The sequence below is a fragment of the Frankia sp. CcI49 genome (genome assembly GCF_001983215.1).
Taxonomy (GTDB): Bacteria; Actinomycetota; Actinomycetes; order Frankiales; family Frankiaceae; genus Parafrankia; species Parafrankia irregularis.
The window spans coordinates 403115-460640 of record NZ_MOWP01000006.1 but is presented as its reverse complement, the minus strand read 5'-3'; the positions used below and the strand labels follow the sequence as shown (position 1 = coordinate 460640).

The window sequence follows — 57526 nt, the reverse complement described above, 5'->3', positions numbered from 1 at the left end:
GGAAAAGCGCGGTCAGCGGGAAGACGAACCGGCGGAACCGGCGCCGAAGGTCGGCGAACTCGGCGCTGCGCTGGATCTCCGCGTAGGTGGGTGCGGAAGCCGGCCCGGTCCCAGCTCCTAACGCCCCACTGGTCGTCGCGCCGTCATCGCCCGGCGCGAGCTGCGTCGTACTCACGGTCTCCCCTCTCGGTGCGGTCCGTCCCCCGGTTGACGACGGGTGATCTCCCTGTCGCCTCCGGACGACTGTCACGGCCGCGCACCTGCCCGTGAAGGCACCACGCCGGGCGCTGCGACCGGCGGCACCCGTGCGGCGTTCGACGGTCCGCAGACCGTCGACGAACGGTCGGTTTCCCACGACGAACGGCGTAGCCGTGTTCTGGTCGATCACCCGGCGGGCGGCTGATCGTTTAGGATGCGACGCGTGTCGGCTATGTCGCGACTGGCCTGCTGTCCCTCACCACGCGGAGCCTGCCGGGTGAACGGTGCCCGTGGCCGGAGGTCTGGATCGTGATCGACGTGGTGGTCAGCGCGGTTCTCGGCGCTGTGGTCGGGTCGGGCCTCACCATCTTCGGCTCGTACGTGCAGCTACGGATGAATCGCGCCGAAGAGCGGCACAGCGTGGCCCGAGAGGTCGTCAAGGGCCTGTGGCTGGAACTCCACGAGCGTCAGCAGAGCATCCACGGGCGGCAGCTCGGCAGCCCCGGGTGGCGACGGGCCTTCGACGCCGACATCACGGAGCTCGCGGCCCGCATCGCGCAGCTCGCGATGATCACCCGGCCGCAGGACCAGTACGGCCCGCGGCTCCTGATGCTGTCCGACATCCTGCACGGCGTCGCAGGGAGTCAGGGCAACGAGGAACGCGACCTCTGCCATGCCGCGATCGACGTCATCGTCTACGCGCAGTGGATCTGCGCCGCCACACTGACGGGAGATCCGCAGCCCGCGGAACCCGCACGTATGCCCGAATACCGCGAGCAGTTCGTCAGAGGCTAGTGGCCGTCCGCCTGTTCATCGGTTGGGCGGCGAGTGCCAGCCGCTCGGGAGCGTGCAGGCGCACCAGTACCCGCGCCGCGTCGGCCGGGGCCGATCCCGGGGTGAGCAGCGAGACGGCGATCGTGACCACGAAGGCCAGCGGTACCGTCCACGCCGCCGGCTGGGCCAACAGCACGCCCGCGACCCCGGGGACGTCCATGCCCGTCATCGTCACGATCACCGCCGTGCCGGCCAGCAGGCCGCCGGTGGCCAGGCCCGCCAGCGCACCCGCCGCGGTCAGCCGCCGCCACCAGATGCCGAGGACCAGCAGCGGGCAGAACGTCGACGCCGCCATCGCGAACGCGAGGCCGACCGTGTCGGCGAGGCCCACCCGCACCGTCAGCAGGGACAGCGCGGCCGGCACCACGACAGCGATCAGCGAGCCGGCCCGGAAGCCGGCGACGCTCGCGCGAGCCCGCCCGCGCAGCAGGTCCTGGCTGAGGACACCGGCGACGGAGACCGTCAGCCCGCTCGCCGTCGACAGGAAGGCGGCGAACGCGCCGGCCGTCACCAGCGCCGACATCGCCTCGCCCCACGGGGCCGGCAGCACCCGCTCCGGCAGCAGCAGGACGACCGCGTCGGTGCGCCCGGTGAGCAGCAGGTCGGGGGCGTAGATCCGGCCGAGGGCGGCGTAGACCGGTGGGAACAGGTAGAACACCCCGAGCAGCCCGACGACGACCGCGGCGGTCCGCCGGGCCGCCCGGCCGTCGGGGTTGGTGTAGAAGCGCACGATCACGTGGGGGAGCCCCATCGTCCCCAGCAGCAGAGCGAGCAGCAGCGAGTACGTCCGGTACACCGGGTGGTCGTCGGCGCCGTCGGCCGCGACGGGTGCCACCCAGCTCGCGCCGTCGCCGGCCGGGACGTCCTCGGCACGCGGCACCACGGCACCGGCCGGGATGACGATGGTCGTCCCGGCGCCGAACGTCAGCTGGCCCGGCGCCGGCAACGGCAGCGCGCCCCGGGCCGGCGCCCCGTCGACCGTGCCTTCGACGGTGAGGGTGACCGGGACGTCCACCTGCACCCGGACCGGGTCGGCCAGCGTGACCGTGATCGTCTCGGCGGCGACCGGCGGCCGGTCGGCCACCGGGTCGGGTGCGCCGTCGGCGCCCCACGCGACGATCAGGAGCAGCGCGGGGAAGGCGATCGCGGTCAGCTTCAGCCAGTACTGGAACGCCTGCACCAGGGTGACGGAGCGCATCCCGCCAGCGGCCACACTCGCCACCACGACGACGGCCACGACCGTGGAGCCCACCCAGCTCGGGGCGCCGGAGACGGTGCGCAGCGTCAGCCCCGCGCCGCGGAACTGGGGCAGCAGGTACAGCCAGCCGATACCGACCACCAGCAGTGACGCGGCCCGGCGCACGGCCGGCGACGACGTCCGGATCTCGGCGAAGTCGGGCAGCGTGTAGGCGCCGGAGCGGCGCAGCGGAGCCGCCACGAGCACCAGCAGCACCAGGTACCCGGCGGTGTAGCCGACGGGGTACCAGAGCATGTCGGTGCCAGCGGCGAGCACCAGGCCGGCGACCCCGAGAAAGCTGGCCGCGGACAGGTACTCGCCGCCGATCGCCGAGGCGTTCCAGCGCGGGCTGACCATGCGGCTGGCGACATAGAAGTCGCTGGTGGTGCGGGACAGCCGCAGCCCCAGCGCACCGACGGCGACGGTCGCCGCGCAGACGAGGACGACCGCGAGCGCCTGGGTCACCGGCGCCGTCCGGATGTGGCCGGCATCAACGGCCGCTGTCGCGGTCGCTGCTGCCGGGGTCGCCGTCGCCGGACAGCAGGTCCGTGAAGTCCGCCTCCGTCCGCTCCACCCGCCGGACGTACCAGGCGGCCGCCGCCAGCAGCAGCGGATGCACCGCCACACCGAGCAGCAGCCAGGGCAGCGGCAGACCGGCGACCCGGTACGTCGACATCGCCGGCACCAGCGCGAAGACCACCGGGACCGCAGCCAGCGGCACGGCCACCGCGCCGAGCACACCGAGCGCGAGCCGGCGCTGCACCCGCAGCAACGAACGCAGGTAGACCTCACGCACCCCGGACGAATCGTCGACGTCCCGGGTGGCGTGCGGCCGCGGGGCCGGCCTGGCGACGGCCGCCGACATCCGCGGTGAGGTGACCCGCACCCGCGATGGCTGCCCGCCCCGGCCCGGCGGCCCGGACAGCCCCGGCACTCCCGGCTGCCCGGGGGCCCCGGAGGCCTGGGCAGGCCGCCCGTCCCGGGCTCCACCAGGGCGGACGGGCCGAGTGGGTCTGGTGACCCGGCCGCGGTCAGGTGGCACGCTCCCGGCCTCGACTCTGCTCCCGGCCAGGGTCTCGGCCGGGGCTCGCGGCCCGGACCAGCCGGTCCCGCAGCTCCCGGGTGTGGCGGCGGCTGACCGCGAGCACCCGCTCACCGATCCGCACCGAGCAGCGGCCCTCGTCGCTGCGCAGCTCGTCGACCGCCCCGAGGGCGACCAGCGCACTGCGGTGGATCCGGACGAAGCCCGCCGCCGCCCATCGCTGTTCCAGCGTGGTCAGCGGAACCCGCAGGAGGTGGGATTCGGTGGCGGTGTACAGCCGGACGTAGTCACCATGGGCGATCACATAGGTGACCTCGGAGCGGTGGACGAACCTGGTCACCCCGCCGAGCTCGACGGCGATCGTCTCGTCGTCGTCGGCCGGGGTGGCGTCGCGGCTGCCGGCGGCGTCCAGCACCCGGCGGACGGCCTCGCCCAGCCGTTCCGGCCGCACCGGCTTGAGCAGGTAGTCGGTGGCCCGCACCTCGAAGGCGTCGATGGCGTGCCGGTCGTAGGCGGTGACGAACACGACCTGCGGGCGCTCGGAGAACCGGGCCAGCACCCGGGCGAGGCCGAGCCCGTCCAGGCCCGGCATCCGGATGTCGCAGAAGACCACGTCGAAGGGCACGGTGTCGAGCAGGCGCAGGGCCTGCTCCGAGCTGCCCGCCGCGCAGACCTGGCCGACCCTGGCGTCCTGTTCGAGCAGCCAGCGCAGTTCCGCGAGCGCGGGCGCCTCGTCGTCGACCACCAGGGCACGTAACCGTGCGCCCTCGTCCCGGGCCCGCTGCCGCGCCACGACCATGATCCGTACCTTACGACGAGGTGCGCGTCACACGCGAGGGCCGCGGGTCACGCCCTGTCGCAGGTCAGCCGGCCGGTCGACTGGTCGAGCGGTCAGCCGGACGACGCCGGGTGGGTCCTTAGTGGTCGGGGGTTCCCGCCGCTCGGAGTAAGGAGCCTCTCAGAGGCGCCGCCACGATCGGCTATCTACGATAAGTCGATCGAGAATATGATTTTACTGTTTCCGGTTTCCTGTTCGACACCTGCCGACGACTCCTGTGAGGTCCGCTCCTGATGCCTGCCGCCGCCCGCTACGGCGATCCCGCCGCCAAGCTCGACGCGATCAACGATGTGCTCAGGCTGCAGCTCGCGCATCGCTCGGTCCGCAGGTTCGGGCCACGCGACGTCAGCGACGATGAGCTGGCCGCCATCATCGCTGCGGCACAGTCCGCGTCGACGTCGTCCAACCTGCAGGTGTGGAGCGTCGTCGCGGTGCGCGACCCGCAGCGCCGGGCCCGGCTGGCCGTGCTCGCCGGGAACCAGGCGTTCATCGCGCAGGCCCCGCTGTTCCTGGTCTGGATCGCCGACCTCAGCCGGGTGCACCGGCTGGCCGAGCGGGCCGGGACGCAGGTAGGCGCCGTGGACTACCTGGAGACCACGATCGTCGGCTTCGTCGACACCGCGCTGGCCGCCCAGAACGCCGCGGTCGCCGCCGAGTCGCTGGGCCTGGGCACCGTGTTCGTCGGCGCCGTGCGCAACCGACCCGAGGAGATCGCCGCCGAGCTGGGTCTGCCGCCGCACGCGGTGGCCGCCTTCGGGCTGGCCGTCGGCACACCCGACCCCACCGAGGCGGCGGACGTCAAGCCGCGGCTGCCGCGGGAGGCGGTCCTGCACCGGGAGCGCTACGACGTCGCCGCGGACGCGCACATCCCGGCCTACGACGTGCGGCTGTCCGCCTACAACGCCCGGTTCGGCCTCGACGGCAACTGGAGCGACCGAGCACTGTCCCGTCTCGCCGGCCCGGACTCGATGGCGGGCCGGCACCGGCTGCGCGAGATCCTCGAACGCCTCGGCCTGCCGTCGCGCTGACGAACCGAACCGTCTAGCGAGCCCCGGCCGGGGGGGGCGTCGGCGCCGGACACGTGCCGGGGTCGAAGCGCCCGTCCGTTGCGGAACCAAACGAGTTTGACAGGGTAGGGGTATGGATCTCCGAGTGTTCATCGAGCCTCAGCAGGGCGCCTCCTACGCGCAGCAGCTCGCCGTGGCCCGGGCGGCGGAGGAGGGAGGGTTCGACGCCTTCTTCCGCTCCGACCACTATCTGCGGATGGGGCCGGGCAGCCCGCTGCCGGGGCCGACCGACTCCTGGATCACCCTGGCCGGCATCGCCCGGGAGACCAGCCGCATCCGGCTGGGCACCCTGGTGACGTCCGCGACCTTCCGGCTGCCGGGTGTGCTGGCCATCTCGGTCGCCCAGGTCGACGAGATGAGCGGTGGACGAGTCGAGCTGGGCCTGGGCGCCGGGTGGTTCACCGAGGAGCACGCGGGCTACGGCATCCCGTTCCCCGCCACGAGCGAGCGGTTCGACCGGCTGACCGAGCAGCTCGCGATCATCACCGGGCTGTGGACGACACCCACCGGTGAGACCTTCTCCCACCAGGGCGAGCACTACACGCTGACCGACAGCCCAGCGCTGCCCAAGCCCGTCCAGCGGCCCCACCCGCCGATCATCATCGGCGGCCACGGCGCGACCCGGACACCGGCGCTCGCGGCCCGGTACGCCTCCGAGTTCAACGTCCCGTTCGCCTCGGCGGACCGGACCTCCGCTCAGTTCACCCGGGTCCGCCAGGCCACCGAGGCCGCCGGCCGGAACCCGGACGAGCTGGTCTACTCCGCGGCCCTGGTGCTGTGCTGCGGCCGGGACGAGGCGGAGCTGAAGCTCCGTGCCGAGCGGATCGGCCGCGACCTGGGCGAGCTGCGGGAGAACGGCCTGGCCGGCACCCCGGCCGAAGTCGTCGAGAAGCTCACCGCCTACGGCCCGAGCGGCGCCGGCGCCAGCCGGATCTACCTGCAGCTGCTCGACCTGACCGACCTCGACCACCTGGCGCTGGTCGCCGCCGAGGTCGCGCCGCACCTCTGACATCGGACGTCTGACAGCCGACGTCTGACGGCGGACGTCGGACGTCAGCGCGGGCTGGCGCCGGGGCGGACACCGGGGGCGAACTTGGGGACGCGGAAGCTCACCTTCGTTCCGGCGCCGGGGGCCGTCTCGACGACCAGCCCGCAGTCGTCGCCGAAAACCTGGCGCAGCCGGGCGTCCACGTTGCCGAGGCCGATCGAGTCGCCGGCCGGGTCGCCGGCCAGGGCGCGGCGGATCACCTCGGGATCACAGCCGGCGCCGTCGTCCTCAACCCAGATGTGGGCCTGGGCGCCGTCGTCCGTCGCACCGAGGGAGACCTTCCCGACGCCGGACCGGCCCTCCAGCCCGTGCCGGACGGCGTTCTCCACCAGCGGCTGCACGCACAGGAACGGGACCACCACCGGCAGCACCTCCGGCGCGACGAGCACCTGCACCCGCAGCCGGGAGCCGAAGCGGGCCTTCTCCAGCTCCAGGTAGCGCTCGATGTTGCGCATCTCGTCGGCGAGCGTGGTGAACTCACCGCCGCGCCGGAAGGCSTRCCGGGTGAAGTCGGCGAACTCCAGCAGCAGCTCCCGGGCCCGTTCCGGGTCGGTGCGGACGAAAGACGCGATCGCGGCCAGCGAGTTGTAGACGAAGTGCGGGCTGATCTGCGCCCGCAGCGCACGCAGCTCCGCCTCGACGGCCCGCGTCCGGGACGCCTCCAGCTCCGCCAGCTCGATCTGCGCGGACACCCAGCGGGCCACCTCCACCGCCGCGCGCACCAGGCTGGCACCGATGTCCGGCGCGTAGGCGGCGAGGGCGCCGACGACCTGGCCCTCGCTGGTCACCGGCACGATCACCGCGGCGCGCAGCGGGCAGGCCGCGTCGTCGCAGGCGATCTCCGCCGGCCCGAGTACCAGCGTGCGACCATCGCGTAGCACCGGCTGGGCGTGCCCGCTGGCCGCCGGTGCGTGGTGACCGCCGGAACCGTCCCACGCCAGCGTCGTGGCGGTGTCGACGAGGGCCACCGCGTCGGTGCCGAGCAGCGTGCGCAGATGCCGGACGGAGCGGACCGCCCCGTCCCGGGTCAGCCCGGCACGCAGGTGCGGCGCGGCCAGCGAGGCGGTGTGCAACGTCGCGAAGGTGGCCCGGTCAGCCGGCGTCCCGAGATCCCGGCGGTGCCGACCGGCCCAGGACGGACGCCGCACCACCACCACATTCACCGCCCGTTGACAGGCACGCACCGGAACTGACGAGTATCCATCCCGGAGCGGCGCGGGTCATCGGGAGGCCGCGGGCACCGGTCCATGGCTGTTGACCACGCTGACGGTGCCCCCCGCGAGCTGGTAGGACAGGCCGACCACCGCACAACGTCGCGCGGCGACCTCGGTCGCGAGCAGGACTGACCGGCCGACCAGGCTGTCCACCGTCCGCCGGATGTGCGTGTGCACGAACGCGTCGATGTCGGTGTGCCCGGCTGCCCTCGCGGACAGCACGCTTGGCATGACCCGCTCGACGAGGTCCCCGATATAGCCCGCCGGCGCGCTCCCGTCACGATCCGCCTCGGACGCTGCGGTGACGGCGCCACACGCGTCGTGTCCGAGAACGACGACGAGGGGCGCGCCGAGCACGCCCACGCCGTACTCGATGCTGCCGAGCACCTCGGGACCCGCGACATGCCCGGCGGTCCGGACCACGAAGAGGTCTCCCAGCCCTCGATCGAAGATGATCTCGGCTGCCAGTCGGGAATCGGAACATCCGAACAGCACGGCGAACGGCTGCTGCCTGGGCGCCACCGCCGATCGCCGGTCGGCGTCCTGGTTCGGGTGCAGCCGTTCGCCCCGCACAAAACGCGCGTTGCCTTCCTGCAGGACCGCGAGTGCCTCGGCAGGTGTGGAAACAGTGGGATCGAGTTCGGACACGAACAGCAACCTACCGCTGGTCCGGAGCGTGACGAGCCTGAACGCGGCAACGGACGAGCATCCACTCGAACGCGACCGGGCCCCACCACCTCGTGCCGGATGAGTGGCACCACCATCACCAGTAGGGTCCGTCCTGGTGATGGACGGTTCGAGGGGGCGTGCCGTGGACGTACCAGATATGGATCCGCTGGACGACGACGACCCGCGAACCGTCGGACCGTACACGGTGCTGGGCCGTCTCGGTGGTGGCGGGATGGGCACGGTGTACCTGGCGCGCCGTGACGGGCAGAGCCCGCCCGTCGCGCTGAAGGTGATCCGCGGTGACCTCGCGCGGGTGCCCGAGTTCCGCGAGCGGTTCCTGCGTGAGGCGCACGCCGCGCAGCGGGTCGCGAGGTTCTGCACCGCGGAGGTGCTCGACGTCAGCGTGGACGGCCGGCGTCCCTACCTGGTCACCGAGTTCATCGACGGCCCCGACCTGTCGACCGCGGTGCGGAAGCGGGGCCCGCTGCCGATCACGGAGCTGGAACGGCTCGCGGTGGCCGTCGCCTCGGCGCTGACCGCGATCCACGCCGCCGGCGTGGTCCACCGTGACCTCAAACCGGGCAACATCATGCTGTCGTCGTCCGGGGCGCGCGTCATCGACTTCGGCATCGCCCGCGCCCTCGACGTGACGACGATGATGACCCAGGGCGGCATCGGCACACCGGCCTTCATGGCCCCCGAGCAGGCTCTCGGCCAGCCCGTGACGGCCGCGGCGGACGTCTACGCCTGGGGCGGCGTGCTCCTGTTCGCCGGTACGGGGCGGCTGCCCTACGGTGAGGGGCCCACCCCGGTGATCCTCTTCCGGGCCGTCAACGAGGAACCGGACCTCACGGGCCTGGACGCGGGCCTGCGGCCGCTCGTCGAACGCGCGATGCGCAAGGACCCGGCCGAGCGCCCGACCGCACACGACCTCTTCCTCGAACTGGTCGGCGGCCGCCCCACCCCCACCCCCACCGCCACCCCCGCACCTGCTCCCGGGCCGACGGCTCCCGGGCCGTCCGTCGCCGGGCCGCCGGTTCCGGAGGCGGCGGTTTCCGCGGCGTCCGACGAGACGCTGCCGGTCTCGGCGCTGCCGTCGTTACCAGGACCGCCGCCTCGTCCGCTCCATCAGGGCGATCCGCCGTTCCGCGACGGTCCGCTCCATCAGGAATCGGATGACGGCCCAGTCCCAGTCCCAGTCCGGAGCCGTCGGTCCCGTGGTCGGCTGCTCGGGGCATTGGCCTCGGCCGCTCTCGTCCTCACGCTCGTGGTCGTGCTCGCAGTCGTCCGCACGGGCGATGACGACAAGGGGGGTGCGCGGGCCGAGACCCCGGGTGGAGTAACGGCGACCTCAGCGGCGTCCTCCTCGTCCACGCCCGGAGGCTCCTCCCTGTCTGATGTCTCCTGTGCCACCGGAGCGATCGTCGCGCAGGGATCCACCGCCCAGAAGAACGCGATGGATCAGTGGATCGCGAACTACCAGAACCACTGCTCGGGCGCGACGATCACCTATCAGCCCACCGGCTCGGGCTCGGGACGTGCGCAGTTCGCCGCCGCGCAGGTCGACTTCGCGGGCTCGGACTCGATGCTCGAGGGTGACCAGAAGCGCGGGGCCGACGCACGTTGCACGGGTGGCGTCGCCGCGGAGCTTCCGATGGCCGTCACGCCGATCGCGATCGTCTACAACCTGCCCGGTGTGGACGGGCTGCGCCTGTCTCCCGCCACGCTCGCCGGGATCTTCTCCGGCCAGATCCTCGTCTGGAACTCATCGGAGGTCTCCGCCGACAACCCAGGTGTGAAACTGCCCAACACGGCCATACAAGGTGTTCACCGCTCGGACAGCGGCAGCGTCACCGACACCCTGACAACGTTCCTGGACGCCGCCGCCGGGGACGCCTGGACGTACGGCTCGGGCGTCGGCTGGGAGGCCCCCGGCGGTGAGGGGGCGAAAGGCAGCGACGGCCTCGCGGTGGCCGTCAGGAACACACCGAACTCCGTCGGCTATCTCGATCTTGCGTCCGCGGAGAACGCCGATCTTCAGACCGCGAGAATCGAGAACGGCGCCGGCGAGTTCACCGACGTCTCCACCGACGGTGTGACGGAGGGCCTCAGCTCGGCGCGGATCACCGGCACCGGTGGTGATCTCAGCTTCGCGAACGACTACTCCGCCATGACGGCGGGCGCCTACCCGGTCTACCTGGTGACCTACGAGATCGTCTGTACCAGGGGCCTGAAGTCCTCCCAGAGCGCGCTGGTCAGGTCCTTCCTGACCTACGTCTCCTCCGCGGCAGGTCAGGAAGCGGCCGCCGCACTCGGCTACGCGCCGCTTCCCGAGGGTCTGCGAAGCAGGGTCCAGGCCGTGATCGACGGGATCGCCTGATCCGGGGCCGGTGTCAGAGCTGGCCGGCCCACAGGTCGGGGCCGAAGACCTCGTACCGGATGTTCTCGGCGGGCACGCCACGGCGGAGCAGGCTGGCCCGGACGTCCCGCATGAACGGCAGCGGCCCGCACAGGTAGGCCCGGACGCCGTCCGGGACCGGAAGCTTGTCGGCGTCGATCAGGCCGGCCTCGACCCCGGGCTCGGGCGCCTCGTCGCACTGCTCGTACCAGGCGAGCTGCTCGAACCCGCGCAGCTGGCGGCCCAGCATCCGCACCTCGTCGCGCACCGGGTGGGACCGCGGGGAATGGTCCGCGTGGGCGACGACGACGCGCCGGTCCGGCCGCGTACGGGTGACGTGGTCGAGCATCGCGACCATCGGAGTGATGCCGATTCCCGCACTGACCAGCAGCAGCGGATCGAAGCTGTCGTCGAGGACGACGTCCCCGAAGGGCTGGCTCACGTCCAGCGTCGTGCCGACGTCGACGCTGTCGTGGAGGAACGAGGAGACCGCCCCGTCCGGGTTTCCGTCCGCCCCACGCACCCGGCGGACGGTCAGGCGCATCCCGGCCCGTCCGGGAGCTGTGGAGATGGTGTACTGCCGGGGCTGGCGTCGTCCGTCCGGAAGGTCGACGGCGACCGACACGTACTGCCCGGCCTGCCAGGGCGGTGCCGGCTGGCCGTCCGCGGGGAGCAGCAGCAGCGAGATGACGTCGGGCGTCTCCTCGGTGCGGCGGATGACCTCCCAGGGGCGCCAGATGTGCCTCGGGTCCACCCCGGCCCGCTGGTAGACACGGGCTTCCTCGGCGATGAGCTGGCAGGCGAACAGCCAGTACACCTCGTCCCACGCGGCGGCGATCTCGGGTGTGACGGCGTCGCCGAGCACGTCGCCCACGGCGGCGAGCAGGTTCCGGCCGACGACGGTGTACTGCTCGGGGAGCACCCCCAGGGAGGCGTGCTTGTGGGCGATCCGCTCGAGCACGGGCTGGAACGACGGGGCCTGCGGGTCGATGAGCTGCGTGGCGTAGGCGACCACCGAGGCCGCCAGCGCCCGCCGCTGGTCGCCGTTGGCCTGGTTGCCCTGGTTGAACAGGCGCAGCAGCTCGGGATGCGCGCTGAACAGCCGCGGGTAGAACGCCGAAGTGATCTCGACGCTGTGGGCGGCGACGACCGGGGCGGTGGCGCGCACGACGGCGGCCGATTCGATGGAGAGCACGAGTCGTCCTCCTGACCCGGTTCCGCCGGCTACGGAACCTGAGGGGGTGGATGGGTCCGGGATGGATGAGGGGAGAAGCCCGGACGGGATGGAGCCGTCAGCAGGGCCGTCGAAGGCCGGCCCTGCTGACGGCGGGGCATCGAGGTGGGCGATGCACAGGTCTGGTTCGACGAACGGCACGACGCGCGGCACCAGCGGGCTGCCCAGTCGTTCGAGCAGGCCGGAGAGCAGGCCCGCGTGCACCGAACAGATGACGTCGGGGTGGGCCGCCGCCACGGCCCGGAACGGGCAGGAGTGCAGCAGCATCCGCCGGCCCACCCCCGGGATGCCCGGGGCACCCGGGGCGTCGGCTGGTTCGACTTCGGGATCGAAGCCGAGTTCGGCGAACACCGCGGCCGCCTGGTCGACAGCGGTCGTCTGGTCGACCGTGCGTGCCTGTTCCGCCGGGCCGGAGCCCGGGCCGGCGTCCGGTCCTACGGCGGGGGCTGACGGGGGATTCTCGACCTGTCGGCTGGCCCAGGCCTGTCCGGCCCGGCGCGCGATCCGGGCACGTTCGGCGGGGGTGTCGGCCAGGTTCTCCGCGAGCACGAACAGCAGCTGTTCGTGTTCGTAGCCGGCTCCGCCGTCGTCGTCGGCCGGGTCGGTGGCCGTCGCACCGGCCGCGACGGGTGAGTAGGTCACCCTCGGTCGGCCGGGGGCGGAACGGGGTTCCGGCCGGGCGCTGACCAGGCCGGCTCCGACCAGGACGTCCAGGTGGAAGCGCACGGTGGAGACGGCGAACCCGGTGGTCTGGGAGAGTTCCCGGGCGTCGAGCGGCCGGCCGGCCGCTCGCAGGGCGGCCAGCAGGCCGAGCCGGCTGTCGGTGGCCAGCGCGCCGTGCCGACGGGCCCGCCCGCCGCCCCCGCCGCCCCCGGTGCCGGGCCCGGCGTCACCTGCCGGGCGGACGTGCCGCGGTTCCGGGTGCATCCGACCTCCCGATCTCGACACCTCGTAGAAGCTCGACGTCGGGAGCATAAGCACGAAGATATTCGTTTTTACTATCGGAGTCGTTTTTATGGCATCCGCCACAACGGCTGGACACAAAGCGCTGGGGACCCTCCCGGCTGGCGCGCGTGAGTGAACGCCGGATTCCCGGCCAACCGGGGAGGGTCAGAACGAGGGCAGCCAGCCGGGTGAGGCCGACGATGGCCGTCCGTATCCCCTAGCTGACCCTGTCCGGCTCGGCGAAGGCCGCGAGGGCGGTGCGGTCCTCCGGAAGGGCGTAGCCGGCGGTGACGGTGCTGTCGACGGCGGCGTCGTAACGCTGCTGGTAGGTCGCCCGGTCCGGGTAGAGCGCGGCGAGCCGGTCGGCGGGCAGCGGCTTCGCCGAGCCGAGCAGCAGGCACAGCACCGACGGGTCCGGGCCCTGCGCGCCGGACAGCGCGGCGACCGGGACGTCGACCGGTGGGGTGCGGATGCCACCGAGCGCGATGCCGTCGGCGTCCCGGCGGATCTGCGGAGTCGCGCCCGGAGTCACCTCGATGAGCGGGGCGGCCTTCGGGGCGTTCCCGGTGGTGATCCACGTCGTGAGCGCCCGCAGGCCGGCCTTGGCGACGACGTGCATCGGCCCGTTGTTGATCGGCACGCCGCAGTTCATCTTGTCCGCGTTCGGGCCGAGCAGGTGCGCGTCGGCGTGCGCGGTGCCGGCGACCTCCCAGAGCCGGAACCGCTCGCTGTCAGGCTGGCGGGCCTTGTACGAGTTGAGCACGCCGAGCAGGTCGGACTCGGTCTGCGCGTTGAGGATCGGGGCGTCCAGGTCGGTGCGCAGGGCCGTCGGCGCGCCCTGCAGGGCACCGGCGAGGTCGGCCGGCTGGTCGGCACCGACCAGCGGCAGCCCGGCGGCGCCGCGGCTGTGCACGAAGAAGCCGTCGAACTCGGCGGTGAGCGGCTGCACGCCGTTGATGTAGGTGACGAGTGCCGCCGCCGACTGCGACTCGCCGGCCGCGACGATGACCGACGGCTTCGCCCCGTCCAGCCCGGCGCCGGTGCCGACCGCGCGGGCGACCTGGGTGTAGATGTCGAACGAGAAACCGTCACCGGGATGGGTGAGCGTCCCGTACCGGGCCGGGTCGATCGCGCGCAGGCCCCGCCCGGCGATGCCTTCGGCGCCGGGCGCGGTCACCAGAACCGGCCCGCCGAGGATGCCGATGCGCTGCGCCGAGACGCCGACCCAGACGTCACCGCGCCGGGTGATCTCCTCCTGCAGGCTGGTCCACTCCGGGTCGGCGTCCACACCGCCGCTGACATTGAGCCATTCGACGACGACGGTTCCGCTGAACCGCTCGGTCTGCGCCGGCCGGCGCACCAGCACCCGGGTGCGGTAGGGCGCGGAGCCGTCCGGGGTGAAGGTCCACCGGCCGTCGGAGCTCAGCTCCCCTTCGGAGCGGTAGGAGGTGGCGGTGCCGGCGGCGACGTACTCGTGCTGCACGTAGCCGGCGGGCTCCAGGTCCGCGGGCGTCGGCGACCCGATGAACACGCCGTTGCCGCCGGTGAGCTCGGTGGCGAGGTCCGCCGCCGGCCCGTCCGCCCGTGGCGTCGTCCGGGTGACCGCGGTCGGTGCCGCCGTCGTCTCGGCGGAGTCGCTCCCGTGCTCGGACGACGTCCGTCCGGCCGAGTCGGGGCGTTCGCCGGTGATCGAGCCGGAGCAGGCCGCGAGCACCGGCAGCAGCAGCGCCGCGACCACCAGCGCACCGACACGCACACCGACTACGGCACGGAACGTGCCGCCGCGGCCCGACCGGTGTAACCGCGGTCCTTCAATCCCCAGGTCTGTCATAGGTACCTCTCTGAAAAGGCTTCGCCGCCAGCCCGGTGTGACGTTTCCGAGAGCCTGCCGCCTGCCCTGGTGAGGATCAACTCGTCGGTGGCGGCCAGGCGCCCCGAAAGTCAGTCAGCCGCCCCGAAAGCGAGGCACGCCCATGGTCGGGCGGGTGGACCGGGCGATCTCCGCGGCGTCCCGGCTCGCCGGACAGTGGCACTACTGGGCCGGTCAGGCCGGTAGTTTGCTCCGAGACGGTCACTTTGTGGGGGGTTGGCCGCGCAACCGCTGACTGGGGTGAGCTTCATGGCCAGACCGACCATCCTGACGGTGGACGACGATCCGGAGGTCTCCGCGGCGATCAGCCGGGACCTCGGCGAGCAGTACGGAGCCGACTACCGGATCGTCGCCGCCACCTCGGGTGAGCAGGCACTCGGCGTCCTCACCCGGCTCGCGCTGCGCGAGCAGCCGGTCGCCCTGATCGTCACCGACCAGCGGATGCCCGAGATGACCGGCATCGCGCTGCTGGAGCAGGCCCGCGTGCACGCGCCCGGCGCGAAGACCCTGCTGCTGACCGCGTACGCCGACACCGACGCCGCGATCAGGGCGATCAACGACATCGGCCTCGACTACTACCTGCTCAAGCCGTGGGACCCGCCCCGGGAGCGACTGTTCCCCGTGCTGGACGACCTGCTCGCCGACTGGCGCCGGGCGCATCCGGACCAGACCGGCCAGGTGCGGGTCGTCGGCCACCGCTGGTCGGCCGGCAGCCATGAGGTGAAGACGTTCCTGGCCCGTAACCATGTGCCCTACCAGTGGTACGACATCGAACGTGACGCCGAGGGGCGGCGGCTCGGGGAGCTGGCCGGCGTCGCACCCGAACACCTGCCGCTCGTCCTCGTCCCGGACGGCGAGCCGCTGCGCGCGCCGTCGGCGCTCGATCTGGCCCGCTCGCTGCGGCTGCGCACGGAGGCCGACCAGCGGCTGTACGACGTGTGCATCATCGGCGGTGGCCCGGCGGGCCTGGCGGCGGCGGTGTACGCCGCGTCCGAGGGGCTGAGCACCGTCGTCATCGAACGGCAGGCCCCCGGCGGGCAGGCCGGGCAAAGCGCGGCCATCGAGAACTACCTGGGGTTCCCGAAGGGCCTGACCGGCGCCGATCTGGCCCATCGGGCCGTCGCCCAGGTCTCCCGGTTCGGCGCCGAGATGGTGCTCGCCCGCGACGTCGTCGGCGTCGAGCCGCGCGGGCCGGTGCACGCCGTGCTGTTCGCCGACGGCGGCGAGATCGAGGCCCACGCCGTGATCGTGGCCACCGGTGTCTCCTACCGGCGGCTCGAGGCACCGGGGCTCGACGGGCTCACCGGCAGCGGGGTGTACTACGGTGCGTCGGCGAGCGACGCCGCCGGGTGCCAGGGGGACGTCGTCGTCATCGTCGGCGCCGCGAACTCCGCCGGCCAGGCGGCCCTGAACTTCGCCCGCCACGCCAGGGAAGTCGTCATCGTGGTGCGCGGCCCGTCGCTGGAGGCCACCATGTCGAGCTATCTGATCGAGCGGATCGAGGCCGCGCCGAACATCGAGGTGCGGGTCCGCAGCGAGGTCGTCGCCGCGCACGGCGACAAGAACCTGGAGTCGCTGACCATCGCCGACCGCGCCGCCGGAACCGAGCAGACACTGGCGTCGAACTGGCTGTACGTGTTCATCGGGGCGTCCCCGCGCACCGACTGGCTCGGCGACGCCGTCGTCCGCGACGGGCAGGGCTTCGTCGTCACCGGCCCGGACCTGGCCGCCCCGGCGTTCGCCGGCCGGTGGCCGCACGCCCGCGAGCCGTTCGCGCTGGAGACGAGCCTGCCCGGGGTCTTCGCCGCCGGCGACGTGCGGCTCGACTCCATGAAGCGGGTCGCCTCCGCCGTCGGGGACGGCGCGATGTCGATCCACCTCGTCCACCGGTACCTGGGGCTGAGCTGATGCCGCCCGGCGACCAGGGCGGCGACCAGCCCGGTGGCCCCGCCGGCGGCCAGGTCGGCGGTCAGGCCAGTGACCCGGCCGGCGGCCTGGTCGATGACCTGCGCGGCCTGCCGATCGTCGCCGGCCTGCACGACGAGCAGCTCAGGCAGCTTGCCGCGGCGGGGGAGGAGGTCCACGTCAGCCCCGGTCAGGAGCTGTTCCGCCACGGCGAGTACGCCGACGCCTGGTGGGTCCTGATCGACGGCACGATCGACCTGGTGCGGCGCACCGACCGCGAGGAGACCGTGGTCGGCAGGATGGACGAGCCCGGCCGGTGGGCCGGTGGCTTCCGCGCGTTCGACCCGCAGGGCGTGTACCTCGCCACCGGCCGCGTCGCCACCGCCGGGCGGGTGCTGCGCGTGCCGGCCGGGCGGCTGCGCAGCCTGTGTGATGCCTGGTTCCCGCTCGGCACCCATCTCATCCAGGGCGTCTTCGGGACGGCCCGCACCATCGAGTCCACCGTCCGCCAGCGGGACGCCCTCGTCACCCTGGGAACACTCGCCGCCGGCCTCGCCCACGAGATCAACAACCCGGCGGCCGCCGCGGTGCGGGCCACCCAGTCCCTGCAGGCGGTGTGCGCCACCCTGCTCTCGGCGCTCAACCGGCTCGCCGGCGCGGAGATCTCCGCCAGCCAGTTCCTCCAGCTCGACGAGCTGCGCCGCGAGGTCGTCCCGCCACCCGGGCCGGTCGACCCGCTCGACCTGTCGGACCGCCAGGAGGACCTGTCCTCGTGGATGGCCGCACGTGGTGTCGACCGCGGCTGGGCCTTCGCCCCGGCGCTGGCCGCCGCCGGCGCCGACACCGCCTGGTGCGACCGCGTCGGCGACGTCCTCGGCGCGGGCGGACTCGGCGACGGCGCCCACGGCGGCGCGGCGCTGGCACCGGCGTTCGAATGGTTCGCGAGCACTTTCGACGCACCCCGCCTGCTGACCGAGATCGGCGAGTCGACCCGGCGCATCTCCGAGCTGGTCTCCGCCGTCCGGACCTACTCTCACCTCGACCAGGCGTCCATGCAGAACGTGGACGTCACCCAGGGCCTGGAGAGCACCCTGGTGATGCTGCGGCACAAAATGCCGGCACGAGTGCGGGTGGAACGGCGGTACGGGGCCGACGTCCCCACCGTCGACGCCCACGCCGGCGAGCTCAACCAGGTGTGGACCAACCTCATCGACAACGCGGTCGACGCGATGAACGGCGCCGGCACGCTGCGCCTGACCACCTCACGCGACAATGACACCAGCGCCGGCGGTGGCGCGGTGATAGTCGAGATCGGCGACGACGGGCCCGGGATGCCGCCGGAGGTCGCCGCCCGTGCCTTCGAGGCCTTCTTCACGACCAAGGACGTCGGCAAGGGCACCGGGCTCGGCCTCGACATCGCGCGGCGTATCGTCGTCGAGCGCCACTGCGGCACGATCACGATCGAGTCGAAGCCCGGCGACACCATGATCAGGGTCCGCCTGCCCCTGCGCCAGCCCTCCGCCAGCTGACGGCGCCCCGCGTGGGTGACGGACCCATCGAAGAAGCCGCCGCCGGGGAGAGGGATTTCGTGACCGGAGTGGAGATCTTCACCGACGGGGCCTGCAGCGGCAACCCCGGTCCGGGCGGCTGGGGTGCCGTGCTGCGCTACGGGGCACACGAGAAGACGCTGTACGGCGGGGAGGCCGCCGAGACCACGAACAACCGGATGGAGCTGCTCGCCGCCATCAGGGCGTTGGAGGCGCTCACCCGCCCCTCCACGGTGCGCCTGCACACCGACAGCCAGTACCTGCGCAACGGCGTCAGCGGATGGCTGCCGCGCTGGAAACGCAACGGGTGGCTGACCGCCGACAAGAAGCCGGTCAAGAACGCCGACCTCTGGCAGCAGCTGGACGTCCTGGCCGGCCGGCACACCATCGAATGGCTCTGGGTGAAAGGGCACGCGGGGCACCCCGACAACGAGCGCGCCGACCGGCTCGCGAACCGTGGGATGAAGGAGGCCCGAACGCCCACGAAGCGTTCCGGTGTTACCTCGGGTTGATCCACTCCGTCCAGATCGTGGCAGCGCGGCGGCAGGGCCGGGGGTGGGCGAAGGGGGCGGTGGGTCGGTGACTGGGCTGGAGCTGTTGGCGGAAAGGTTCGGTGAGCAACGGCCGTACCTGCGGTCGGTCGCGTACCGCCTGCTCGGCTCGTGGGACGACGCGGACGACGCGGTGCAGGAATGCTGGGTCCGGCTGAGCCGATCCGACGTCGGCGAGGTGCTGAACCTGCGGGCCTGGCTCACCACCGTCACCAGCCGGATCTGCCTGGACATGCTGCGGGCCCGGGCAAGCCGGCGGGAGCAGTCCCTCGATGGCGATGTGCCCCTGGACGTACACCTGCCCGATCCGGTCGTCGCCCCGGTCACGGGCGCCGACCCCGAACACGAGGCGCTGCTCGCCGACGCGGTCGGGCTCGCCCTGGACGTCGTCCTCGGGACGCTCAGCCCGCCCGAGCGGATCGTCTACGTCCTGCACGACCTGTTCGCGGTCCCGATGGCCGACATCGCCGTGATCCTCGGCCGGACACCGGCGGCCACGAAACAGCTCGCGAGCCGCGCCCGCCAACGGGTCCAGGGCAACGCCCTCGGTGGCGACCGCGCGCGGCAGCCGGCAACGGCGGCGGACCGGACCGCTGACCACGCGGTGGTCCAGGCGTTCTTCACGGCCGCACGGGCCGGTGACTTCGAGGGCCTGCTCGGCCTGCTGGCCCCGGAGGTCATCATGCGCGCCGACGGCGGCTCGGACCGGCCGTCCGTCACCGCGGTGGTGCGGGGTGCGGCAGCGGTGGCCCGCCGAGCGCTGATGTTCGCCCGGCCGGACGCAGCCGTCCACCCGGTGCTGGTCGACGGCGCAGCGGGCGTGGTCGTGACCGTCGCCGGGACGCCGTTGTCGGTCATGGGCTTCGCGGTACGTGCCGGTGTCATCGTCGCGATCGACGTGCTGGCCGACCCGGCCCGCCTCGAACGGCTGCGCCTACCGGACCTGCCCGTGACATAGGCGTTTCTGTGGGGCGGTGCGGTGCGGGGCGGTTCCGCGGAACCGCCCCGCACCGGCGACGACCACCTGATCTGGTCAGCTCCAGGTCGTGCCCGCGGGCTCCTTGATCGTGGTGTTGATCCGGTTGAAGAAGTTCGTCGTCGCGATCATCAGGATGATGGCGGCGAGCTGCTGCTCGTCGTAGTGCTTCGACACCTCGGCCCAGATCTCGTCGGTGACCTGACCGGGCCGGTCGCTCAGGCGGGTGACCGCCTCGGTGAGCACGAGTGCGGCCCGCTCGGCGTCGTCGAACAGCGGCGAGTCGTACCAGCCGGCCGTCGCGTGCAGCCGATCGTCGCTCTCCCCGGCCTTGCGGGCGTTCGTCACGCCCGCGTGCACGCAGGCCCCACAACCGTTGATCTGGCTCGCCCGCAGATGAACGAGCTCCATCGTCCTCGGGTCGACCCCGCCCGCGGCCATCGCCTTGTACAGGGCCTGTATCGCCTCCATGCCGTGCGGCAGCAGCAGCGCCGGGTTCTTCATCCGTGCCTGCATCGTCATCCTCTTTCACTCCTCGCCGAGATGTTCCTTCTCGCGGCTGACAGGGAGGAGACGGACGGGATCGCACGGAGGTAACACCGCGGCCGCGGGCTGGCCGACCGCGTCGGCTGGGCGGGCGCAGCGGCCCCGGTGGCTGAGCCGAGCCCGGGGCCGCGGCAGTCCGCCTCGCGTCAGGCGGCCTGGGCCTTCGTGCGGTCGCGCTCGAGGTAGAAGTTGGCGGCCTCGCGGATCTCGTCGGCGGTGGGGGAGGGCTCCCAGCCCAGCTCGCGCGTGGCCTTGCTGTGATCCAGCGGAGGCATGAAGTGCATGAGCCGCACGCTCACGCTGTTCATCACGGTGTCGCGCCGCAGCACCTTCTGCCCGAAGTCGCCGAGGCGGCCGATGACCTTCATCACCGGGATCGGGATCCCGATCCGCGGCGGCTTCACCCCGCCCGTCTCGGCGGCGATCGTCACCAGTTCCTTCCAGGTCATGTAGCTCTCGCTGATGATGTACCGTTCGCCGACCCGGCCCTTCTCCGCGGCGAGCAGGAACGCGCGGGCGGCGTCCCGGATGCCGACGACCTCCATCGACGCCTTGCCGAAGTAGATCGGCATCTTGCCGCGGGCGGCGTCGGCGACCAGCTGGCCGTGCGGTGAGGCGTGGTCGGGAGCCCCGTAGGTCGTCGAAACGTTCATCACGACCCCGGGCAGGTCACGCTCGCGGCAGTACTGAAGGACGAGGTCCTCGGCGTCGGCCCGGGCCTGGATGTACGGCCCGCCCAGGTGCTTCCAGGTGTTCGGGTCGTCCTCGTCGGCCGGGCCACCGTCGTCGGAGCGGCCGATCGTGCCGACGGTGCTGCAGAACACGAAGCGTCGCACCTTCGCCTCGACCGCGGCGTCGAGCGCGTGCCGCAGCCCCTCGACGTTCGTCGCGAACAGCGGTGCCGGGTCACGCAGCCAGGCCCGGGCGTCGACGATGCAGTAGTAGACGGTGTCGACCCCGCGCATCGCCTCCACCAACGCGGCGTCGTCGGTCAGCTCGCCGTGGACGCGCTCGACCTGCAGGTCGTCGAAGGCCACCGTCGAGCTGGTCCTGCGGATCCAGACCCGCACGTCGTCGCCGCGCTCCGCCAGCTGCCGCGTCACATGCGAACCGAGGAAACCGCTCGCACCCATCACCAGTTGCGTGTCGGCCACGAACCGACCTCCTTCTCACCCGAGCTGCCGATCTGCCGATGTGGCGGCCTACCGACCTGCGGACACCTGCGGCGGTCTCGTCGACGAGCCCGAGAACGTCGTGTTCAAGCGCGTTCATACACGTTGTCGGGATTGTCGCGCACCTGCTCGGTGCGCTGCCCGGCTGGCGCCCGGATGCGGGCCGCGACATCCGCACCGAGGGCGACGACCCTGGCAGACGCACCGCCGTGTCCGTCGACGGTGTCCGCGTGGCGGGTGCGGACACCGTATGCGGCTCAGTTCATGGTGGAGCCGCCGTTGAGGTTGATCGTCTGGCCGGTCAGCCACGAGGTCTCCTCGGCCGCGAGGAAGACGACGGCGGCACCGACGTCGGTGGGTGTGCCGAGGCGCCCTGTCGGGACCATGCCCGCCAGGGCCCGGGTGACATCGGGGTTCTCGGTCGAGTTGTCCATCATCCCGAGGGCCAGGGTGTTCGCGGTGATCCCCTCCTTCGCGACCTCCTGGGAAAGGTGCCGGACGAAGCCCTCGATGCCGCTCTTCCCCGCGCCGTACAGGGCGACGCCGATCGCCAGGCCCGTGCGCCCGGCTCCGGAGGAGATCTGGATGACGCGGCCCCAGTGTGCGCTGACCATGTCCTCGATCACCGCGTGGATGCAGTTCAGGGATCCGAAGATGTTGATGTCCACCGGGCCGCGCCACAGCGCGGGATCGAGCGCGCGGAACGGCCGGGCGACCATGTCGGAATGGATTCCGGCGTTGTTGACGAGGATGTCGACCGGGTGCCCGAACGCCTCGCCCGCGGCGGCGACGCCTGCTCGCACCGCGTCGGGATCCAGCACGTCGAAGGGGACCGCGACCGCCCTGCCGCCGGCGGCCTCGATCTCGTCTCGGACCGCTTCGGCGCGGTCGGCGACGAGATCGTTCACGGCGACCGCCGCCCCCTGTGCGGCCAGGGCCCGCGCCGCGCCCGCGCCCATGTTCTGGCCGGCTCCGGTCACGAGCGCCACGTGTCCATCGAGTTCGAACATTGCCAACTCCTCGTGTTCGGTGGTTGATGGTGCGTCGTCGGTGGCTGCCGCCCGGTCGGATCGCGGCCAGCCGTCGGCACCGGCTCAGGCCGGCGAGTGACTCAGGCCGGCAGGTGAGCCAGGCAGGTGGGCGGCTCAGGCCGGTGGGTGGCGCAGGCGGGCCCGGTTGATCTGGTGCGGCTGCCAGCCGTCGACCAGGGCGGAGCCGTCGAGGGTGCGGACCGGGCGGGCGAGTTCGACGAGCAGGGAGAGGCTGTAGGCGAGCCGGCCGGTGAGAGCGGGCGGTGGCGGGCAGCTGGCGAGGGCGAGGGCGGCCTCGGCCATGGTCTCGACCGGCTCGGTGACGTCGTCGGGATAGGGCCAGTCGTCGCGGACCTTCACGGCGCCGTCGGGGGAGAGCACGTTGACGGCGATGCCGTCGGCGACGGTTTCGGCGGCCAGTGCGGTGCTGAGCCGGTGCAGGGCGGCCTTGGACGAGCCGTACAGTGATCCGCGCATGTTCGGCGGGGTGTCGCGGTAGGGCGGTCCGACGGGGTGCTCGCCGGCGAACGAGCCGATGTTGATGATCCAGCCGGTGCCGCGGCCGCGCATGCCGGGCAGGGCCTGGCGGCAGAGGTCCCAGGGGGAGCGCAGGTTGACCTCGAGCACGTGGTCGATCGCCTGGTCGGTGACGTCGAGGAAGGGCGCGAAGCCGCCCGCCCCGGCGTTGTTGACCAGGATGTCGATCGGGCCGAGAGCTTCCTCCGCCCGGCGGACCAGGCCGGAGCGTCCGCCGTCCGGGCGGGACAGGTCCGCGGTGAGGGCGACCGCTTTCCCGCCGGCCGCCTCGACGGCGCGCAGAGTGTCGGCCAGCGAGCCGGGCCCGTCGCTGGCCTCCTCCCGGTCGGTGCGTGCGGTGATGGCGACCGCGGCGCCGGCGGCGGCGAACCGGRTGGCGATGGCCGCGCCGATACCCCGGCTGGCTCCGGTGACCAATGCGCGGCGACCAGCGAGATCGTCCATGTTGTGACTCCTTTCGACGGGTTCCGCGTCGCGGGCTCGCGTCAGGCGGCCGCCTGACGCCCACCGCCACGGTCCAGCCGAACCGCTGTGGCCGGTCCGGAGCGAGTGGCCAGCCACAGCGAGTGGCCAGCCACAGCGGCCGTGCGCGGCGGACCTCGGCGATCAGTCGCGGGCGAGGCGACCGGTCGTCCGCCTGAGGACCGCGCCGGACGGCCGAACTGTATGATTCATACCATGTGGAATCTGGATCAGCACCCGGATCTGCGCCGGGTCCGGCCGTCACCCTGGGCGGAGGCAGGCCTGCCGGCGATCCCCGCCCATGCGGCTCCGCGGAAGAACTCCGATGACGGTGCGTGACGGCGCGCTGGTCCTGGTGGACCTGGCCGACGACGGAGTCGCCCGGCTGACGCTGGATGACCCAGGCCGGCGCAACGCCCTCTCCCTCGAGATGAGCACCGCGCTGGCGAGCGCCGTCACGGGGGTGCTGGCAGCGGGCGCGCGGGCGATCGTCCTCACCGCCACGCCGCCGGTGTTCTGCTCCGGCGGCTCGCTGGACGACCTGCTCAAACCCGAGGTTCCGTTGCGCGAGATGTACGAGGGCTTCCTCCGTCTCGCCGCGGCGCCGGTTCCGACGATCGCCGCCGTGTGCGGCCCCGTCGTCGGCGCGGGCCTGAATCTGCCGATGGCCTGCGATGTCGTCCTGTGTTCGCCGTCAGCGGTCTTCGACCCACGCTTTCTTGACGTGGGCATTCATCCGGGTGGAGGTCACCTGTGGCGGCTGTCGAGGCTGGTGGGTGTCCAGGGTGCCGCGGCGCTCGTCCTGCTCGGTGACAGGCTGACCGGGGACGAAGCCGCCGCGCGCGGGCTTGCGTGGCGCTGCGTGCCGGAGGATGACCTGCTCGGCACGGCCCAGGCGCTCGCGCGGCGGGCGGCGGGGCGTGACGCCGAGCTGGTGGTTCGGACCAAGCAGTCACTGCGGGCCAGCGTCGCGTTGAGTGATGCGAAGGCGGCGATGGAGCTTGAGCTCGCCGCGCAGGAGTGGGCGGTGTCCCGGCCCGGATTCACCGAGCGGGTGGCCGCGATCCGAGACCGCATCCGCCGGGGCGCCGCGAGGTAGGGCGTTCGGAGGTCAGCCGAGTCGATCTGTGCGGTAGGTGAGGAGCGCGAGATGGCTGGATTCGTCACCCGCAAGCCCCCGAGCTTCAGCTCGGTCGACCAGGAACGACTGCACCGCAAGCAACGGTTGGCGGCGGCCTTCCGGGTGCTCGGCCGGTCCGGGTTCAACGAAGGCGTCGCCGGGCATGGCAGCGTCCGCGACCCGGAGCTGCCCGACCACTACTGGGTGAATGCCTACGGGCAGAGCTTCCGCCAGATCAAGGTGTCCGACCTGTGCCTGGTCGATGGCTCGGGCACGGTCGTGAGTGGCCCGAACAAGGAGCCCGGTGCCCGCAACCTGGTCGCCTTCGCCGCGCTGACCATTCACGGCGCCGTCCACGACGCCCGCCCCGACGTCGTCTCGGCCGTCCACACCCACGGCATGTACAGCCGGACGTGGGCCGCGCTCGGCCGCCCCCTGGACCCGATCTCCCAGGACGCCTGCGCCTTCTACCAGGACCAGGGCCTTCTCGACGACTACACCGGCGTGGTGCTCGAACAGGAGGAGGGCAGGAGGCTGGCCGCGGCGCTCGGCGACCACAAGGCCGTCCTGCTGCGCAACCACGGTGTCCTGACCGTCGGCCATTCCGTGGACGAGGCGTTCTGGTGGCACCTGAGCTACGAGCGGTGCGCCCAGTCGCAGCTGATGGCGGAGGCGGCCGCCACCGCGCCACATCTCGTCCCGCACGAGGCCGCGGCGCTCACCGCCTCCCAGGTGGGAAGCCACCGCTTCGGCTGGTTCTCCTTCCAGCCCCTCTACGACTGGATCGTCGCCGAGGAGCCCGACCTGCTGGAATGAGCGTGCCGAATCCGGTCGGCCTGCGTCGGCCGGTCGGCCGGTCGGCCGGTCGGTGGGACGGCCGTCCTCCGCGCGGCCGTAGCCTGGCCTGCATGACATTCCCGCGCCTTTCCAGCTCTGGTGGTGAGCTTCCTGCCCCGTGATCCCGGTTCCCGCGGCACACGGCGTTTCCGGACCGCCGCGAGGCGCAACGACGGGGAGGTCGTCGCCGACCACATTCGAACCATGATCGTGTGGGGTGAGCTTCGCAGCGGTGAGCGGCTCGTGCCCGAGGAGATCGCCGAAGAGCTCGGAATCAGCCGTATCCCGGTGCGGGAGGGAATCATCGCGCTGGAACGTGAGGGGTGGGTCGCCGTCGAGCCCCGGCGTGGTTCCTTCGTCCGCGGTATCGACCGCCGCACCGCCCATGATCACTACGTGCTCCTGGGTGCGGTCCACGGTTTCGTCGCGGTCCGAGCGACGCAGCGTGCGCAGGAGGCGGACGTCCGGATGCTCGCGGAGCATGCCCGCCAGATCCGGCGCGCCGGCTGCGTTCATGACACCACCGACGTCTATGACTCCTTCACCACCGTCCTGCGGGCGGCGGCCAGATCGGTGCGTGCCGATCGGCTGCTGCGGGTGCTGCCCGAGTACGCGTCCGCCGACACGTTCGACGACCGCGAGGAGGTGATGCGCATCCAGCGCCACGGCGTCCGCGCGGTCGTCGCGGGGGTCGAGGCCCGGAACACCGCCCAGGCGGCCGCCGCGGCCCGTGAGGTCCACCGCGAGCTGGGAGCCTGCGTCGAGCGGTTCCTCACCAGCCGCGGGATCTTCGCGCGGGAGCCGGGTGACACCGCGCCGCGCTCGCCGGTCCGTTGGCACGGTGCGTTCGGCCGCCGTAGCAGGGCCAGCCGCCTCGCGCCGGTCGACAGCGGTGCCGAGCGTGCGGTTCACCATGTCCGTGAGCAGATCATCCGGGGGGAGCTGGCTCCGCGTCAGCGGCTCGATCGGGAGTCGATCGCCGACGCGATCGGAGTGAGCCGGACGCCGATGCGGGAGGCCGTCGTCGCGCTGGAGCGCGAAGGGTGGATCACGGTCGAACCCCACCGGGGCGCCTTCGTGAACGCCTTCGACGCCGACTACGTCCGGGATCACTACGAGATCTTCGCGATCATCTTCGGTCTCGCGACGACGTTGACCTGTCAACGCGGCGGCGAGGCCGCCGTCGGGCGCCTGCTGACCTTCCAGCCGGCTCTTCGCGCGGCCTCGGATCCTGAATCCTTCGAGCGGGTGAACGCCGAGATCCTCGATCTGATCATCGAGGCGGCGGACAGCCCACCGCTGATCGGCGCGCTGCGCGCCATGCCGGAGATCGTCCCCGACTTCTTCAGGCAGGTGCCGGGCGCGATGCAGGCCCAGGCGCGGGGCTTCGACGAGGTCTGCGCGGCGCTGCGCGACGGCGACACGGATCAGGTCGAAACGGCGTGGTGGTCACTGATGAGCGGGGTGGCTGACCGCGTCGTCGACTTCCTCGACCGTCGGGACCCGGGGGCCACGCGCGTCAGCGCGGCAGGATGCCGGGGTTGAGGATTCCGGCCGGGACGAACGCTGCGCGGACACGGGCGAAGATCTCCCGTTCGGCGGCTTTCCGATCGGGGGTAGCCCACGAGCCCGCCTCGGCGCTGAGCACGACGCGGCCATGTGCCTCGACCGTGTCGGCCCGGCCCGGCCCGGCCACGGCCGTCGTCGTACCCCCTGCCAGCTGGGCGATGTGGGCCGGTGCCCGTCAGATCGGCGCGAAGAAGTGGGTGCCGTCGCGTTCCAGCTGGGCGATCAGGCCGAACTCCCAGTCGAGGTAGGCCTGCATGGCCTCGCGGGCGTTGTCGGTGCCCTCGTACGGCCGGCGGTACCGGTCGGTCGCCGGGGTGAGGAATCGTTGGCCGCCAGCCTCCAGCGTGGCTCCCGACGCCTGCCAGGCCCGTGTGCCGCCCGCCAGCGCGTACACCCGCCCGCTGCCCCCGTGACCGCCGCCGGGTCCACCGGCCGCGCTGTATCCGTCGGCCGCGCCGGGTCCGTCGGCGAGGTCGGCGACCGCCCACCGGGCGAGCTCCCCGGTGGGAGAGGTGATGACCAGGCGTGAATGCGGCGGGAGCGCCTGCCCGGCGGGCCCCAGCTGCGCGCGGATCGCGAACCAGGCCCCCGGCACATGCCCGCGGACGTACTCGCGACTCGGCCCGATGTCCACGACGACGGTCGCGGTGGCCGTCAACGGGGTCGGTCCCGCCAGCCAGGTCGCCAGCTCCGCCGGCTCGACCTCGTCGACGGCCGGCGCCGCGGGCCGCCGCGCGGCCGGCTGCCCCACCTCCGTGAGCGAGGGACCGGGCACCGTGAGGACGTAGGTCTCCCAGCCCATCTGCGCCAGCCACGACGCCGTCATGGCGGCGCGGACGCCGTCGTCGTCGGCGAGCACCAGGCGGGCGCCGCGCACCGGAGCGAAATGGTCCGTCTCCTGCACCAGCTGCCCGCCGGGCGCATGACGGAACCCGGGCAGGTGCCCCGCGACGTACTCGCCCTCGTCGCGGACGTCGAACCGATAGGTGGTGCGCGCCGGGTCGTCGAGGCCCGCCAGCTCGCCGAGCGTCAGCGGACGTACCCCCGCCCGCCGGGCGATCTCCCGCGCGCCGGCCCGGGCGGCCGCGTGGTGCTCCGCCGTCACCTCGGCCGGTGCGCGCCGGGTGGATCCATGGTCGAGCACGAGGCCGGCCAGCTCCCAGCCGATCGTCCCGTTCCGCAGCGCCACCACCGGGTTGGGAACGCCCGCGTTGATGATCGACTGCGTGCCGATGATGCTCCGGGTTCGGCCGGCGCAGTTCACGACGATCGGGGTGCGGGGGTCGGGTGCCAGCTCCCGGATGCGCAGCACGAGCTCACCGCCCGGCACACTCACCGAGGACGGAATGTTCATCGTCTGGTACTCGTCGTAGCGGCGTACGTCGACGACGACCGGCGGCGACTCCCGCAGCAGGCGTCGGACGTCCTGCGCCGACGACGAAGGCGTGTGCCTGACCGCCTCGACCAGCTCGCCGAACGCCTTGCTGGGCACGTTGACGTCCCGGAAGAGCTCGCCGCCGGCCGATCGCCAGCCGGCGAGCCCGCCGGCGAGCGCCCCGGCCTGCGAATAGCCGAGCGTTCTCAGCCGGGCGAGGGCCCGCGGTGCCAGGTCGATCCCGTCGTGTTCCCCGTAGACGACGACGGGCACCTCCAGCCGTGGCACCCGCTCCAGGACCTCCGCCTCCAGCCGGGAGAGCGGCAGGTTCGCCGCCCACAGCGGGTGCTCCTGCGCGAAGGCGTCCTCCTCCCGCAGGTCGAGCAGCGCGATCTCCTCCCGCGCCAGCAGCAGGCGCCGCACCTGCTCGGCGTCGAACACCCGGGTCACGGCTGGCCGGGCCGCGACGAGCCGCGGAAGATCGAGGGAACGGGGCGTGCCGGCCGCACGCCGTCGCGCAGGGCCGCCTGGGCGGCGCGGCGGTCCTCGCCGGTGAGCCGGTCGATGTACAGCCTGCCGTGCAGATGGTCGGTCTCGTGCTGGAAGCACCGGGCGAGATATCCGCTGGCCTGGTAGATGACTGCCGCGCCGGTTGCGTCCACCCCGCGCACGGTCGCGGTGGCGGCCCGGGTCGTCGGGTAGGCATGGCCGGGCACGGAAAGGCAGCCCTCGTCGTCGTGCTGCTCGCCCGGGCCGGTCTCCAGGACCGGGTTCACGACGACGAGCGGCCGGCGGGGGACGGCGACGTCCCGGGGGTCGTACTCGGTGTCGAAGACGAACACCTGCAGGCTGACGCCCACCTGGGGTGCGGCCAGACCGACCCCGGGCGCGGCGTACATCGTCTCGATCATGTTGTCGACCAGGCGCCGCAGAGCTGCGTCGAAGACGGTGACCGGCTCGGCCGGCGTGCGCAGGACCGGGTCGCCGAGGGTACGGATGGGCAACAGTGCCATACCTCAACTGTTACACCCGCCGCTGCCCCCGGCCGGCGGACGGCCTCCACCCTCTGCCGCCGGCATGCGGGCTGCGGGCAGGCGGGTGATAGTGGATGGAAGGCCCGCCCCAGCCGGACCGCGACGAACCAGTGCGGGTCCCGGAAGGAACCCGTGCGCGTGGTGCCTGTCGACATCCCGGGAGTCAGCCTGGGGACGGAACTGGGCCTGGGAGCCTCCGCCGTGGTGTACCGAGCCGAGCGGCAGGGCCGGTGCTACGCGGTGAAGGTGTCCCGGGGTGTCCCGCCGCCCGAGGTGATTCGTTCTTTTCAGCGGGAGGCGACCGTTCTGGCGTGCCTGCGGCATCCCAACATCGCCCGGGTGTTCGCCGCCGGGGAAGCTGACGGACGGCCGTACCTGGTGCTCGAGCTCGTCGAGGGTCAGTCGTTGGCCGACCGGCTCGCCGCCGGCCCCGCCGGCTCAGCCGGCTCCAGCCCGGGCCGTGGGCTGGCCGGCACCGGGCTCAGCCCGCTCACGGTGCCCGCCACCCTGCGCATCGGCCAGGACGTCGCGGGGGCTCTCGCGGCCGCCCACCGGCTCGGCCTGGTGCACCAGGACGTCAAACCGGCCAACATCATGATCGGGTCGGGTGGCCGGGTGATCCTGGTGGACTTCGGGCTGCTGGGCCGCACCGGTGGCGTCGTGCGCGATGAGGCGGTCGGCACCGTCCTCTACAGCGCACCCGAGCAGCTCGGCATGCTGAACCGCCCGGTGGACGCACGTTCGGATCTGTACTCCCTCGGCGTCGTGCTCCACACCTGTCTCACCGGGCGGCCGCCGTTCGAGGCCGACGACGTCGCCGAGCTGATGCGGCTGCACGCGGTCGCGCCGCCCACGGATCCGAGCCGGGTCCGCGCCGACATCCCGCCAGCTCTCGCGGAGGTTGTCGCCACCCTCCTGGCGAAGGATCCGGACGACCGCTTCCAGTCCGCGGACGACCTGGCCGTGGCGCTGGCCGCGGTGGCCGGGCCGCGTGCGCCGGCGGTCGCCGCGCGGGCCGGTCCCTGGCGGCCGTCCGACCAGCCGGTGGGACGAGAGGCGCCGCTGGCGCGGCTGCGGGAGGCCTGGGACCTCACCCGCCGCGGGGCTGGCGAGCGGACGGTCGTGGGCATCGCCGGCGACATGGGCGTGGGCAAGACCCATCTGGTGCGGACGTTCGTCCGCCAGGCGCGCTCGGTGGCGGGCGCGGTCCTGATGGAGGCGAAATGCGCCGAACGGGTCGACGCGCCCTTCGTCACCTTCCACGCCCTGGTGGAGAGCTGGCTGCACGCCCCGGCCGCCCCGCCCGCCGCGGGCGAGACCCCGTCCGCGGCCGCCGGCGCGGGCCGGCGCTCCCAGCTGCGGGCGGCCGCTGGTGCTGACGCTCCCGTCCTCGCCGGCCTGCATCCGGCGCTGGGCGCTCCCGGGCCTCCCCGGGAGGATCAGCCCGGCCCGGCGACCGGTCTCCACCGGCCGGCGTCGGTCACGGCGGGGGACCTGGGCGTCCAGCTCCGGCTGGCCGTCGTGCGGTTCGTCCGGGAGCTGGCCCGGCGCAGCGGCGGCCTGCTGCTGTGGGTGGACGACACCCAGTGGCTCGGGGCCGCGGACCGCCAGCTGCTGGAGGAGGTCGCGAACGACCCGGAGCCGGCGCCGCTGCTCGTCATCGCGACGTCCCGCCGTGCCGACCGGCTGCTGCCGGCGGGCAGATCACGACGGGTCGATCTCCGGCTGGGGCCGCTGGGTGCGCCCGAGGTCGCCGAACTGATCCGTGGCTGTCTCGGCGACGTCGCCGACGAGCGCTTCGTCCGGGATGTGGCGATCCGTTCGGGCGGCTGCCCGCTGGCCGTCTTCGAACTGGTCCGGGCCGTGATCGACGCCGGTCTGATCCGGCCGTCCTGGGACGGTTTCGACGTCGATCGGGACGGGCTCGACTCACTCGCCCTGCCTGACGAGGTGCTGGGCCTGATCCGGCGGCGGGTCGGTGCGCTGGACCGCTCGTCGCTGCCGGTGCTGTGCACCGCGGCYGCGATCGGTCACCAGTTCGACCGTGCGCTGCTCGCCGTGGCGGCCGGTGTGACGCCGGAACACGCGCGGCTGGCCCTCGCCGAGGCGGAGTTCCACCAGCTCGTCACGCCGGTGTCGGACGGCTGCGCGCCCGATCGCTGGTCGTTCGTACATGACTGTGTGCGCGAGGCGCTGCTGTCGACCATCAGCGCCGCCGGTCTCCGCGCGCGGCACGCGGCGATCGCGGACGCGATGGAGTCCTCCGGCGCCGTGCACGGCCCCGACCTGTTCGCCCTCGCTCGGCACGCGGTCAGCGGCGGACTGCCCGCGCCCCGGCTGTACCGCCTCACCCGGGCGGCGGCCGAGGCCGCGGTCGCCGGGCGCGCACCGGTCGAGGCGGAGCGCCTGTTCCGTGCGGCCGCCCAGGCCGCCGCGCGGGCCGACATCGGCCTGGACGCGGCTTTCGAGACGGGCTTCGGCCTGGCCTGTTCCCGCATCGTCCAGCCGCACCGGGCCCGCGCCCATTTCGCCCGAGCCCTGGAGCTGGAGAACGATCCGCTGGCCCGGGCCGCACTGCGCGCGGAGGCGGCCGGCATCGAGCACGGGATGCGCAACTACAGCGCCGCCGCCGATCATGTCCGCCGCGGCCTCGCCGAGGCCGGCCGGCCCATCCCCGGCCCCGTCCTGGTCGGTCCGGTCGCATTCGGCCGGATGCTGTGCGCGCTGGCGATGCGCTGGCCGGCGACGGGTTTCGGGACGGCCACCGGAGCGGCCCGGCGGCGTTACGAGACCGAGCTGCGCCTGCACGAGATCGGCGGGGTCAACGCGCTGTTCCTGTTCGACATCCCGACCTTCCTGTGGCATGTGGGCGGGCTCTATGTGATGAAGCGGGTCGGGTTCGGCGAGCTGTTCATCCGCGGCAACATCATCATCAACTGCGCGGCGGCGGAGCTGGGCTGCGGGCGGACGACCCGCCGCGCGATCAGGACGTTCCGGGCGCTGGCCGAGCAGACCGGCAACCCGGCCCTGGTCGCCGAGGCCGATCTCTACTCGTGCTTCGCGCTCCAGTTCCTCGGCGAGACCACCACCGTCAGCGACCAGCTCGAGGCGACACTGCGCCGGGCGGCCCGCTGGGTCGACGCCTCCCTGTACGACGACGCGGTGACGGCGCTGGCGATGAACTACTCCTACCGGGGCCTGTGGCGCGAAGGCCTCGCCTGCCTGCAGCCGAACGCCTACGGCATCGACTACGTGTTCAACGACATCCGGATCATGCGATCCCGGATGGCGCGCTCGCTCGGCGGTGCCGGCGAGAACCTCGAACCGGTGCTCGCCGCCGTGCCACCCGTACAGGAGGAGGCGGTGCGCGCCTTCATCGTCGACCACAACCTGATCGAGACCGACCTCGAGGAGGCCGGCCTGGACTCGCGCGCCGTCGGCGCGACCTTCGACCGGCTGGTCGCCTCCGCCCAGGCCAAGGGCCGCTCGCCGTGGCGCAGCGTCAAGTTCCACCGGCACTACTGGCTGGTCAGGGCGCGGGGCCGCCTCGAGCAGGCCCGGGCCGCCACGGGCAGCGAACGGGCCGACCGGGCGCGCGTCGCCCGCCGCTGCCTGCGGGAGGCGTTGCCGGCGGCGGCGCTGCCCCTGTTCCGCGCCGACCTGCTCGTCCTCAAGGCCATCGCGGAGCAGGTCGCGGGCCGGCCGCGCCGCGCCCTGCACTGGCTCGCCGCGGCCCAGCACCTCTCGACCCGGCTGGACGCCCCCCGCATCACCTTCGACGTGTACGTGGAACGGGCCCGCTGCCTGCGCTCCCTGGGCCGGGAGGGCCAGGCCCGTGAGGAGGCGGAGTTGGCGCTCACCCTGGCCCGCGGCCGTGGCTGGACCGCCCGCGGACGAGACGTCCGCCGCGAGTTCGGTCTCACCGAAAAGGTGACCAGCCTGGCCAGGGGGCAGGGGACGGTCGGCCTGACCCGGGACCGCCGCCGCCTCGACGCACTGTTGCGGGTAAGCGCCGCCACGACCGGTGCCCTCGACCCCGACGCGGTCGCCGACATCGTTCTCACCGAGATCATCGACATCCTCGGTGCCGACCGGGCCCTGCTCCTGTTCCCCGAGAACACGATGTCCAACGGTCCCGGGAGCGTCACCAGCCCCGGGAGCGTGACCGGCCCTGGCGCCGGTGACGGCCCGCTCGTCCTGCATGCCGGCCGCACCGCCAGGGACGCCGCGGCGACGGAGCCGCCATCCGCGGCCAACTCATCCATGGCTGAGTCGTCCACGGCCGAGTCGTCGACGGACCTTTCGTCCTACGCCCGCAGCATCGTCGCCAGGGTTCACACGGACGGACGTCCCCTGGTCGTCACCGGCACCGCGCAGGGCGCGGCACTGGGCTCCGAAAGCGCCGTCCAGCAGGGGCTGCGCAGCATTCTGGCCGCACCGGTCCCGATCGAGGGCGGCGCCCCGGGCGTGATCTACGTGGACAGCCAGGTCGCCAAGGGCCTGTTCACCGAGGACGACGTCGACGTCCTCGTCACGCTCGCCAAGCAGGTCGGGGTCGCGCTGCGGACCGCGGAGGCCGCGCGCCTGCAGACCCGGCTCGCCACCGAGCGCCGCCAGCGCGAGCTCGCCGAGGTGCTGCGGGACGTCGCCGAGCAGGCCGGGTCCACCCTGCGCTCAAGCGACGTCCTGCGCAGGGTGCTGGCCGCGGCGCGACCGGTGCTGCCGTACGACGACGTGTGGGTCCTCGACCAGGGCGCCGGGTCGGCGATCCGGGTCACCGAGGTCCACGGGGAGGTCGACCCGCGCGCGGTCGGGTCGAGCGTCGAGCACGCGGGTGACGTGCTCGGACCCGCCTTCGCCGGCGCCACGGTCGGGGGAAGCCCGGCCGCGCGGCCCATCCGCCTCCCGGGGGTGCCGGAGCCGCTGCGGAACTGGCTGGCGCTGCCTGCCACCGCGCTGCGCCCCGTACCCGCTGTCGTCGTGCTCGCCACCCACCACGGCGTGACCGGTGGGGTGGACGGGTCGGGCGGGCTGGGAGGTGCGGGCACCGCGGGCGGCCCGGGCGGCGAGGGCGGGGCGGGCCCGCAGGCGGAGGTGGCGCGGATGGTCCTGAACACCGCGGCGACCGCCTACGACAACGCGCGTCTGTACGAGGAGGCCCGGCACTCGGCCGCGACCGACCCCCTCACCGGCCTGCCCAACCGGCGCCACTTCGTCGAACAGGCGACCGTCGAAGCGGACGCACGGCTGCCCGCCGACCGGCCGACCTCCGCCGCCATGATCGACGTCGATCGTTTCAAGCAGGTCAACGACCTGCACGGACACGCGGTCGGCGACGAGGTGCTCGTCGAGATCGCCCGCCGGATCGAACGGTGCCTGCGCCGGGGGGACCTCGCCGGGCGGCTCGGCGGGGAGGAGTTCGCCGTCCTCGTCACCGGTGGCCCCGACGTGGCACACGCCCTGGGGGAGCGCGTCCGCCTCGCCGTCTGTGACCGGCCCGTGCAGACATCCGCCGGCCCGCTGCACGTCACGGTCAGCGTGGGCACCGCGACCGTCGACCCGGACGAGCCCGCGCTGGCCGCGGTGCTCGCGCACGCCGACCAGTCGCTGTACGCCGCCAAGAGCGCCGGCCGCAACCGGACGGTCACCGCCCGCCGCTGATCCACGCGGCCTTGTCGCATGTACCCGTACAGCGAGGTGGCCTCTCTGCGGGAAATTGCGAACAATGTAGTTGTCCGTGTTCCCTTCCCGTAGGGTTCCTGGTGGTGAGAGTGACCGCGTTGAACGACACGGGCCAGACCAGCCAGATCCTGACGGTCTCGACGGGATCGGGGAAGCTTCAGGGAGTGTGGATGGGGAACTACCCGATGCGGGCAGGGGAGGAGGTCGACGTCGAACTCGAAATTCGGCGCCCCCGGTACTGGTCGGATCTCGTCCTGGAGGGGAGGCGGCGGAAGACGTTCGATGGTGCAGAAAACCTTGTTCGCGGGCGTATCGCCGAGGTCTTCGCGGATGGAACGGTAGTACTCGGATTGGGACTTCCATCGTTCTGCTGGAGATGATCGACGATCCGCCCAGGGAGGCGGTTGGCACCTCCGTTCTCCTCCGCGCAGACGATCTGGAGTTCTATCCGACCGGGATATGAACCTCCTGCCACGACGGACGGGCCGCACGAGACGCCGACGTCGCCGGCAGGCATGAACTGCACCGGGTACGGCGGAGACCGGGGCGTTCGCCGGGTACTCGGTTTTCCTCGGCCAACTATCACGTTCCGCTGGCGCCGAACCTGTGAGGTGGGTCTTGGATGACGATCGAAGGGAGGCTCGGATCATCTCTGGTCCTCACGTTGGCCAGCGCATGATCGCCGCTCTCGACCCGAAGGACTCGGTGATAGCAGTGTTTTTTGCAGAAATGAACGGCGATCTGGATTTTGTGGCGGACTACTGGTTCGAGACGTTCCGCGACCTGGAGGAAGCGATCGCCGAAAAGGGCTGGTTGGTCGAGTGGCTGCCGTAGGGCCGCGGAACTCGGTGGGAATCCTGAATCCAGATCGCCGCCATGCCAACCGGAGTCCCGGGAATTCTGCTGACGCCTGGGCGTCGGGTCAGGCCTGGGTTTTCTGATGGGGCAGTACAGCGGGAGACGGACACGCGACCGTCGGTCTCATGGGGGCGGGCTGGGCACCCGAAGATCAGGGACCGGGACTGAACGGTCACCGCTGGCCTCTGGCTCGTCGTGAACCGGCGGGGAGGCTCCAGGTCAGATCGATCGACTCGTCCGGGCCCAGTGCCTGCCAGACAGCTCGCAGAACGTTCAGCCGGGCGACGGCTCGCACCGGCACGTCCGGTGGGAAGGACGGGGTGTCCGTGCGGTAGATCTGCCAGGCCGAGGCGATGTCCGCCGCGCTTGGCGGGGCATCTCGCTCGACCGCGTCGTGCACCGCACCGGCGACGATCTCCGCGAGCCGGATCTCATGTTGGTTGGCCCGCATCAGCTCGCGGGAACGCTGGCGGCTGTCATGGCGGAGCCGGCCGTCGACGACGGTCATGCTGCCGAACATCGCGCCGGCGGCGATGCTGCCCCAGACACCCCGGCTCAGCCTGAACTCCTGCTCGGCCACGAAATGCGCCAGGTCGTGGGGCACGCTGAAGGTCCGGTCATAGGAGTGCATCCGCAGCGACACTCCATCCAAGCGTTCGATGACGGCGACGGACCCGCCGTCGCCACCCTTCGGGCCGTCGACCCGGCGGAAACTCACACGCATCGTGTCAGCCTGAAGCCCAGCCGGCGGCCTGGCGAACCGTTTTCTCGCTGCGCCGCCCCGGCGCCGGACTGGACGGGGTGGTTCTGTCTTGGCTTGAGAGCAAGAAGTGAGGATTTCGGCTGCTGCGGAGCCCTTGGCGGGATCCCGAATTTCGGGCAACCGTTGCTGCCGGGCAAGAGTTGAGGATCCCGGTCGTCAGGACGACGAAAATGCCATGATCTTCGAGTGGCGGCGGGTCCAGTCGCGCCCCTGATCATCGAGACTGACGATCGTTGAGGTGATCCTGCCATATCGAACTCGCGCACCAGGTGCGAAAATGCAGGAGTGACAGCGGCATGGGTGCCAGGCGACTCCGCGAGCACCTTTGACGCTCGGAAGGTGTTCGACCGGGATTACCTCCACTTCTACGCCCCGCGGCTTACGGACCGGCGCAGCGACGCCGAGGCGCAGCTGATCTGGGAACTGCTCGGACTCGAACCCGGGATGGAAACACTCGATCTTGCCTGTGGGCAGGGGCGGATCGCCAATCGCCTGGCGGCTCGCGGGTGCCGGGTCACCGGCCTGGATACTGTGCCGCTGTTCCTCGAAGATGCACGCCGGGACGCCGTCGCGCGAGATGTCGCGGTCGACTACGTCGAGGGTGACATGCGTATGCTGCCCTGGGTGGAACGTTTCGATCGGGTGATCAGCTGGTCCACCTCGTTCGGCTACTTCGATGACACCGCCAACCGGCAGGTTCTCACTCAGGCCGCCAGGGCGCTCAAAACAGGCGGACTGATCGTCTTCGACCTCAACAACCGCGACTGGCTGGTCCGTGAGTTCCAACCGACCATCGTCGTCGAACGAGACGGCGACATGCTCATCGATCGCAACCGGCTCGAACCTCTGACCGGCAGAGTCGTGACCGAACGCATCGTGGTGCGCGAGGGAAGGATCCGCCGCCTCTCGTTCTTCGTCCGGCTCTTCACCTTCACCGAACTGCGCGACTGGCTGCTGGCCGCCGGATTCACCGACGTGGACGGATATGGGAACGACGGTGCACCCCTCTCCTCCGCATGCTCACGCCTCCTTGCCGTCGCGCGTCGCTGATCGCTGGGCACCTTCGACGCGACGGTGGGCTCCGTCCGTGGGCGGGCGATGTCGATCTTCCCGGTGCGGAATGTCGGGCGCGGGACCAGAGGTTGCCGTGAGTATGACGACCCTCGGACTGATCGGTAGCGGAAACATCGGCGGAACGTTGGCGAAACTTGCCATCTCGGCCGGGTATGACGTCGTTCTGAGCAATTCGCGCGGCCCGGAGACCCTGGCCGGCCTGGTGGCCGAACTCGGGCCGCGGGCCCGGGCGGCGACGTCCGCCGAGGCAGGCGCCGCCGGCGACCTGGTGGTGGTGACGGTGCCGCTGCGGGCCTACCTCGACGTCCCGGTCGAGCCGCTCGCCGGCAAGGTGGTCATCGACACCAACAACTACTATCCGGAGCGCGATGGCGTCATCCCTGTTCTCGAGGACGAGTCGACCACGACCAGCGAGCTGCTCCAGGCCCACCTGCCCACCTCGAAGGTGGTCAAGGCGTTCAACAACATCTACTTCAGGCATCTGCTGGAGCTCGCCCGGCCCACCGGCGCTCCGGACCGCGCGGCGCTGGCGATCGTCGGCGACGACCCGGCGGCGAAGGCGACGGTCACCGCGTTCCTCGACGCGATCGGCTACGACACGGTGGACGCGGGCCCTCTCGCCGAGGGCTGGCGCTACCAGCGTGACACCGCGGCCTACGGTCCTCTGTACGCCCCCAACGGCTTCGAGGCGAAGCCCGTGCCGGCCAACGCCGCCGCAGTCCGGGCCGCGCTCGCCGACGCCCGCCGGTACGCGGACCTCGCCAGCGGGTGAGCTCGCCGCCAGGCGCACCCTGAGGTGAACGTCTGGAGCCCGACAGGCCACCATGGCGGCATGCGAGTCATGGCGTTGCCCCGGCACCCCGGTTCCGGGAGCGTGTGATGTCGTCCGAGTTCCCGTCAGCAGGGCTGCCGCCGATCGGTCGTGCCATCGGGCGGGAGGTGACCGCGGCCTGCACGGCCGTCGTCGCGCAGGACCCGGACGCGCTGCACGCGGCCTGCGGCCGGCTGCGGGCGCTCGACGAGCCGCAGGTCCGGGACGTCCTGCACGGGCTGACGCTGGGGCTGATCGAGCAGGTGTTCCCCGACGGTCTCGACGCGGCCGACCTGCGCGCGCTGCTGGGCGATGTCCTGCGCCCAGCAGCGGCGTGGCTGCCGGGCCTGGCGGTCTACCCGGTCGCCGTCGTCGTCACCGGCGTGCTTTCGGTGCACGAGCCGGACGCTCCACCCATCGACGCCGAGGTGCTCCTCACGGCCTGTGCGGTGGTGGTCAGCCACCTGCTCGAACGGCTCGGCGCCCCACTCGACGCCGAGCTGGCCCGCGTCTTCGACGAGCTCCGCCAGGCGCAGACGATGGAGATGCCGTGACTCGGAGGGCACACCTCGGCCGGCGGCGCGGGCGGCGGGCGGGCGAGGTCCGCTGAGCGTCGGCCCGCTCGCGCGCTCGCGCGCTATGTCGGATCCGTGCGCCATTTCCGCGTGGCGGTCCGCAGCGGACGGACCAGGTGTTGCAGGCATGGGTGACATCAGTGTCTGAAACTAGAATCCTCCACATCAACGAGATGAGCCGGGGAGTCGTGCGGGCCCGGGTAATGGCCCCATGGCCCCGCGCTGTGCGCCTACCGCCCTCGACAGCGCTCTCCAGGCGCGACGTGACGACACAGGTCAAGGGCTGACCTGGGACCCGTCCCGTCCGGCCTGAACAGCGCTTTCGCGGCCCCCAGCGGCGCCTTTCGTCCATCGGACGGTCCTGTGTCGGCAAGCTTGCCGGGCCCCGGCGAGCATCGCCGTCGCGGCGGATAAAGAGCTCTTGGTGCCTCTTCCGGAAACCGGGCATCCAGACCTTGACGCCCTTCGCCGAGGAAGGGTGTCAACACCCCTCGGGCGCGAGAAACAATCGGCCCCTTAGTCGTCAGGACGCGACAGACGCGCCCGCACCAAAAGCTGACCAGAACCGTCAGAAATCGCGAAAGTCGACTGCGTGAAGTGACGGCGTGGCTGGGCGGGGCGGTGTTGCAGAGCGGCGTCGAGAGGCGGACGTGCCGAGCAGCGGGACCAGCAGTGCGGGCTGGTCGGTATGGGGGCGCTCGGCGTGGGAACTGGTCACCGCCCCGATGCTGTGCCTGTGCCTGTGCCTGTGTCGGGGCTGGCTAGCGCCCGTGGCCCCGGTCAGGTGGTCGCCGGGCCGCGGCTCGGTTCATGCCGGGGCGGTCGCACCGGGTCGTCCTGGGGAGCGAGCTCGTCCTGGAGGACGTCGCCGAGGGAGCGCAGCAGCTCCAGGGTGCGGTGCGCCTCGGCCTCGTCGACCAGGCTGATGGCGAAGCCGACGTGCACGATGACGTACGCGCCGATCGCCGCGTCGTCGGCGACGTAGGCCAGGCAGACCTCGCGGGTGATCCCGCCGAAGTCGACGGTGCCCATGAGCAGGCCGGCGACGTCGGTCGTCGCGACGATGCGGCCAGGTATCCCGAGGCACACGGCGCCGTGGTCCCCTTCCGGTGCTAGGCCGGATGCCGGTACGAACCGGGATTCCGGGTGAGGGGTTCGGCGGATTTCGAGGCAGCGGCGCTGGTCTGCCGTCCTGCAGTGCATTTTCCGGACCGTTTTCGGCACCGGCAAGGGACGTCTGGCCCGCCCATTCGGCTCTGATGGACTCCCGCGCCCACCCGCTTCGGTTCCTGCGCCGTTGCGTAGCGCTCACTAACGTCCACTCGAGGAGTTTGTGGACGTACCCGGGGCGGGAGGCACCCGAATTGACGAGCGAATCCGGCCGGCCGTTGTCCGCGCGGCTCGCGGGCGCTGGGGTCGACCGACGGTCGTTCCTGAAGTTCTGCGCCGGTATCACCGCGACGCTCGCGTTGCCGGCCCAGCTGGCTCCCCGGGTCGCCTACGCGTTGGACCAGGCCGACCCGCTTCCGGTGATCTGGCTGGAGTTCCAGGACTGCGCCGGTGACACCGAGGCTTTCCTGCGCTCACGTAACCCCACGGTGGGTGATCTCATCCTCGGCATGATTTCGCTGGACTACCACGAAACGGTGATGTCCGCCGCCGGTGAGGCCGCGGAGAAGGCCCGCGACGACACGGTGGCACGCGGCGGCCATCTGGTCGTCGTCGAGGGATCCATCCCGCTGGGAATTCCCGGTTCGTGCACCGTGGGTGGCCAGTCGGCGGAGAACATCCTGCGGGACGCGGTCCGCGGCGCGGCCGGCATCATCAACGTCGGTACCTGCGCGGCCTTCGGTGGGATCCCGGCTGCCGGGCCCAACCCGACCGGTGCGGTGCGGGTCGAGGACGTCGTCGGCGGCGTGCCGGTGGTGAACCTCACCGGCTGCCCCGTCAACGCGGACAACCTGACCGCCACCATCGTGCATTACCTGACCTTCGGCGAGTTCCCCGAGCTCGATGGTTTCAGCCGGCCTCGGTTCGCATACGGGGAGCGTATCCACGACACCTGCCAGCGGCGCGGCCATTTCGATGCCGGYCAGTTCGCCGAGAAGTGGGGCGACGAGGGCCACCGTAACGGCTGGTGCCTGTACCGGCTGGGCTGTAAGGGCCCGAGTACCTTCCACAACTGCCCGAGCGTCCGGTTCAATGGCGGGACGTCCTGGCCGGTGGCGGCCGGGCACGGGTGTGTGGGGTGTTCGGAGCCGGGTTTCTGGGACACCATGTCCCCGTTCTACGACCGGCTGCCGCATGTGGCGACGTCCGGTTTCGACCTCACCGCCGACCAGATCGGTATCGGTGTACTGGCGGCGACGGCGACGGGCTTCGCCTCGCACGGCGTCGGAAAGGTAGTCCAGCACAAGGTGGCCGCGCGCCGGGAGAAACGGGCCGCGGCGGAGCTCGCCGAAAGAGCTGACAGCGAAGAAGCCGAAAACGGGAATGCAAGCGCGGGTGCCGGTGGCGAAGAGACGGGCGAAACGAGATGAGTCGGCTTGTCATCGACCCGGTGACCCGGGTGGAGGGCCACCTGCGGGTCGAGGTGCAGGTGGACGGAGGCCAGGTCACCGAGGCGTACGCGTCCTCGACGATGTGGCGGGGGATCGAGACGATCCTGACCGGGCGCGACCCGCGCGACGCCTGGCTGTTCGCGCAGCGGATCTGCGGGGTGTGCACCACGGTGCACGCGCTGGCGTCGGTGCGGGCGGTGGAGGACGCCGTCGGCGCTGTTCCGCCGCGCAACGCCCGGCTACTGCGGGACATCATCGCCGCGTCACTGTCCGTCCATGACCACGTGGTGCACTTCTACCACCTGCAGGCACTGGACTGGGTCGACCCGACCTCGGCGCTGAAGGCCGACCCGGCGGCCGCCGCGGCACTCGCGCAGTCGATCTCCAACTACCCGCGCTCGACCGCGGGCCTGTTCGCCGCCGTGCAGACCCGGCTCAGGGCGTTCCTGGCGAGCGGGAAGATCGGCCCGTTCACCAACGGCTACTGGGGGCACCCGGCCTACCGGCTCAGCCCCGAGCTGAACCTGATCGCGTTCAGCCACTACCTCGACGCGCTCGACTTCCAGCGTGACTACGTCCGGGTGCACGCCCTGCTCGGCGGGAAGAACCCGCACCCGCAGACCTACGTGGTCGGCGGCATGGCGTCCCCCATCGACCTGAACAGCCAGGACGCGATCAACGACAACACGCTGCAGGAGATCACCCAGATCCTGCAGCGCGGCGTCGACTTCGTCGAGCAGGTCTTCCTGCCCGACCTGGAGGCGATCGCCGCCGCCTACCCCGAGTGGACGACCTACGGCCGGGGGCTGGGCTCCTACATGGTGTTCGGCGACTACTCGCCGTCCCCGCCGCGCATCGCCCGGCCGCCCCGGGACGGGCTGTTCCCCGGCGGGGTCATCCGCGACGGGAACCTCGCCGCGGTGGAGCCGTTCGACCCCTCGGGCATCGCCGAGTCGGTCGCCCACTCGTGGTTCCGCTACGAGAAGTCCGACGCCGCCGGGCTGCCCCCGTGGCTGGGGGAGACCGAGCCGCACTACACCGGCCCGGAGCCGCCGTTCGAGGAACTGGACGTCGCCGGGAAGTACACCTGGCTGAAGGCGCCGCGCTACCAGGGCATCGCCGTCGAGGTAGGCCCGCTGGCCCGGCTGCTCGTCGGCTACGGCACCGGGGACGCCCGGCTGCGCCCGATCGTCCAGGGGGCGCTGGACCGGTTGCACCTGCCGCCGGAGGCGCTGATGTCGACCCTCGGCCGGGTGCTGGCCCGAGGCCTGGAGACCCAGCTGATGGCTCGGCACGCCCTCGATCTCGTCGCCGAGCTGCGGGACAACGTGGGCGGCGGCGACCTGGCAATCGCCGACACCGGCCGGTGGCGCCCGACGTCCTGGCCGGACGGCACGCTGCGCGGCGTCGGCTTCCACGAGGCTCCCCGGGGCGCGCTGTCGCACTGGGTCGTCATCGAGAACGACCGCATCCGCAATTACCAGGCGGTGGTGCCGACCACCTGGAACGCCAGCCCCCGCGACGCCGCCGGCAACCCCGGCGCGTACGAGGCCGCCCTGGTCGGCACCCCCGTCGCCGACCCGCACCGGCCGCTGGAGGTGCTGCGGACCCTGCACTCGTTCGACCCGTGCATGGCCTGCGCCGCACATCTCTACGACATCGACGGCCGCGACATCATCGAGGTGCGGGTCCAGTGACCGCCCCCGCCCCCACCGGCGCCGGGGCGAAGAAGGACGTCGGGAGCAGGAAGGCCGTCGAGAACGGCAAGGACGGYCACGGCCACGGCCACGGCGACGGCGACGGCCACGGCGACGTCGCAGGCGCGGACAGGGGCGGGGCGCCGGAGTTCGTCCGGGTGCGGGTCTGGGACCTGCCCGTCCGGCTGATCCACTGGCTGCTCGTGCTGGACCTCGTCGTCCTGTCCGCCACCGGTTTCCTCATCGGGACCCCGGCCATCGACCCGGGCGGCCACACCTACTGGATGTCGTGGACGAGGAACATCCACAAGGTCACCGCGTACCTCTTCATCGCGCTGATCCTGGGCCGCGTCATCTGGCATCTGCGCTCGCCGAACCCCTGGTCGCGCTGGACGGAGTGGATACCCGCCAGCCGGGAACGGATCGGCCAGATCGTGCCGTCGGTGCGGTTCTACACGTTCCTCACCCGCGAGGCGCCTCCGGTCGTCGGCCACAACCCGCTCGCCGGCCTCACGTACTGCGTGCTTTACACGATGTTCGGCGTCGAGATCGTCACCGGCCTGGTGCTGTGGGGTGTCGAGGGCAACGGCTGGGCGTCCTGGCTCACCGGCTGGCTGCTCCACGTGGTCCCGCTGCCGACGATCCGCCTCGTCCACCATCTGATCATGTGGCTGACCTGGGGCTTCATGATCCACCACCTGTACAGCGCGATCCTCGTCGACCGGGTGGAGGGCACCGGGGTGCTCAGCTCGATCTTCTCCGGCAACAAGTTCCTGCCGAAGGAGCACATGAAAGGCCACGAGAAGGACCACGAGAAGGACCCTGTAGAGGACTACCAGTGACGGCGTCGGCCGCTCCCCGTGAGCCCACCTCCGTGGACGTCCTGCGCCAGCCGCCGCCCGACGGCCAGATGGACGCGCCCGTCCTGGTGTTGGGCATCGGCAACGAGCTGCTCGGCGACGACGGCGTCGGCGTCGTCGCCGCCCGCCAACTACAGCAGCCGGCGATCCCCGCCGTCGACGTCCTCGACGGCGGGACCCTCGGTCTGATGCTCATGCCCTACCTGGCCGGCCGGCACGCGGTGCTCATCATCGACGCCGTGTCCACCGAGCACGGCCGGCCCGGCGACGTCGTCGTCCTCGCCGACGGGGACGTCCGCCGCGGCCACGGCGTGCGTGCCACCGCCCACGACATCGGCCTCGTCGACGCGCTGGCCGCCACCGAGCTCGCCGGCTGCGCGCCGCGGCACGTCGCGCTGGTGGGCATCGTGCCCGAGTCCATCACCGACCGCTGGGGCCTCAGCGCCCTGATCGACTCGCGACTGGACGTCCTGGTCGCGGTCGCCCGTTCCGTTCTGACCACGTGGAAGGTGGAGGTTCCCGGACATGCATGAGGCAGGACTGGCCCGCGCCGCGGTCACCGCCATCATCGAGGCGAGTGAAGGGGCTCCGGTGCGCACCGTGGTCCTCGCCGCGGCCACCGGGGTCGACATCGCCTCGGCCACCGCCGCCTGGCAGGCCGCCGCGGCCGGCACCAGCCTGGAGACCACCGACCTGTGCTGGCAGCGCGCCGCCGACCGGCTGCGCTGCTTCGCCTGCGGGCACGAGTACGACGGCGCCCGGCTCGATCCCTGCACCGCCTGCGGCGGCAACGGCCTCGTCGTCGCCCCGGCCGACGAACTGGCCGTGATCAGCTGGACGCACTGAGTATGCCCGGGCGTCGGGCTTGGCGGGCTTGTTCCCGAGCCCGACGCGGAATCCAGGCGTACCAGCCGGACCGGCCCACGGAGCTCAGCGGTGGAGCAGCTCGGACGCGCTGCCCACCTGCTGGGCTCCGATTCCGAGCAGCAGCGCGTTGGCCGGCTTGTTGTAGTCGTCGACCTCGGCGGTCACCGAGTCGACGCCGGCGCGGTGCAGCGAGCCCAGCAACTCGGCCAGCATCGCCCGAGCCAGGCCCTGGCGGCGCCGCGCCGTCCGGACGGCGACAAGCCCCAGGCGGGACCGGCGGGGCACCCGGGCGACCCGGGCGAGTCCGAGATACTCCCCGTCCTGCGCCGCGACGACATAGTCCGCGGGGTCAATGACGCCAACCGTTCCGTCCGGCCGGGTGCGTAGTTCCACCGGCATGGACTGCCACCCGGCGGCAGCGTCCACTTCGGCGCGTACCACCCGATCGAGCTCCGACAGCGGCGCCTCCGCGGCCTGCCCCAAGGGTAGGATTTCGATCCCGGATGGCGCCCGAATCTGGTCCAGCCTGGTGATCTGCGGGTCGGTGGCGACCGCGTACACGCGTTCCTGGCGGTAGGTCACGAAGCCCGCGTCGCGCCAGCGGGCGCGCGCCTCCACGTCCTCGTCGTCCACCAGCGTGTAGACGATCTCCGGTAGCTCGGTGAGCATCGTGGCCACCAGCGGCTGGAAGACCCTGTCCTGCCAGGCGTCGACGCCCAGGAACAGCCGGCCGTCCGGTCGGCGCAGGGCTTCGCCCCGCCCCACGACGAGATCGTTCTCCAACGCGTGCCAGTGACGGTCCTCGACGACTCGGCTGATCACGACGGCGTCGTTGTTCACCCCGGCGATGTTAGACCGACCCGATCGGCGAGCCATCCCGCGCAGCACCACCAACCGCATGGATCAGCTCGAAAGTCACCATCAGATCCGCAGGCGGCCTCGGGACGTACTTCTGAACAGGCACTGCCTAGCCCGGACGCACTGAGCCGGACACCCGGCGCAGGGTGTGCAGGGCGGGTGCGAGTTCGGCGATCTCCGTCGCGTACTCCAGGCGGTCCGCCCAGCGGTGCGGCACGGCGCCGACACCCTCGCGTGCACCCAGCAGGCCGCCGGCTATGGCGCCGGTGGTGTCGGAGTCGTCGCCGCGGTTGACCACGTCGACGAGCAGTTCCTCCAGCGACGCGGGCTGCTGGATCGCCCAGACGGCCACGGCGAGCGAATGCACGACGTACCCGGTGGTCGGCAGCTCGGTGAGCCCGGCGGTGGCAGGGGTGGCAAGGGCTGCGACAACCTCGCCTGTGCCTGTGCCTGTGCCTGTGCCTGTGCCTGTGCCTGCTGCCGCGCCCACCGCCTCGCGGGCGCTCGGGGCCGTGACTGCGCCCAGGGCTGTGGCGGCGTCGCGGCCGGATCGCAGCGCCGCGCCGACCGGCGCGCCGTCGACCAGCGCCGAGACGATCGCGGTGTAGGCGACACATGCCTGCACGCAGCGTGGATCGGCGTGCGTGACCGCGCTGATCTCGGCCGCCTCTCGCGAGCACAGCTCGGGTTCGACGCGGGCGAGACCGGTCGCCAGCGCCCGCATGAGGCTGCCGTTGCCCGCGCCACCGCCCCCGGCTGCGGCGGTAGCGGCGGCGCCGGCCGTCAACGGGTCCTCGCCGGCGGCGATGCGCCGCAGGGACGCGGCTGTCATACCGCCGATGTCGCGGGGCCGGCCGTCGTACCAGCGCATGATGTGTTCGACGACGGCACCGAGCTGGTAGCCGCCGGAGCCGGCGTAGGCCCGCGCCACCGCGATCGTCAGGTCGGTGTCGTCGGTGCCCTGGCCGGGCCGCCAGCCGAACGGTCCGCCGCCCGTGATCTCGGTGTGCACCCCGTGCCGGCGGCGGATCTCACCCGGGCTCATGAACTCCAGTGTGGCGCCGAGCGCGTCACCGGCGGCCAGCCCGAGCAGCGCACCGTGCACGCGCTCCAGCGCGGTGATGGTCATCGTCGGGACGCTACTCCGACCGGGGAGTATGCCGGAACGGTTCCGCCGCAGTCGCATCAGACCTGGTCGGGTATCGGCTCGGGACCTCCCGGCGGGCGCGGCGCCGCCAGCCGGCCGAAGTGTCCGTCGACGGCGGCGAGCCAGGCCAGCGGGCGGCTGGCGTGCGGGCTGTGGTCGGCACCGACGATCACGGCCAGCCGTGCGGCCGGGATGGCCCGGGCCAGGGTTGCCGCCGACGCGCGCAGCGTCGCATCGTGCTCGCCGACGATGACCGTCGTCGGGCAACCGATCTCGCCGAGCCGGTCGACCATCGACGGGTACTCGCCGAGCTCCCGGCCGAACGCCACCAGCGCGTCCGGATCCAGCTGGTCGAAACCGGCGAGCTGGCGGTCGGCGACACTGCCGCCGGCCTCGACCGCGTGCGCAGTGTCATCGACGATCGCCAGCCCGTCCGCCCTGCCTGCGGCTGGGCGGTCCGCGGCCAGGCTGTCCGGGGCCAGGCTGTCCTCGGCCCAGACGCCGGCGGCCGGGGCACTGTCAGCCGCCGGCACTGGTTCGCGTGCGGCGTGGACGGCATTCGCCACCGTCGCCGCGCCTTCCAGCAACGCCGCGACGACTCGCCGGGCGACTGGGCCGGTCGCGGCGGCCGGTGCGGCGGCCGTGTCGACGAGTACCAGCGAACGCACCCGGTCGGGATGCTCCAGGGCGCACCGCAGCGCGACGACTCCGCCCATCGAATGGCCGACCAGATCGACGGCGGTCAGGCCGAGCGCGTCCAGCAGCGTGACGAGGTCGGCGAGCAGCAGGTCGAACGTGTAGGACGAACGCCCGTCGGCACGGTCGCTGGCGCCATGACCGCGCTGGTCGTAGGCGATCACCCGGCGGGCCGTGGCGAGGTCCGGCGCGACCCGCGCCCAGTCGGCGGTCGTCCCCGCGATGCCGTGCACCAGCACGGTCGGCGGGCTGTTCGGGCCGTTCGGGGCGTGCGGGCCGTTCGGACGGGCGGCGGCTGGGCGCAGATCCTCGACGTGCAGCTCGACCCCGGCCGCCACCTCGACGCGCCGGACCACCGGTTCGATTGCCGGCTCGACCATTCCGGTCACCTCTCGCCCTCCTCGGCAGCCCGGCGCCGCGGACGCGGTCGGCTGCCGGTGCGTGCAACCAGCGGTGGATCGATCCATTGTCAGGTGGCTGGTGACCCACGTCCGGGTAATGTGGCCGGGTGGGCAGGGCGAAGGTCGCGGACGCGGCTGGAGGTGCCAGCACCCGGGGGAGGATCGACAAGCGTCGGGCGATCCTCGACGCAGCCTTCGTCGTCTTCGCACGTGAGGGCTACGCCCAGGCCAGCATCGATCTGATCGCCGCCGAGGCGGGCGTGGCCAAGCCGACGATCTACAACCATCTGGCGGGCAAGGAGAACCTCTTCCGGCACGCGATGGCGGCGGCGGCGGACAGGACGACCGCCAGGACCCTCACTGCCGTCAGCCGGCTCACCGCCGACGTCCCCGACCTGCATCTGGCCTTCGTCGAGGTCGGCCGCGCGCTGCTGGACTGCTACTGCTCGGCGGACTCCTGGGCACTGCGCCGCCTGTTGCACGCCGAGATCGTCCGTTTCCCGGACCTGTTCGACCTGGTCGGTGCGAGCGGGCCGGGGCAGGTGGCCCAGGCTGTGGCGGATCGGCTGGCCCGGCTCGCGCTCGCCGGCCGGCTGCGGCTCACGGACCCGGTCGAGGCGGGTGAACAGTTCGTCGCGCTGCTCACCGGCCCCGTCGCCGGTCGCAGTGCGCTGGGCACCCTGCCGTTCGACGACGTCCAGCGGCAGGCCGCGGCGCACAGTGCGACCGTCACGTTCCTGCGGGCTTTCGGCGCGGAACCGACCGAGCCGACGGGTGCCGCGTAGAGCTGCTCGCACGGCGATCCGCCGCCGCGTTCAGGCCGTGGGGGACACCGGCTCGGGGCCGGCGGGGGTCGCGGTCGTGTCCGCGGCCGCGGCGGTCCCCGCAGTCGCGGGGCGGCCGGGCAGCAGGAAGCCGGCGGCGAACACGACGAGACCGGCGGCGACGGGCCACCAGAACGCGTTGCCGAAGGAGCCGACCGTCGGCGTGGCGTGCGCTCCTCCGCCCTGCAGGATCAGCGCGACCACCGCCACTCCCAGGGAGGCACCGATCTGGTTGAGGATGAACACCGCACCGGTCGCGCCGGCGACCGCGTCCACCGGGACGGTGCGGTACACCGAGCTCATGGTGGGCGCGCCGACCAGTCCGAGGCCGAGGCCGACGGCGAGCTGGGCCGGTGTCAGCAGCGCCTGCGAAGTGCCCGCGTCGGAGCGGGTGAACGCCAGCGCGCCCAGGGCCACCAGCAACGCGCCGGTGGGAACGAGCAGCCGGGCCCCGATGCGGTCGGCGAGGTTGCCGGCGAGCGGCATCCCGATCATGGCGCCGACACCGAGCGGGGCGACCAGCAGGCCGGAGGTCAGCACCGTGTGCCCATGCACCTGCTGGTAGTACAGCGGGAGCAGGAACAGCAGCGCGAACAGGCCTCCGCCGACGAGAAGCATGATGGTGACGCTGGCGGTGAAGCCCCTGTTCACGAACAGCCGCAGGTCGAGCAGCGGAGTGGCGGCCGTGCGCAGGGCGTGGGCGACGTAGCCGGCGAACAGCGTGGCGCCGAGCAGCAGGCCGACCAGCACGGGGGCGCCGCGGAAACCGTCGCTGCCCGCGCGGGACAGCGCGAACACGATCGCGGCGAAGCCGGGGCACAGCAGGAGCACCCCGAGCGTGTCGAGGGGCGCGGCCGCGTCGCCGCGCGGCGGATCGGCGGGCAGCACCAGGACGGCGAGCACGATCGCGGCCACCGCGAACGGGACGTTCAGCAGGAACACCCACTGCCAGGACAGGTTCTCCAGCAGCAGGCCGCCGACGATCGGCCCCAGCACCGGCCCGAGCGTGATCGGGATGGAGATCAGGCCCATCACCCGCCCGATGCGGGCCGGGCCGGCCGCGCCGGCCACCACCGTCATCATGACCGGGTCGATGGTTCCGCCGCCGAGGCCCTGCAGGATGCGGAACGCGATCAGGCTCGGTGCGTTCCAGGCCACCGCGCACAGCAGGGAGCCGGCGAGGAACAGCGACAGGCCGAGCAGCCACAGGCGCCGGGCGCCGAACCGTGCCATCGCCCAGCCGGTGAGCGGGATGGCGAGCGCCACCGCGAGCAGATAGCCGGTGGTGACCCATTCGATCGTGCCCAGCGAGGCGTCGAACTCGCCGGCCAGGGTGCTGATCCCGACGTTGACGATCGTCGCGTCGAGGTAGGACAACATCGCGCCGAGCACCATCACCCCGACCAGGATCAGCAGGCCGGAGTCCAGCCGCGGCGGCCCGCCTTCCGCCGGGTTCGGCCCCACCGTCGAAGCTCCCGCCATCGAGTCCTCCGATGAAATCGCTCGTTCTCCAAAGTGAACCGAGCGGTTCAAAGTGATGGGTTGGACGGTAACACGCGGGCATGGTGGCAGGACGGTCGGCCCGGTACCCGGCCCGGTACCGGCTCGGTATCGAGCGGGTGCGCCGTGCCGGCCGCCTAACTGTGGCGTCGCCGCGTCAGTCGCTGCTCGGATCCGATGGGCGCGGGCTCGCGAAGATCGAGGTGATCCAGACCTGGCAGGCCTCGCGGGCCTGGCGCGTGTCGATCAGGTCCGCGTCGACGAGGAGGCTGGCCGCGAGGCCGCGCACCAGGCCCTGCAGCAGGATCGCCCCGGTGGCCGGGTCCAGGTCCGCCCGGACCGAGCCGTCGCGCTGGCCCTGCTCGATCAGCATGGCCCAGCCGTCGCGGCTGCGCCGGTCGGCGTCGGTCATGCCCCTTACCGAGGCCTCGGTCGGGAAGGTCGCTCCCCACATGACGATCAGGGCGCGGTCGGCGCTGGTGGGGTTCTCGAACCGCTCGACGTACGTGTCGACCGTCGTGCGCAGCAGGTCGAGGCCGGGAGTGTCGGCGACCCGGCGCCCGCCCCGGGTCGCCGCGGCCACCATCGCGTCGTCGATGTGGTTCTGAGCCCGCTGCGCGAGCCGGGCGACCAGTTCGTCCTTCGAGCCGAAGTAGTGGTTCGGCAGGCCCCGGCTGGTCCCGGCACGGCTGCCGATCCGGGCCAGCGACGCGCCTTCCACGCCGCGCTCGGCGACGAGGTCCGCGGCCGCGTCGAGCAGGGCCTCCTCGGACTCGTTGCGCCGTTCGACCTGCGTCCGACGTGGCTCGACCTGGCTCCGGCGCGGCTGGACCTGCGCCCGATGCCCGGGGGTGGCCGAGTTCATGAACGGCAGCGTACTTGTCCGTTGTCTGAACGTCGCCGTCCCGCGCGACACTTGTTGAACGCTCAGCAAGGATGTTAGCTTGCTCGGACCTGGTGGGCGGTTCCCGGGGCGATCCCGGGTGGTGCTGGAGGCGTGCAGATGGCCTTATACGACATCGTGATCAAAGATGGCACCGTCATCGACGGGCTGCGCACGCCTCGCTACCGGGCCGACGTCGCGATCAAGGATGGCCGGATCGCCCAGATCGGGGTCATCAGCGCCACCGACGGCGCCGAGGTCGTCGACGCCACCGGAAAGATCGTCGCCCCGGGCATCGTCGACATCCACACCCACTACGACAGCCAGCTGTTCTGGGATCCGTGGGCGACGATGTCGGGCTGGCACGGCGTCACCACTGTGCTGATCGGGAACTGCGGCTTCGGTTTCGCGCCGTGCCGGCCCGAGGACCAGGACCGCACCATGCTCAGCCTCTCCCGCAACGAGGCGGTGCCGGTCAAAACGATGCGCGCCGGGATGCCGTGGGACTGGGTCACCTACCCCGAGTTCCTCGACAGCATCGACCGGACGCCCAAGGGCGTGAACGTGATGTCGCTGGTGCCCCTGGCGCCGCTCTACACATACGTCGTCGGTGTCGACAAGGCCAAGGAGCTGCGGGCGTCCGACGACGAGCTGGACCGGATGTGCCAGCTCCTGATCGAGGGGATGGAGGCCGGCGGCTGCGGCTGGAGCTCGCAGATCGCCGGTGACCTGTTCAACGTCCAGCTCGACTACGACGGCACGCCCATGGTCACCGACATGATGACCGAGCGTGAGGTCGTCGCCTTCTCTCGGGCGCTGCGCCGGATCGGCCGGGGCACCACGCAGATCACCGGCCAGCTGGAGACCGCGGCGCTCATCGCCCGCGAGAGCGGCCGCCCGATCATCTGGAACGCGCTGGCGCCCACCGGTTCGGTGAACCAGCACGGCGAGTCGCAGTTCCCCCACCTGGCCACCATCGCCCGGCTCAACGAGCTGAACGAGTCCGAGGGCCTGCGGGTCTTCGCCTCGGCGCAGATCGTGCGCTTCCAGTCCGAGATCGTCCTGGAGAACTACAACCTCATGGACATCTTCCCGGCCTGGAAGGAAGCCGGGCTCGGCACCCTCGAGGAGAAGATCGCCAAGTTCGCCGACCCGGCGCGGCGGCCGGCACTGCGTGCGGCGGTCGACGAGCTGGGCGGCGGCTTCGGGGCCGCCGGCTACCCGCTGGCGGAGATCACGGTGAACTGGATCACCAGCGACGCCCGGGACGCGCTGGCGCTCAAGGAGCGCTACGAGGGCTTCACCATCGGCGAGATCGCGGCCCGGGAGGGCAAGCACCTGGCCGACGCCATGCTCGACATCGCCGTCGCCGGTGACCTCAACGTGGGCTTCGGCACGACCATGATCGACATGGACACCCAGGCCGTCCGCGAGGTGGCGTCCTGCGCGGTGGCGCTGCCCGGCATCAGCGACGGCGGCGCGCACACCAAGTTCGTCACCACCGCCCGGTTCGGCACCGAGCTGCTCGGCCACTGGGTCCGCGAGCACGAGATCATGTCGCTGGAGGAGGCGCACTGGCGGCTGTCCGCCTACCCCGCGATGGCCGTCGGGCTGCGTGACCGCGGGTCGATCGCCGAGGGCCGCCCGGCCGACGTCATCGTCTACGACCCCGACACCGTCGACGCGCTGCCGCAGGAGCGGCTGTTCGACTACCCGGCCGGCGAATGGCGGCTGGTGCAGAAGGCCGTCGGCTACGACCGGATCATCGTGAACGGCCGCACGACCTTCGTCGACGGAGTGTGCACGGACGACACGCCCGGCCGGCTGCTGCGGCACGGCACCGCCTGACAACGGAACAGACCAGAGCGCACGAGGGGCGGCACGATGAACGAGTTAGGCGCGCGAACTCCGCGGCTGTTCGATGCGGACAACCACTACTGGGAGACGTCCGACGCGTTCACGCGCCATCGCGACCCGCGGTTCGCCGACCGCGGCGTCCAGATCAGGGAAGTCGACGGGGCGCTGCGCTACCTGGTCGACGGGGTGCGGACCGAATGGCTGCCCGGCCCGGCCGACGTGCACCCGCGGCCACTGCCCGGGGCGTTCCTGGAGTACTTCCAGGGCGGCACCAGCCGGGACGTCTTCCTGGCCGGTTTCACCGAGAGCGCCGCGGACCATCCGGACTGGTTCGAACGCGATGCCCGGCTGGCCGTGATGGATACCCAGGGCGTCGAGTCCACCTGGATGTTCCCATCCCAGGGGGTGGTGATCGAGCCGCTGTTGCACACCGACCCGGAGGCGGCGATCGAGTGCTACCGCGCCTTCAACCGGTGGGTCGAGGAACAGTGGGGATTCGCCTACCGGGATCGCATCTTCGGCGTTCCGTACATCACCATGTGCGACCCGGACGAGACGGTGCGGGAGCTGCGGTGGTGCCTTGACCACGGTGCCCGGGTGGTGAACATCCGCCACGGCGCCGCCGTCACCCGCGACGGCAACCGGTCACCAGCCGACCCGATGTTCGACCGGTTCTGGCATCTCGCCGCGGAGGCGGGCATCGTCGTCGCCACGCACGACGGCTCGGACGAGACCTACAACCGGGTCAACGAGCTGATGGGCGAGGCATGGGGTGAGATGCACATGGCCGGCATCGCGCCCGGTGACACGCAGCGCCTCGGCCAGTCGTCGACCTTCTCCGGGCTCACCAAGCACCGGACGGTCCATGACTTCGCCTACGTCCTGGTGGCGCATCGGCTTTTCGAACGATTCCCGAAGCTGAAGGTCGCGTTCATCGAGAACGGCTGCGCCTGGGTGCCGTCACTGCTGCTCGCGCTCGACTACCTGGGGCACGGCGGCGGATTCGCGACCAGCCCGCGAGACCAGTTCATCGAGCACTGCTGGGTGGCGCCGTTCGTCGAGGAGGACGTCCACGACCTGGCGAAGTTCCTGCCGGTGGAGCGGATCCTGTTCGGCTCCGACTGGCCCCACGGCGAGGGTTTCCCGGCGCCGAAGGACTTCCTCGCCAACGTCGCCGGCTTCACCGCCGCCGAACAACAGCGAATCATGTACGACAACGCGCGGGAGCTCACCTTCGGGCACTGAGCGGATCCGGGCTCACGAGTTCGGGCCGCGCAGCGACTGCCAGACCCGCTCAGGCAGCAGCTCGGCCGCGATGTCGAGGTCGCTGCGAGCACCCGCACCCGCACCCGCCTCCGTCGGAGCAGCCGTGCCCGTGCCCGTGCTCGTCGCCAGCCAACGGCGGGAAAGCTCGGCGGGCGGGCCGATCAGCAGCATCTCGATCAGGAGGTCCGGCAGGTCCACGATCCGTCCGGCGCCCGTGTGCGGGCGCAGCCAGGCGAGCAGGCGGTCGATGCGCACGGCCTTGCCGCGGGCGAGGCGCTCGGCCTGTTCGGGTGTCCTCGGCGCGAATCCGGAAAGGTGGATGACGCGGGCGGCCGCCGGCTCGTCGTGGACGAAACCGAGGTAGTCGGTGACGGCGGCACGGATGCCGGCTGCCGCGCCGTCGGCCTGCTCGACGGCGGGCACGAGGCGGTCGAGCAGCCGCATCATGCACCGTTCGTAGAGCGCGGCCGCCAGGCCGTCGAAGGTGCCGAAGTGGTGGTAGAGGCTGCCGAGGCTGACCCCGCTCGCCGCGGTGACCGCGGCGACGGTGAATCCACCGGTGCCTCGGCTCGCGAACACGTCGAGTGCCGCGGTGAGCAGGCGTTCGACGGTTTCCTCGCCGCGCGGTTGTCTGGGTGCCATGGCGGGCCCGAGGATCTCACATGGCCGCCGGGTATGCCGCTGGGTCGTCGCGGACCCCGGTCAGCTCCGCGGCCTGCACCCACAACCGCCGGGCGAGCGCGGTGTCGTCGAGGGGCGACGCCAGCGGCATCTCCTGGCCGATCTCGAAGTAGCGCCCGGTGACAGTGCCGAGATCCTGCCCGCCATTGACGACGGGCGCGGTGCCGGCGCCCGCCTCCGTGTCGAGCGCCAGCCGGGTAATGGGCGGCGCCGCCTGTTCCACCGGGGTCCAGAACCGTTTCGCCGTCTTCAGGAGAAGGCCGAGCGGGCCGCGCCGGTCGCCGAGCCCGGTGCGGATGACGCCCGGGTGCACGGCGTTGATCCGGATGCCGGTGCCCGCGTCCTGCCAGCGGCGGGCGAACGGCGCGACGAGCGCGAGGTTGCAGGCCTTGGTGGTGGCGTAGGTGCGGATCGGGTGGAAGTCCTCACCCCGCGGGGTCTGGTCGAGGTCGATCCGTGCCTTCACGTAGAGACCGGCGCTGACCTGAACCACCCGCGCTCGGCTGGCGGCGAGGCGCTCCTGGAGCAGGTGGTTGAGCAGGAACGGCGCGAGATGGTTCGTGGCGAACGCCTGCTCCAGCCCGTCGGCGTTGAGGATGCGGGAGGCAGGCCAGATGCCCGCGTTGTGGATCAGGATCTCCAGGGTCGGGCAGGCGTCCAGCACCGCGGCGGCGGTGGCGCGCACCCCGGCGACGTCCGACAGGTCGCCGACGACCAGGAGGACCCGGGGCCGCCCCGCGTCGTGCCCAGCCCCGGTGCTCCCGGTGTTGAGGGCGTTCCGGGCCCGCCAGTCGGCGTCGAGCTGAGCCCGGGCCTGTTCGCCGCGTGCGGGATCGCGGGCGACGAGAACCACCCGCACGCTCGCGTGCAGGAGCCGGCTCGCCACCGCGAGGCCGATCCCGCGGTTGCCGCCGGTCACCACCGCGGTGGCGGTGAACGCCGCCGCTTCGTTGTCGCGCATGGTGGGACGCTAGCAAGATCTAGAACTTTTTTCTAGAAAAAGGTTCTAATCGAAGGCCTGCGCGGAGGACGCCCCGCCACCGTCCGCTGGAAGCGGGGCGATGGCGGGGCGGGCGGGGACTGGAGCTGACGCCCCGGCCCGTCTCAGGGGCTGATCAGTGGTCTGAACGCGGCCTGGACGTCGCCGTCGGACGGGGTGACGAACTTCTCCGTCCCGTAGCCGTAGATGAAGTACGGGCAGCTCGATCCGCTGATCTCCACCCGGGTGTCGCTGATGAGCTGGCCGGTCCGCAGGTCGTAGACGCGGACCGGCACCGCCTCCCGGTGGAACGTCACGTTCCCGACGTTCTCATACGGGCAGGTCCGGACCGCGGCACCGTACTCGGCATCGCCGGCGCAGATGACCCGGGTCGCGTCATTGACGTCGGTGGTCCGCCATTCCCCGGGCAGCTTGTCGACGTAGTCGGAGGCGCCGAAGAGCATGGCGCGGCCGGGCCCGCCGGTGCGGGCGGTCAGGTAGGGCGCCGGCGAGGAGCAGTACGCGGGCAGGCTGCCACTGCTCTGCGGGACCAGGGAGGCGCGGACCTGGTCCAGGTTCCGCTGCAGGTTCTCCAGCGCGATGGCCTGGTCGATCTGCGCCACCTTCTCCCGGGCCTGCCCGGCGAGCTGGTGGTTCGGGTACCGGTCGATCAGCGTCTGGTAGGTCGTCCGGGCGCCCGCCCGGTCCTGGGCCACCGTGTCGTCGCCGCAGTCGAGCAGTGCCTCGGGGGCCAGCCGGCGAACCACGTCGGCCGCCCTGCCCGCCGACTGTTTGTCGGGCAGATCGGTGGCCAGCCAGTCCAGGACGCGTACGGTGACGCACGGATCCCTGGTCGGCAGGCCGTCGAAGAACTGGTCCACCGTCGTCTGGACCATGCCCTGGTAGTCCGGTGACTGCGCGCGGATACTGACAAGTTCCTCGAAGCCGGCCTCCAGCATCTCCACCGAGCTCGACCCGGGGGTGCGCCCGGTGGTGAGCTTGGCGGCGGTGAGGTGTAGCGTCGCGCACGCCGTGACCATGTCCTCACCGTCGGAGCCGGGTGAGATGGCGACCATCCGGTGCGCCGGTGACACCCGGTCGAGCGCGGCCTCCACCCGCCCGCAGTCGCTGGCCTGACGGCCCTTGTCGACATCGTTGTCGATCCGCTCGACGTCGAGCCGCAGGAAGACCGCCGTCAGCAGCACCGGCAGCGCGGCCCCGAAGGCGACCGACCGCAGCCGCCACGACCGGCGTGGCCGCGGCCCGCCCGGCCTGGGCTGTGGCCCGGACCCGTCGGGTGACGCCTCGTGTCGGCGCCCACGCGGCCAGCCGCCGGCCAGGTACCAGCCGTGCGCGACGAGCGCCAGCCACCAGCCGAGCAGGACCAATGCGAACCACAGCACCTGCGCCGACGAGGCGAAGATGATGAG

The 57526-nt window shown here is 72.1% G+C and carries 50 protein-coding genes (2 of these 50 cut by a window edge); 25 read left to right on the top strand and 25 right to left on the bottom strand.

Features of this window, described 5'->3' with window-relative positions; genetic code table 11:
* Nucleotides 1-175: the 5' end (the start) of a DUF485 domain-containing protein gene (locus CcI49_RS06085; protein ID WP_083473392.1), read on the bottom strand. It extends 254 nt beyond the left edge of the window; only the first 175 of its 429 coding nucleotides appear in the window; the start codon lies at nt 173-175; its stop codon lies off the left edge, out of view.
* A gap of 332 nt (nt 176-507) precedes the next feature.
* On the opposite strand from CcI49_RS06085, the gene CcI49_RS06075 reads away from it, so the two are divergent.
* Nucleotides 508-993, top strand: a complete 486-nt coding sequence (locus tag CcI49_RS06075; protein ID WP_054567742.1) for a hypothetical protein — start codon at nt 508-510, stop codon at nt 991-993.
* Here the strand turns inward: CcI49_RS06075 and CcI49_RS06070 are convergent.
* The 3 genes from CcI49_RS06070 to CcI49_RS06060 all read right to left on the bottom strand — a co-directional run bounded on the left by CcI49_RS06070 (nt 983) and on the right by CcI49_RS06060 (nt 4110).
* Nucleotides 983-2734: a cation acetate symporter gene (locus tag CcI49_RS06070; RefSeq protein WP_076824842.1), complete on the bottom strand. Its 1752-nt coding sequence runs from the start codon at nt 2732-2734 to the stop codon at nt 983-985. The genes CcI49_RS06075 and CcI49_RS06070 overlap by 11 nt on opposite strands.
* Nucleotides 2735-2759: 25 nt before the next feature.
* Nucleotides 2760-3203, bottom strand: a complete 444-nt coding sequence (locus tag CcI49_RS06065) for a hypothetical protein (RefSeq protein WP_241839916.1) — start codon at nt 3201-3203, stop codon at nt 2760-2762.
* Between the two features lie 97 nt (nt 3204-3300).
* On the bottom strand, nt 3301-4110 hold the full coding sequence (locus CcI49_RS06060; RefSeq protein WP_076824840.1) for a LytTR family DNA-binding domain-containing protein: 810 nt from the start codon (nt 4108-4110) through the stop codon (nt 3301-3303).
* Between the two features lie 272 nt (nt 4111-4382).
* On the opposite strand from CcI49_RS06060, the gene CcI49_RS06055 reads away from it, so the two are divergent.
* Nucleotides 4383-5177 (top strand): nitroreductase family protein, encoded by a 795-nt coding sequence (locus CcI49_RS06055; RefSeq protein WP_076824838.1) that lies wholly within the window; start codon nt 4383-4385, stop codon nt 5175-5177.
* Between the two features lie 112 nt (nt 5178-5289).
* A complete protein-coding gene (locus CcI49_RS06050) occupies nt 5290-6225 on the top strand; it encodes an LLM class F420-dependent oxidoreductase (RefSeq protein WP_076824836.1) in 936 nt (311 codons plus the stop codon).
* A gap of 44 nt (nt 6226-6269) precedes the next feature.
* On the opposite strand, the gene CcI49_RS06045 is transcribed toward CcI49_RS06050, so the two are convergent.
* Nucleotides 6270-7418 carry a histidine kinase gene (locus CcI49_RS06045; protein ID WP_116437346.1) on the bottom strand — a complete coding sequence of 383 codons (1149 nt, stop codon included), beginning with the start codon at nt 7416-7418 and terminating at the stop codon, nt 6270-6272.
* A gap of 66 nt (nt 7419-7484) precedes the next feature.
* A complete protein-coding gene (locus CcI49_RS06040; protein ID WP_076824986.1) occupies nt 7485-8126 on the bottom strand; it encodes a carbonic anhydrase in 642 nt (213 codons plus the stop codon).
* A 163-nt stretch (nt 8127-8289) separates the two neighbouring features.
* Between CcI49_RS06040 and pstS the strand changes: the two genes are divergently transcribed.
* Complete coding sequence (gene pstS, locus CcI49_RS43065; RefSeq protein ID WP_347280103.1) at nt 8290-10527, top strand: phosphate ABC transporter substrate-binding protein PstS; 2238 nt, start codon at nt 8290-8292, stop codon at nt 10525-10527.
* A 13-nt stretch (nt 10528-10540) separates the two neighbouring features.
* Here pstS and CcI49_RS39505 read toward each other — a convergent pair whose 3' ends face one another.
* On the bottom strand, nt 10541-12706 hold the full coding sequence (locus CcI49_RS39505; RefSeq protein ID WP_158230714.1) for a globin domain-containing protein: 2166 nt from the start codon (nt 12704-12706) through the stop codon (nt 10541-10543).
* Between the two features lie 235 nt (nt 12707-12941).
* Entirely contained in the window at nt 12942-14555 is a 1614-nt protein-coding gene (locus CcI49_RS06015; protein WP_235498035.1) for an alpha/beta hydrolase domain-containing protein, read from the bottom strand.
* Nucleotides 14556-14843: 288 nt separating this feature from the next.
* Here CcI49_RS06015 and CcI49_RS06010 point away from each other — a divergent pair, with 288 nt between their 5' ends.
* From CcI49_RS06010 to CcI49_RS05995, 4 genes are all read left to right on the top strand, one after another.
* Nucleotides 14844-16502 (top strand): FAD-dependent oxidoreductase, encoded by a 1659-nt coding sequence (locus tag CcI49_RS06010; RefSeq protein ID WP_054567938.1) that lies wholly within the window; start codon nt 14844-14846, stop codon nt 16500-16502.
* Entirely contained in the window at nt 16502-18028 is a 1527-nt protein-coding gene (locus CcI49_RS44080; protein WP_083749328.1) for an ATP-binding protein, read from the top strand. Before CcI49_RS06010 ends, CcI49_RS44080 begins: the two co-directional genes overlap by 1 nt.
* Before the next feature lie 11 nt (nt 18029-18039).
* On the top strand, nt 18040-18558 hold the full coding sequence (gene rnhA, locus CcI49_RS06000; RefSeq protein ID WP_235498034.1) for a ribonuclease HI: 519 nt from the start codon (nt 18040-18042) through the stop codon (nt 18556-18558).
* Between the two features lie 67 nt (nt 18559-18625).
* Complete coding sequence (locus CcI49_RS05995; RefSeq protein WP_054567734.1) at nt 18626-19555, top strand: sigma-70 family RNA polymerase sigma factor; 930 nt, start codon at nt 18626-18628, stop codon at nt 19553-19555.
* Nucleotides 19556-19630: 75 nt separating this feature from the next.
* On the opposite strand, the gene CcI49_RS05990 is transcribed toward CcI49_RS05995, so the two are convergent.
* The 4 genes from CcI49_RS05990 to CcI49_RS05975 form a co-directional block, all read right to left on the bottom strand.
* Complete coding sequence (locus CcI49_RS05990; protein WP_054567935.1) at nt 19631-20089, bottom strand: carboxymuconolactone decarboxylase family protein; 459 nt, start codon at nt 20087-20089, stop codon at nt 19631-19633.
* 176 nt (nt 20090-20265) lie between these two features.
* Nucleotides 20266-21273 (bottom strand): NAD-dependent epimerase/dehydratase family protein, encoded by a 1008-nt coding sequence (locus CcI49_RS05985; protein WP_083473388.1) that lies wholly within the window; start codon nt 21271-21273, stop codon nt 20266-20268.
* Between the two features lie 275 nt (nt 21274-21548).
* Nucleotides 21549-22301 (bottom strand): SDR family NAD(P)-dependent oxidoreductase, encoded by a 753-nt coding sequence (locus CcI49_RS05980; RefSeq protein ID WP_076824832.1) that lies wholly within the window; start codon nt 22299-22301, stop codon nt 21549-21551.
* A gap of 135 nt (nt 22302-22436) precedes the next feature.
* Nucleotides 22437-23303: an SDR family oxidoreductase gene (locus CcI49_RS05975; RefSeq protein ID WP_076824830.1), complete on the bottom strand. Its 867-nt coding sequence runs from the start codon at nt 23301-23303 to the stop codon at nt 22437-22439.
* A 343-nt stretch (nt 23304-23646) separates the two neighbouring features.
* Here CcI49_RS05975 and CcI49_RS05970 point away from each other — a divergent pair, with 343 nt between their 5' ends.
* From CcI49_RS05970 to CcI49_RS05960, 3 genes are all read left to right on the top strand, one after another.
* A complete protein-coding gene (locus CcI49_RS05970) occupies nt 23647-24420 on the top strand; it encodes an enoyl-CoA hydratase-related protein (protein WP_054567731.1) in 774 nt (257 codons plus the stop codon).
* A 51-nt stretch (nt 24421-24471) separates the two neighbouring features.
* Entirely contained in the window at nt 24472-25257 is a 786-nt protein-coding gene (locus CcI49_RS05965) for a class II aldolase/adducin family protein (protein ID WP_054567730.1), read from the top strand.
* A 123-nt stretch (nt 25258-25380) separates the two neighbouring features.
* On the top strand, nt 25381-26823 hold the full coding sequence (locus CcI49_RS05960) for a GntR family transcriptional regulator (RefSeq protein WP_131831013.1): 1443 nt from the start codon (nt 25381-25383) through the stop codon (nt 26821-26823).
* Here the strand turns inward: CcI49_RS05960 and CcI49_RS41955 are convergent.
* Genes CcI49_RS41955 through def form a run of 3 tightly spaced genes read right to left on the bottom strand, consistent with a single transcriptional unit; the run spans nt 26798 to nt 29235 of the window.
* Entirely contained in the window at nt 26798-26974 is a 177-nt protein-coding gene (locus CcI49_RS41955) for a hypothetical protein (RefSeq protein WP_158230713.1), read from the bottom strand. The two genes, CcI49_RS05960 and CcI49_RS41955, sit on opposite strands and share 26 nt — an antisense overlap.
* Before the next feature lie 48 nt (nt 26975-27022).
* The gene (locus tag CcI49_RS05955) at nt 27023-28672 is read right to left on the bottom strand and encodes a rhodanese-like domain-containing protein (protein ID WP_054567728.1); all 1650 of its coding nucleotides are present in this window, start codon (nt 28670-28672) and stop codon (nt 27023-27025) included.
* A complete protein-coding gene (gene def, locus CcI49_RS05950; protein WP_054567727.1) occupies nt 28669-29235 on the bottom strand; it encodes a peptide deformylase in 567 nt (188 codons plus the stop codon). The genes CcI49_RS05955 and def overlap by 4 nt, the downstream gene beginning before the upstream one ends.
* Before the next feature lie 159 nt (nt 29236-29394).
* Between def and CcI49_RS05945 the strand changes: the two genes are divergently transcribed.
* From CcI49_RS05945 to CcI49_RS41420, 3 genes are all read left to right on the top strand, one after another.
* On the top strand, nt 29395-34917 hold the full coding sequence (locus tag CcI49_RS05945; RefSeq protein WP_076824973.1) for a diguanylate cyclase: 5523 nt from the start codon (nt 29395-29397) through the stop codon (nt 34915-34917).
* A gap of 104 nt (nt 34918-35021) precedes the next feature.
* Nucleotides 35022-35318 (top strand): hypothetical protein, encoded by a 297-nt coding sequence (locus CcI49_RS05940; RefSeq protein WP_131831012.1) that lies wholly within the window; start codon nt 35022-35024, stop codon nt 35316-35318.
* Between the two features lie 295 nt (nt 35319-35613).
* Complete coding sequence (locus CcI49_RS41420; RefSeq protein ID WP_158230712.1) at nt 35614-35772, top strand: hypothetical protein; 159 nt, start codon at nt 35614-35616, stop codon at nt 35770-35772.
* A 196-nt stretch (nt 35773-35968) separates the two neighbouring features.
* Here CcI49_RS41420 and CcI49_RS05935 read toward each other — a convergent pair whose 3' ends face one another.
* Nucleotides 35969-36520, bottom strand: a complete 552-nt coding sequence (locus tag CcI49_RS05935) for a hypothetical protein (protein ID WP_076824826.1) — start codon at nt 36518-36520, stop codon at nt 35969-35971.
* 324 nt (nt 36521-36844) lie between these two features.
* Between CcI49_RS05935 and CcI49_RS05930 the strand changes: the two genes are divergently transcribed.
* From CcI49_RS05930 to CcI49_RS05920, 3 genes are all read left to right on the top strand, one after another.
* Entirely contained in the window at nt 36845-37609 is a 765-nt protein-coding gene (locus tag CcI49_RS05930) for a methyltransferase domain-containing protein (RefSeq protein ID WP_347280102.1), read from the top strand.
* Nucleotides 37610-37712: 103 nt separating this feature from the next.
* Nucleotides 37713-38405, top strand: coding sequence for an NAD(P)-binding domain-containing protein (locus CcI49_RS05925; protein WP_054567722.1), 693 nt, complete (start codon nt 37713-37715; stop codon nt 38403-38405).
* Nucleotides 38406-38512: 107 nt separating this feature from the next.
* Nucleotides 38513-38998 carry a hypothetical protein gene (locus CcI49_RS05920; protein WP_054567721.1) on the top strand — a complete coding sequence of 162 codons (486 nt, stop codon included), beginning with the start codon at nt 38513-38515 and terminating at the stop codon, nt 38996-38998.
* Nucleotides 38999-39799: 801 nt separating this feature from the next.
* Here the strand turns inward: CcI49_RS05920 and CcI49_RS05915 are convergent.
* Nucleotides 39800-40108, bottom strand: a complete 309-nt coding sequence (locus CcI49_RS05915) for a HypC/HybG/HupF family hydrogenase formation chaperone (protein ID WP_076824824.1) — start codon at nt 40106-40108, stop codon at nt 39800-39802.
* A gap of 275 nt (nt 40109-40383) precedes the next feature.
* Between CcI49_RS05915 and CcI49_RS05910 the strand changes: the two genes are divergently transcribed.
* From CcI49_RS05910 to CcI49_RS05890, 5 genes are read left to right on the top strand one after another with little or no spacing between them, the layout of a single operon-like run.
* A complete protein-coding gene (locus tag CcI49_RS05910; RefSeq protein WP_054567719.1) occupies nt 40384-41559 on the top strand; it encodes a hydrogenase small subunit in 1176 nt (391 codons plus the stop codon).
* Nucleotides 41556-43277 (top strand): nickel-dependent hydrogenase large subunit, encoded by a 1722-nt coding sequence (locus CcI49_RS05905; protein WP_076824823.1) that lies wholly within the window; start codon nt 41556-41558, stop codon nt 43275-43277. The genes CcI49_RS05910 and CcI49_RS05905 overlap by 4 nt, the downstream gene beginning before the upstream one ends.
* Nucleotides 43274-44119 (top strand): cytochrome b/b6 domain-containing protein, encoded by an 846-nt coding sequence (locus CcI49_RS05900; protein ID WP_241839914.1) that lies wholly within the window; start codon nt 43274-43276, stop codon nt 44117-44119. The genes CcI49_RS05905 and CcI49_RS05900 overlap by 4 nt, the downstream gene beginning before the upstream one ends.
* The gene (locus CcI49_RS05895; RefSeq protein WP_054567717.1) at nt 44116-44670 is read left to right on the top strand and encodes a HyaD/HybD family hydrogenase maturation endopeptidase; all 555 of its coding nucleotides are present in this window, start codon (nt 44116-44118) and stop codon (nt 44668-44670) included. The genes CcI49_RS05900 and CcI49_RS05895 overlap by 4 nt, the downstream gene beginning before the upstream one ends.
* A complete protein-coding gene (locus CcI49_RS05890) occupies nt 44663-44983 on the top strand; it encodes a hydrogenase/urease maturation nickel metallochaperone HypA (protein ID WP_006544188.1) in 321 nt (106 codons plus the stop codon). The genes CcI49_RS05895 and CcI49_RS05890 overlap by 8 nt, the downstream gene beginning before the upstream one ends.
* 84 nt (nt 44984-45067) lie before the next feature.
* Here the strand turns inward: CcI49_RS05890 and CcI49_RS05885 are convergent, their stop codons facing one another.
* The 3 genes from CcI49_RS05885 to CcI49_RS05875 all read right to left on the bottom strand — a co-directional run bounded on the left by CcI49_RS05885 (nt 45068) and on the right by CcI49_RS05875 (nt 48085).
* Nucleotides 45068-45904 (bottom strand): GNAT family N-acetyltransferase, encoded by an 837-nt coding sequence (locus tag CcI49_RS05885; protein ID WP_198955453.1) that lies wholly within the window; start codon nt 45902-45904, stop codon nt 45068-45070.
* 67 nt (nt 45905-45971) lie between these two features.
* Nucleotides 45972-46991, bottom strand: coding sequence for an ADP-ribosylglycohydrolase family protein (locus CcI49_RS05880; RefSeq protein WP_076824821.1), 1020 nt, complete (start codon nt 46989-46991; stop codon nt 45972-45974).
* 56 nt (nt 46992-47047) lie between these two features.
* A complete protein-coding gene (locus CcI49_RS05875) occupies nt 47048-48085 on the bottom strand; it encodes an alpha/beta hydrolase (RefSeq protein WP_076824819.1) in 1038 nt (345 codons plus the stop codon).
* 128 nt (nt 48086-48213) lie between these two features.
* On the opposite strand from CcI49_RS05875, the gene CcI49_RS05870 reads away from it, so the two are divergent.
* Nucleotides 48214-48891 (top strand): TetR/AcrR family transcriptional regulator, encoded by a 678-nt coding sequence (locus CcI49_RS05870; protein WP_076824817.1) that lies wholly within the window; start codon nt 48214-48216, stop codon nt 48889-48891.
* Between the two features lie 30 nt (nt 48892-48921).
* Here the strand turns inward: CcI49_RS05870 and CcI49_RS05865 are convergent, their stop codons facing one another.
* Nucleotides 48922-50412, bottom strand: a complete 1491-nt coding sequence (locus CcI49_RS05865) for a DHA2 family efflux MFS transporter permease subunit (RefSeq protein ID WP_076824815.1) — start codon at nt 50410-50412, stop codon at nt 48922-48924.
* 175 nt (nt 50413-50587) lie between these two features.
* Nucleotides 50588-51295 carry a TetR/AcrR family transcriptional regulator gene (locus CcI49_RS05860; RefSeq protein WP_076824813.1) on the bottom strand — a complete coding sequence of 236 codons (708 nt, stop codon included), beginning with the start codon at nt 51293-51295 and terminating at the stop codon, nt 50588-50590.
* 138 nt (nt 51296-51433) lie between these two features.
* Here CcI49_RS05860 and CcI49_RS05855 point away from each other — a divergent pair, with 138 nt between their 5' ends.
* Nucleotides 51434-53161: an amidohydrolase family protein gene (locus tag CcI49_RS05855; protein WP_076824970.1), complete on the top strand. Its 1728-nt coding sequence runs from the start codon at nt 51434-51436 to the stop codon at nt 53159-53161.
* Between the two features lie 36 nt (nt 53162-53197).
* Nucleotides 53198-54415 carry an amidohydrolase family protein gene (locus CcI49_RS05850; protein WP_076824811.1) on the top strand — a complete coding sequence of 406 codons (1218 nt, stop codon included), beginning with the start codon at nt 53198-53200 and terminating at the stop codon, nt 54413-54415.
* Nucleotides 54416-54427: 12 nt separating this feature from the next.
* On the opposite strand, the gene CcI49_RS05845 is transcribed toward CcI49_RS05850, so the two are convergent.
* From CcI49_RS05845 to CcI49_RS05835, 3 genes are all read right to left on the bottom strand, one after another.
* Nucleotides 54428-55078: a TetR/AcrR family transcriptional regulator gene (locus CcI49_RS05845; protein ID WP_076824809.1), complete on the bottom strand. Its 651-nt coding sequence runs from the start codon at nt 55076-55078 to the stop codon at nt 54428-54430.
* 16 nt (nt 55079-55094) lie between these two features.
* Nucleotides 55095-56078 carry an SDR family NAD(P)-dependent oxidoreductase gene (locus CcI49_RS05840; RefSeq protein WP_076824807.1) on the bottom strand — a complete coding sequence of 328 codons (984 nt, stop codon included), beginning with the start codon at nt 56076-56078 and terminating at the stop codon, nt 55095-55097.
* Nucleotides 56079-56221: 143 nt separating this feature from the next.
* Nucleotides 56222-57526, bottom strand: the 3' portion of a protein-coding gene (locus CcI49_RS05835) for a hypothetical protein (protein ID WP_076824805.1). It continues 165 nt past the right edge of the window; only the last 1305 of its 1470 coding nucleotides appear in the window; the start codon falls outside the window, past its right edge; the stop codon is at nt 56222-56224.

Bases quoted from the DNA above. Each gene is read 5' to 3' on its own strand.
- CcI49_RS06060 (WP_076824840.1), bottom strand. From the start codon at position 4,110: ATGGTCGTGGCGCGGCAGCGGGCCCGGGACGAGGGCGCACGGTTACGT.
- CcI49_RS06055 (WP_076824838.1), top strand. From the start codon at position 4,383: ATGCCTGCCGCCGCCCGCTACGGCGATCCCGCCGCCAAGCTCGACGCG.
- CcI49_RS06050 (WP_076824836.1), top strand. From the start codon at position 5,290: ATGGATCTCCGAGTGTTCATCGAGCCTCAGCAGGGCGCCTCCTACGCG.
- CcI49_RS39505 (WP_158230714.1), bottom strand. From the start codon at position 12,706: ATGCACCCGGAACCGCGGCACGTCCGCCCGGCAGGTGACGCCGGGCCC.
- CcI49_RS06015 (WP_235498035.1), bottom strand. From the start codon at position 14,555: ATGACAGACCTGGGGATTGAAGGACCGCGGTTACACCGGTCGGGCCGC.
- CcI49_RS06010 (WP_054567938.1), top strand. From the start codon at position 14,844: ATGGCCAGACCGACCATCCTGACGGTGGACGACGATCCGGAGGTCTCC.
- CcI49_RS44080 (WP_083749328.1), top strand. From the start codon at position 16,502: ATGCCGCCCGGCGACCAGGGCGGCGACCAGCCCGGTGGCCCCGCCGGC.
- CcI49_RS05990 (WP_054567935.1), bottom strand. From the start codon at position 20,089: ATGCAGGCACGGATGAAGAACCCGGCGCTGCTGCTGCCGCACGGCATG.
- CcI49_RS05980 (WP_076824832.1), bottom strand. From the start codon at position 22,301: ATGTTCGAACTCGATGGACACGTGGCGCTCGTGACCGGAGCCGGCCAG.
- CcI49_RS05970 (WP_054567731.1), top strand. From the start codon at position 23,647: ATGACGGTGCGTGACGGCGCGCTGGTCCTGGTGGACCTGGCCGACGAC.
- CcI49_RS05965 (WP_054567730.1), top strand. From the start codon at position 24,472: ATGGCTGGATTCGTCACCCGCAAGCCCCCGAGCTTCAGCTCGGTCGAC.
- def (WP_054567727.1), bottom strand. From the start codon at position 29,235: ATGGCACTGTTGCCCATCCGTACCCTCGGCGACCCGGTCCTGCGCACG.
- CcI49_RS41420 (WP_158230712.1), top strand. From the start codon at position 35,614: ATGATCGCCGCTCTCGACCCGAAGGACTCGGTGATAGCAGTGTTTTTT.
- CcI49_RS05935 (WP_076824826.1), bottom strand. From the start codon at position 36,520: ATGCGTGTGAGTTTCCGCCGGGTCGACGGCCCGAAGGGTGGCGACGGC.
- CcI49_RS05925 (WP_054567722.1), top strand. From the start codon at position 37,713: ATGACGACCCTCGGACTGATCGGTAGCGGAAACATCGGCGGAACGTTG.
- CcI49_RS05920 (WP_054567721.1), top strand. From the start codon at position 38,513: ATGTCGTCCGAGTTCCCGTCAGCAGGGCTGCCGCCGATCGGTCGTGCC.
- CcI49_RS05905 (WP_076824823.1), top strand. From the start codon at position 41,556: ATGAGTCGGCTTGTCATCGACCCGGTGACCCGGGTGGAGGGCCACCTG.
- CcI49_RS05890 (WP_006544188.1), top strand. From the start codon at position 44,663: ATGCATGAGGCAGGACTGGCCCGCGCCGCGGTCACCGCCATCATCGAG.
- CcI49_RS05885 (WP_198955453.1), bottom strand. From the start codon at position 45,904: ATGCGGTTGGTGGTGCTGCGCGGGATGGCTCGCCGATCGGGTCGGTCT.
- CcI49_RS05880 (WP_076824821.1), bottom strand. From the start codon at position 46,991: ATGACCATCACCGCGCTGGAGCGCGTGCACGGTGCGCTGCTCGGGCTG.
- CcI49_RS05875 (WP_076824819.1), bottom strand. From the start codon at position 48,085: ATGGTCGAGCCGGCAATCGAACCGGTGGTCCGGCGCGTCGAGGTGGCG.
- CcI49_RS05865 (WP_076824815.1), bottom strand. From the start codon at position 50,412: ATGGCGGGAGCTTCGACGGTGGGGCCGAACCCGGCGGAAGGCGGGCCG.
- CcI49_RS05860 (WP_076824813.1), bottom strand. From the start codon at position 51,295: ATGAACTCGGCCACCCCCGGGCATCGGGCGCAGGTCCAGCCGCGCCGG.
- CcI49_RS05855 (WP_076824970.1), top strand. From the start codon at position 51,434: ATGGCCTTATACGACATCGTGATCAAAGATGGCACCGTCATCGACGGG.
- CcI49_RS05850 (WP_076824811.1), top strand. From the start codon at position 53,198: ATGAACGAGTTAGGCGCGCGAACTCCGCGGCTGTTCGATGCGGACAAC.
- CcI49_RS05845 (WP_076824809.1), bottom strand. From the start codon at position 55,078: ATGGCACCCAGACAACCGCGCGGCGAGGAAACCGTCGAACGCCTGCTC.
- CcI49_RS05840 (WP_076824807.1), bottom strand. From the start codon at position 56,078: ATGCGCGACAACGAAGCGGCGGCGTTCACCGCCACCGCGGTGGTGACC.